This is a genomic window from Streptomyces sp. NPDC058872 (assembly GCF_042743065.1).
Classification (GTDB): domain Bacteria; phylum Actinomycetota; class Actinomycetes; order Streptomycetales; family Streptomycetaceae; genus Streptomyces.
On the sequence record NZ_JBHYMK010000023.1, the window covers coordinates 1 to 56364 of the forward strand.

The following is a 56364-nucleotide window of genomic DNA, read 5'->3' on the forward strand; positions in this document are numbered from 1 at the left end:
CGTACGGCCCGTCAGCTCGTCGTACACGCTCGCCCCGTCGTGCCCGCTGGCTCCTCCGGAACGGCACGCGGTGGCGGGCGGGCCCGGAGGGCTGGTGTGCCCCGGCGCCCTCGGCCCGCGCCGCCGTCCGGAGGTCTCAGGACGTGTGGCGGCGGGCCCTGAGGGCCAGGGAGAGCGCCAGGACCGTCTGGGGGTCGTCCAGGTCCGTGCCGAGGAGTTCGGAGATGCGGGCCAGCCGGTTGTAGAGGGTCTGGCGGTTGAGGTGCAGTTCCCGGGCCGTCTCCGCCTTGCGGCCGGCATGTGCCAGGTACGTCTCCAGGGTCGGGAGCAGCGGTGGCCGGGAAGCGCCGTCGTGTTCCCTGAGGGGGCCGATCGCACGGTCCACGAAGGCCGCGAGGTCCGGGTGGTCCCGCAGCCGCCACAGCAGCAGGTCGATGTCCAGCCGTCGTGCGTCGTACCAGGCCAGCTCCGAGAGGCCCTGGGCCGCCGTCGCCGTCTCCGCCGCATGCCGCAGGCCTGCGGAGGCCGCCGCCCAGCTGCCCGCGACGCCGACCACGACGACCGGCGGGTGCGCTCCGGCCCGTTCCAGGCCGGCCCGCTCCACGCCCGCGCGCAGTGCCGCCGCGACCCGGTCCGCGACCGCCGTGCGCTCCGACTCGGAGCGCAGGCCCAGCAGCAGCGGCACCCGTCCTTCCACCGGACGGACACCGAGCAGGGCGGGGACGCCCACCGAAGACAGCTCTTCCAGCACGGCGCGGGCCAGTAGCGCCCAGTTGCCCGAGGGGAAGAGTTCCGGGGACAAGCGCATCACGACCGGGAGGAGCGGGCCGTCCCCGGGCTTGAAGCCGAGGACCCGTGCCTGTGCCGGGGCGTCCTCGGCCGTGATCCGGCCCTCGGCCAGGTCCGTCAGGAAGTCGCCACGACCGCGTGCGGCCAGCTCTTCCTCCTGACGCGCCTGCATGAGGACGACCGCGAGGAGCCCCGCCGCCCGCTCGGCCGCCATCCGGTGGACGGGGGAGAGGGCTCCGGAGACCGCGAGGAGGACGAGCCGCGCCCGCACCGTGCCCGTACCGGGCCCGCCGCCGGGCACGTCGACGAGGACCGTGCCGCTGGGCGGGCCGGACTCGCGGGCCGCCCGCTGACCGCGCAGCCCGTCCCACACCTGGAGCGGGTCCGCGGGCGCGGATTCGGCGCCCGCCGCGTACAGCAGCTGTCCGTCGGCCGTCTCCAGGAAGACCGGGTTGGCGGCGAATTCGGAGAGGACGCGGAGCACCTGCGGGACCCCGCCGCCGCCGAGCAGCGCCCCCGTGCACTGCCGGTGGACTTCCTCGGCCTGCCGCTGGAGCGCGTAGTGGCCGTTGACGATCTCGGTGTGGATCTCCTCCGTGACGGTGACGAAGGGAACCTCTCGATGGAGCTGGACGAGCGGCAGGCCGGCGGCCCGGGCGGTCTCCACTATCGTCGCCGGCAGCCGGGCGAAGCGCGGACCGAGTTCGACCACGAGCGCCGCGATGCCCCGGTCGGCGAGCCGGCGCACGAAGGAGCGCTGTTCGGCCGGGCGGGTGCCCAGGCCGAGGCCCGTGGTGAGGAGGAGCTCGCCGCCCTTGAGCAGCGACGCAATGTTCGGCACTTCGCCCGCGTGCACCCAGCGCACCGTGCGGTGCAGCCGGTCGGCGCCCGCGACGACCTCCGGGAGCCCGCCGCGCAGTCCGGGCAGCTCAAGCGCCCGCTGCACGGTGATCCCGCCCTGATTGTCCATGGGGCCGGACGCTACCCGCGTCCGTGTTCCGGCGACATCACCCGACGGTTACGGGGCCGGACAGTTCGTACACCGGGGCGACAACTCGTCGCTCCGCGAAGGGAATTGTGCGACCGCCTGTCGATTGTGGCCTACGTCACGCACGAGGATCCTCTCGGCCCATGGCAGAGAACCCCACCCCAGTCGTCCACCGGCTCAAGGCGAACTCGGTCGGACTCGTCGGCGTCGTCTTCATGGCCGTCGCCACCGCCGCCCCGATCACGGCGATGACCGGAAACCTCCCCATCGCCGTCGGCTTCGGCAACGGCACCGGTGCACCCGCCGGATACCTCTTCGCGACCCTCGTGCTGACCGTGTTCTCGGTCGGCTACGTCGCCATGGCCAAGCGGATCACGGCCGCAGGCGCCTTCTACGGCTACATCTCGCACGGGCTGGGCCGGATCGCCGGCATGGCCTCCGGCATGCTCGCGGTGCTCGCGTACGTCGTCTTCGAGGCCTCGATCGTCGGCGTCTTCTCCTACTTCGCCAAGACGACCGTCGCCGACCAGCTCGGCGTGGACCTGCCCTGGATCCTGTACGCGGCGGTCATGCTGGCCGTCACGGCCGTCCTGTCGTACTTCGACATCAACCTCACCGCCAAGGCGCTCGGAGCGATGCTGGTCGCAGAGATCGCCGTCCTCTTCGCGGTGGCCACCGCGGTCCTCATCGCCGGCGGTGGTCCCGACGGCATCCCGGTCGAACCGATCAACCCCACGAACGCCTTCACCGGCACCTCCGCCGGACTCGGCCTCTTCTTCGCCTTCTGGTCCTGGGTCGGCTTCGAGTCCACCGCGATGTACGGCGAGGAATCCCGCGACCCCAAGAGGGTCATTCCACGGGCCACCCTGATCTCCGTCATCGGCGTCGGCCTCTTCTACATCTACGTGTCCTGGATGGCGATCGCCGGGAACGGGCTCGCCGGATCGATGCAGATCTCCTCCTCGGACTCCCCGCTCGACCTCTTCTTCGCGCCCACCCGCTCCTTCATCGGAGCCTGGGCCGTCGACGCCTTCCAGTGGTTGCTGCTCACCGGCTCCTTCGCCTGCGGAATGGCCTTCCACCAGTGCGCCTCGCGGTACCTGTACGCCATCGGCCGGGAGGGCTTCCTGCACCCCGCGCTCGGACGGACCCACGCCGTGCACGGCTCGCCGTACATCGCCTCCTTCGTGCAGAGCACGATCGCCGTCACCCTCGTCGGCGCCTTCTGGCTCACCGGCCAGGACCCCTACATCCACCTGTACACCCTGCTCGCGATCCTCGGCACGATGGCGATCCTGATCGTGCAGACCCTCTGCTCCTTCGCCGTCATCGGCTACTTCCGCAAGAACCACCCCGAGGACCGGCACTGGTTCAAGACGCTGACGGCCCCGCTCCTCGGCGGCATCGGCATGACCGCCGTCGTCGTCCTGCTGATCATGAACATGGAGACGGCGGCCGGGCTCGCCGCCGATTCCCTCTTCTTCAAGGCCATCCCGTGGATCATCGGCGCCGTCTTCTTCGGCGGCCTCGGGCTCGGCTGGTACCTCAAGACCAAGCAGCCCCAGCGCTACGAGGTCATCGGCCGGATCGTCCTGGAAGACGCCACCGAGCGCACCGACGACACCACCGAACCCGCGCCCACCCCCGTGCCCCAGAGCTGACCCTTCCGAAACGAACCCAGGAGCGCCCCATGGCACGCACCACCCCGATGCACCTCCTGAAGAAACTGGTCGCCGAGCACACCGCCGCCCGACGGCTGGACCTGCCCGTCGACGCGCTGCGCGGCATGAGGGCCGACGCCCTCGGGCGCCGCACCCTCCTCGCCTACGCCGCCGCAGCGGGCGTCGCGGTGGGAGTGGGCGGGGCCGCAGCCGCCCCGGCCGCGGCCGCCACGACCGCCCCGCCCGTCAAGAGCACCGCCCGGGTCGCCGTCGTCGGCGCGGGGATCTCCGGGCTGACCGCCGCGCTCACCCTCCAGGACGCCGGCCTGAGCCCGGTGCTGTACGAGGCGAACCCGTCCCGGGTCGGCGGTCGCATGTGGACCCAGCGCGACCACTGGGCCTACGGGCAGACCTCCGAGATCGGCGGCGAGCTCATCGACACCAACCACAAGAAGGTCCTCGAACTCTGCCGCCGCTTCGACCTCGTCACCGAGGACTTCCTGGGCGGCGGGCCCAACGGCGCGGAGGAGGTCCTCTGGTTCGACGGCGCCTACTACCCGCGCGACCAGGCCGACGAGGACTTCAACGCCGTCTACCAAGCCCTCCACCGCGATCTGATCGACTCGGGCGAGGTGTTCTGGAACCAGACCACCCCCACCGGCACCGCCCTCGACAACATGTCGCTGTACGAGTGGATCGAGAGCCGGGTCCCCGGCGGACACGCCTCGCCGCTCGGCCGCTACTTCGACGTCGCCTACAACGTCGAGTACGGCGCCGACACCACCGAGCAGTCCGCCCTCGCCCTGGTCCTGCTCATGGGCTACCAGACCAATCCGGGCAACTTCAACATCTGGGGCCTCTCCAACGAGCGCTACCACATCACCGGCGGCAACGACCTGCTGCCGAACGCCGTCGCCGCGGCACTCAACCCCGGCACCCTGCGCATGGGCTGGTCGCTCGACGCCGTGCGCGCCAACGCCGACGGAACCCAGACCCTCACCTTCACCGAAGCCGGAACCACCCGGACCGTCACCGCCGACCACACGATCCTGTGCGTGCCGCTGCCGATCCTGCAGCGCCTCGACCTCTCCCAAGCGGGCTTCGACCCGCTCATGAAGAACCTGCTGCGGGACGCGCGGATGGGCCACTGCACCAAGCTCAACATGCAGTTCGGCACCAGGCCCTGGCGGGGCACCGGGGCCTGGCCCGGGGTCTCCGCCGGCGAGTGCTTCACCGACAGCGAGGTCCAGCAGACCTGGGACACCACCAAGGTCCAGGGCGGCACCGGAGGCATCCTCCTCCAGTACGGCAGCGGCAGCCTGGCCCGGAACCTCAACCCGGCCGGGCCGTTCTCCACCGAGTCCGACCCCTACGTACGGAAACTGGTCACCCGCTACCTCGCCGGCATCGACGCCTTCTTCCCCGGCACATCCAAGGCGTACACGGGCCGCGCCCAGCTCTCCGCATGGCACAAGAACCCGTACTCGCTCGGCGCGTACTCCTGTTGGCCGGTCGGCTACGTCCACCGCTACGCCGGCTACGAGGGCACCGCCCAGGGCAACGTCCACATCGGCGGAGAGCACTGCTCCTACGACTTCCAGGGCTTCATGGAGGGCGGGGCCACGGAGGGCGAGCGGGCCGCCGAGGAGGTGATCGCCGCGCTGCGGTGAGCCGGTTCAACCGGCGGGCGGGATGTTCTGGTTGAAGCGGAACACGTTGTCGGGGTCGTACACCGCCTTCACCGCGGCGAGACGGCGGTAGCCCTCCTCGCCGTACGAGGAGACGATGCGCTGCTCGCCCTCGGCGCCGACGAAGTTCAGATACGTCGCGTCGACGGCCCACGGCCGCGCATCGGCCCGCACGTCGTGCACCCACTGCCGGGCCTGCTCGTCGTACGCCGGGTCCTCCCAGGTCGCGAACGGGTGCACCGCCCAGGGCGCGGTGCGCCACGGCTGCGGGTACTGGGAGGGCCCGGCGGCCACGGCCCCGCCCATCAGGAACAGCACGTGCTGGGTCGCCGTGGCCGCCGGGATCCGGGCGCCGCGGTCGCAGAAGACGTCCACGGCCTCGTCGGGGAACTCCCGCAGGTACTCGGCCGACCAGTAGTTCCGCAGTCCCGGCGGGTCGTCGAGCATCGACTGCAGCTCCACGTAGGGCAGGTCCATGACGATTTCGACCGCGGGCTTCAGGGCGAACAGCGGCGCCGCGAAGTCACGGAGCTCGGACACCGGACCGGCATGCGTGAACAGGGCCCCGCAGACCAGCTTGCCGACCAGTTCTTCGGGGATGAACGGCTCCGGCGGCGCGGGCATGTAGATGGCGCCGCCGCCGATCTCGTCGGGCGCGACGGCACCGAGGTCGCGGTAGGTCCGCACCACCTCGGGGGCGTTCTCCGGCAGGAAGAGCAGCATCGCCATGCTCATCTCCGGGAGCGGGTGCAGCCGCAGCGTCAGCGAGGTCGCCACCCCGAAGTTGCCGCCGCCGCCGTGCAGCGCCCAGAACAGCTCCGGGTTCTCCTCCGCGTTCATGTGCACGTGCTTGCCCTCGGCGGTGATCAGGTCGGCCGCCAACAGGTTGTCGCTGGCCAGCCCGAACTTCCGCTCCAGCCAGCCGGAACCGCCGCCCAGCGTGAAACCGCCGACGCCGGTGGTGGACACCCGTCCGCCGGTGGTCGCCAGGTGGAACGGTTGGCAGGCGTGGTCCAGGTCGGCCATGGTCGCCCCGCCCTCGATCCGCACCGTCATGCCCTCGGGGTCCACGACCACCCCGTGCATCCGACGCAGGTCGACGACGAGCGCACCGTCGATCACGGACGTTCCGGCGACGCTGTGCCCGCCGCCGCGCACCGCGATCGGAAGGCCGGTCGCGCGGCCGAACAGCACCGCGTTGGAGACGTCGGCCTGGGTGGCGCACTGCGCTATCACCGACGGCCGTCGGTCGATCATCCCGTTGTGCACGGTGCGGGCCTCGTCGTAGCCCGGACCGCCCGGGACGATCACCTCGCCGGCGAGGTCCTCGACCAGGCCGGCCAGGGCGCTTTCAGAGACGTGGGGAGCCATGGGAGCCCCCCTTTCACGAGGGGGGACAGGACCTTCCCATTGTATTCCGGGCGCCCTGCCCCGCCTTCGGGAGCGCGGCGACTCAGCCCCCGTAGGCCCCGCTCGCCGTCAGGCGCAGCGCCGTGTCGATCAACGGGACGTGGCTGAAGGCCTGCGGGAAGTTCCCCACCTGCCGTTGGAGGCGCGGGTCCCACTCCTCGGCGAGCAGCCCGAGGTCGTTGCGGAGCGCGAGCAACTTCTCGAAGAGCATGCGGGCCTCGTCGACCCGGCCGATCATCGCCAGGTCGTCCGCGAGCCAGAAGGAGCAGGCGAGGAAGGCGCCCTCGTCGCCCTCCAGGCCGTCCACGCCCGCCTCCTCGCCCGCGGTCGGGTAGCGCAGCACGAAGCCGTCCTCGGTGGAAAGCTCCCGCTGGATCGCCTCGATCGTGCCGATGACCCGCTTGTCGTCCGGCGGCAGGAAGCCCATCTGCGGGATGAGCAGCAGCGAGGCGTCCAGTTCCTTGGAGCCGTACGACTGGGTGAAGGTGTTCCGCTCCTTGTCGTAGCCCTTTTCGCAGACGTCCCGGTGGATGTCGTCGCGCAGCTCGTGCCAGCGCTCCAGCGGGCCGTCCGCGTCGCCGGACTCGATGAGCTTGATCGTGCGGTCGACCGCCACCCAGGCCATCACCTTGGAGTGGACGAAGTGTCGGCGCGGGCCGCGGACCTCCCAGATGCCCTCGTCCGGCTGGTTCCAGTGCTTCTCCAGGTAGTTGATCAACTTGATCTGGAGCAGGGAGGCGTAGTCGTTGCGGGAGAGGCCCGTCATGTGGGCCAGGTGGAGGGCCTCCGTGACCTCGCCGTAGACGTCCAGCTGGAGCTGGTTCGCGGCGCCGTTGCCGACCCGGACCGGGCCCGAGTTCTCGTACCCCGGGAGCCAGTCGAGCTCCGCCTCGCCGAGCTCCCGCTCGCCCGCGATGCCGTACATGATCTGCAGGTTCTCCGGGTCGCCCGCGACGGCACGGAGCAGCCAGTCCCGCCAGGCGCGGGCCTCCTCGCGGTAGCCGGTGCGCAGCATCGAGGAGAGGGTGATCGCCGCGTCCCGCAGCCAGGTGTAGCGGTAGTCCCAGTTGCGGACGCCGCCGATCTCCTCCGGCAGCGAGGTCGTCGGTGCGGCGACGATCCCTCCGGTCGGCGCGTAGGTCAGGGCCTTCAGGGTGATCAGGGAGCGGACCACGGCCTCCCGGTAGGGGCCGTGGTACGTGCAGTGCTCGACCCACTCGCGCCAGAAGCCGGCCGTCGCCTCCAGGGAGCCCTCCGGGTCGGGGAGCGCGGGGGGCTCCTTGTGGGAGGGCTGCCAGGAGAGGGTGAAGGCGATCCGCTCGCCGGGCATGACGGTGAAGTCGGAGTAGGTCGTGAGGTCCTTGCCGTGGGTCTCCGCATCGGTGTCCAGCCACACCGAGTCGGGCCCGGCGACGGCGACCGTGCGCTCTCCCACCTTGTGCACCCAGGGCACGACCCGGCCGTAGCTGAAGCGCATCCGGAGCGAGGACCGCATCCGCACCCGGCCGGAGACCCCTTCGACGATCCGGATCAGTTGGGGGGCGCCGTCACGGGGCGGCATGAAGTCGGTCACCCGGACCGTGCCGCGCGGGGTGTCCCACTCGGACTCCAGGATCAGCGAGTCGCCCTGGTAGCGCCGCCGGTCGGCCGGTGCCGGTTCGGCGTCCGCCGGACCCACGGGGCCGACCCGCCAGAACCCGTGTTCCTCGGTGCCCAACAGGCCGGCGAAGACCGCGTGCGAGTCGAAGCGGGGGAGACACAACCAGTCGACGCTGCCGTCCCGGCAGACCAGTGCCGCGGTCTGCATGTCTCCGATGAGTGCGTAATCCTCGATGCGCCCGGCCACGTGCTTCTCTCCAGTCGAACGGCCATGTCCGCCCCCGAGGGGGCGCTTGCTACAGGTGTGCGTGATGTGTGGTGTCAGCAAGGCCAGTGTGCGGGACGAACGGGCTTGCCCGCGGGCGATCTCCGAGCAGAATACGTCGCACTTCGGCAGTGGCAGTGATCACACGAGCGACGGTTTACTCCATATGGGTGAACTGGGGCCCACCCTGTACCCACGCCAGGGTTGCCGTTCGTGAACACCCGACTGCCGGGCGTGGCCGGAAGCGGTCCCCTGATGTCGCTGATACCCTGGTACCCCGTGGACCGGTGGGAAACGGCGACAGCCGAGGACCCCGCAACCGCAGCGACGGCACCCCCCGATTCTTCTGGAGGGGAAGCCGGTACGCACCTCCAGAACGCGACCACGGGAGCCCCCTCTTGGCGATGCCGCCCAACACCACGACGACCAAGCACATCTTCGTCACCGGGGGTGTCGCCTCCTCCCTCGGCAAGGGCCTGACCGCCTCCAGCCTGGGTGCGCTCCTGAAGGCCCGCGGCCTGCGGGTCACCATGCAGAAGCTCGACCCCTACCTGAACGTCGACCCCGGCACGATGAACCCCTTCCAGCACGGCGAGGTGTTCGTCACCAACGACGGCGCCGAGACCGACCTGGACATCGGCCACTACGAGCGCTTCCTCGACGTCGACCTCGACGGCTCGGCCAACGTCACCACCGGCCAGGTCTACTCGCAGGTCATCGCCAAGGAGCGGCGCGGCGAGTACCTCGGTGACACCGTGCAGGTCATCCCGCACATCACCAACGAGATCAAGGGGCGCATCCGCCGCATGGCGACCGATGACGTCGACGTCGTCATCACCGAGGTCGGCGGCACGGTCGGCGACATCGAGTCGCTGCCCTTCCTGGAGACCGTCCGCCAGGTCCGCCACGAGGTCGGCCGCGACAACGTCTTCGTCGTGCACATCTCGCTGCTGCCCTACATCGGCCCCTCCGGCGAGCTGAAGACCAAGCCGACCCAGCACTCGGTCGCCGCCCTGCGCAACATCGGCATCCAGCCCGACGCGATCGTGCTGCGCGCCGACCGCGAGGTCCCGACCGCCATCAAGCGCAAGATCTCGCTGATGTGCGACGTCGACGAGGCCGCGGTCGTCGCCGCCATCGACGCCCCGTCGATCTACGACATTCCGAAGGTGCTGCACACCGAGGGCCTGGACGCCTATGTCGTCCGCAAGCTCGACCTGCCCTTCCGCGACGTGGACTGGACCGTCTGGGAGGACCTCCTGGACCGCGTCCACAACCCCGACCACGAGGTCACCGTCGCGCTCGTCGGGAAGTACATCGACCTGCCCGACGCCTACCTCTCGGTCACCGAGGCCATGCGGGCCGGCGGCTTCGCCAACCGTGCCCGGGTCAAGGTCAAGTGGGTCACCTCCGACGACTGCAAGACCCCGGCGGGTGCCGCGCAGCAGCTCGGTGACGTCGACGGCATCCTCATCCCCGGCGGCTTCGGCGACCGCGGCGTGTCCGGCAAGGTCGGCGCGATCCAGTACGCCCGCGAGAACAAGGTGCCGCTGCTCGGCATCTGCCTCGGTCTGCAGTGCATCGTCATCGAGGCCGCCCGCAACCTGGCCGACATCCCCGAGGCCAACTCCACCGAGTTCGACCCGGCCACCGCGCACCCCGTCGTCTCCACGATGGAGGAGCAGCTCGCGTACGTCGAGGGAGCCGGTGACCTGGGCGGGACGATGCGTCTCGGCCTCTACCCGGCGAAGCTCGCCGAAGGCTCGGTGGTCCGCGAGGCGTACGGCGACGAGCCGTACGTGGAGGAGCGCCACCGCCACCGCTACGAGGTGAACAACGCGTACCGCGCGGAGCTGGAGAAGAAGGCCGGTCTGGTCTTCTCCGGAACCTCCCCGGACAACAAGCTCGTCGAGTTCGTCGAGTACCCGAAGGACGTCCACCCGTACCTGGTCGCCACCCAGGCGCACCCGGAGCTGAAGTCCCGCCCGACCCGTCCGCACCCGCTCTTCGCGGGCCTGGTCAAGGCCGCTGTGGAGCGCAAGACGGCGAAGTAGCACGGCGCGTTAACGTTGCCGGGGTACGCGTCTCTCCCGAGACGCGCACCCCGGCTTTCGTATGTGGGAGGACACTTCATGCAGCAGGTGCAGGACACCCCGGAGGAGTGGCGGGTCGTCGCCACCACCACTCCCTTCACGGGCAAGAAGACGAGTGTCCGCACGGACGAGGTGGTCATGCCGGACGGTTCGGTCGTCGGCCGCGACTACCAGGTGCACCCCGGATCGGTCGCGGTCCTCGCCCTCGACGACCAGGACCGGGTGGTCGTCCTCCGGCAGTACCGGCACCCGGTGCGGCAGAAGCTCTGGGAGATCCCGGCCGGACTGCTCGACGTGCCCGGCGAGAACCCCTTGCACGCGGCCCAGCGCGAGCTGTACGAGGAGGCGCACGTCAAGGCGGAGGACTGGCGGGTCCTGACCGACGTCTACACCACGCCCGGCGGCTGCGACGAGGCCGTGCGGATCTTCCTGGCCCGTGGCCTCGCCGAGGCGGAGGGCGACCGCTTCGAGGTCTCCGACGAGGAGGCCGACATGGAGCTCGCCCGGGTGCCCTCGGCCGAGCTGGTGCGGGGCGTCCTGGCGGGGGAGCTGCACAACAGCTGCCTCGTGGTGGGCGTGCTGTCACTGGCCGCGGCGCGCGCGGGCGACGGCCTGGACGCCCTCCGGCCGGCGGACGCCCCCTGGCCGGCCCGTCCCTTCGAGGCGTAGCGCGCCCCGGACTCCCGGTGGGCCGGGTCCCGCCGGCCGGTGCCCACCGGGGTCCGATCGACGGGTTCCTATCCGATGCGGGGCCGGTATGACGATCTGCTGATCCGATCGGGGGATGTGTCCGCCCTGCTCCGCGGGGTCCGCCTTCCCCCCTGAACTACGCTCGGAATCGCCCGTGCGGAGCCCCCGCGGGATCGGCTCGTGCGCAGGTGGACGGGAGCGTGGCCCGTGACGGATCAGGCTGTGGCGGCAGCCGGCAGCCGGCAGTTCTTCGGTCGGCAGCGGGAACTGAAGGCCTTGCGTGCCGACATCGAACGGACCGGCCTCGACACCCTCACCGGCCGCAAGGCGCCCCGTGCCCGGGTCCTGCTGATCGCCGGCAAGCCCGGCTCCGGTCGGACCGCCCTCGCCGAGGAGCTGGTTGCCGGACTGTCCGACCGCTACCCCGACGGCGTCTTCCGCGGCCGGTTGACCGAACCCGGCGGCGAACCCGTCCCGGCCGGGCGGGTCGCCCAGGAGCTCCTCGCCGCGCTCGGGGTCGCCGAACCCCCCGGCGCCGCCGAGGACGAGCTGACCGAACTGGTCCGGGAGGCCCTCGGCGAACGGCGGGCGGTCCTCGTCCTCGACGACGCCGTCGACGCCGAGCAGGCCGACCCGCTGATCCCCGACAATCCCGACGCCCTGGTGATCGGGGTCGCCCGGGGTCCCCTCACCGGCATTCCCGACGTCCGGCCCTGCACGCTGGGCGGGCTCGACCCCAAGTCGGCGATCGAACTGCTGACCGCCTTCACCGGTTCCGTCCGCATCACGGTCGACCCGCAGGCCGCCGAAAGCCTCGTCGAGGAGTGCGGGGGGCTGCCCGGGGCCGTCGTCCTGGCCGGCGGTTGGCTCGCCACCCGGCCCAAGGCCTCGGTCGCCGACCTGACCAAGCGGCTGCGGGCCCGGGCCGGTGACCCGCTCACCCGGACCTTCGACCTCGCCCATGAGGCGCTGCCCGCCACTGCCGCACGGATACTGCGGTTCCTCTCCCTGGCCCCGCTGGGCCGGGCCGATGCCCACACGGCCTCCGCCCTGGCCGGCTGCTCGGTCTCCGCGGCCACGGCCACCCTCGCCGACTTCGCCGCCCTGGGGCTCGTCTCCGGTGGCGAGGGCGGCCAGTACGAGGTGCGTGCCCACCTCGTACCGCTGCTTCGCGCCCAACTGGAGGAGCGCGACCGGCCCGCCGAGGTGCAGCTCGCCCGGGCCCGGATGCTGGAGCGGACCGTGCGGCTCCTCCAGTCCTGCCGTGCGGTCACCGAACCAGAGGGGTCGCCGGCCCGGCGGAAGCTCGCCGGCCTGCCGCGCGCCCTGCGCTTCCCGAGTGCAGCCGCCGCCGCCGTGTGGTTGGACTCCCGGCAGGCCGTGCTCCTGGCCTCCGCGCGCCTCGCCGTCGCCGACGGGGAGCTCGACACCCTCGCACGCCGTCTGATCGCCTCCCTGGTCAGGGCGCTCGCCGCCCATCGAGGAGCGGAAACCGCCGCTCCGCAGCTGTACGGCCTGCACCGGCTGGTCCTGGACGTGGCGGAGCGGCGCGGGCTGCACCGGGAGCGGGCCGCCGCACTGCTGAACCTGGCCGATCTCGATGCCAGGACCGGAAGGACCCACGACGCCCTGCTGCGATATCGGTCGGCTTTGGAGGCCGGACGCCAAGCAAATGACCCGTATGCAACCGGTCGAGCAATGGAATCCGTAGGCGGCTCGTACCAGGAGCTCGGGGACTGGCAGCGGGCCGGTGACTGGTACGGGCGGGCGCTCGCCCAGCGGCTGGCCCGGGACGAGCGTGTCGACCAGGCCCGACTGTACGGGCGCCTCGGCGCCGTGCAGACCTATGCCGGGCGTTACGGGGAGGCCTTGCGGAGCTGGCGCGCCGCCGCCGCCGGGCATCGGAGGCTCTCCGATCTCCCGGGCTACGCAAGGGCGTTGAGCGAGGTGGCCAGGGTCCAGGAGTATGCCGGGCGGCCCGATGAATCCCTGCGGACCTGCGAGGAAGCGGTGGAGTGGGCGCGTCGGGCCCGGGATTCCCGGCTGCAGGCCGCCCTCCAGTTGAGGCTCGCTGACACCCTCGACCGCCTCGGCGACCCTGCGGCGGCCCGGCTGCACCGGTCGGCAGCGGGGAGACTCCTGGAAACGGAACCATCTGCCTGCGAAATCCGCAGTAGCTCTGTCGAAGATTAGTACTTTGAAAGGCTAGACAGCGGGAACTCCTTCATTAGACTGGTTGCGCCGCGTTCGAACGTGGTCTGCCCCGGTGTGCCGCAGTGCATCCGGGTATGTATCGCAGTGCCCCAGTTATCCCCCCTGATTCAAGGACCGTGATCGACGATGAAGGTCGGCATCCCCCGCGAGGTCAAGAACAACGAGTTCCGCGTGGCCATCACCCCTGCCGGTGTCCACGAGCTCGTCCGCCACGGCCACCAGGTCTTCGTCGAGCAGAACGCCGGTGTCGGCTCCTCGATCACGGACGAGGAGTACGTCGCCGCCGGCGCCGAGATCCTCGCCACCGCCGACGAGGTCTGGGCCACCGCCGACCTGCTGCTCAAGGTCAAGGAGCCCATCGCGGAGGAGTACCACCGCCTCCGCAAGGACCAGACCCTCTTCACCTACCTGCACCTCGCCGCCTCCAAGGAGTGCACCGACGCGCTGCTGCAGTCCGGCACCACCGCCATCGCCTACGAGACGGTCGAGACCGCGAACCGCGCGCTGCCGCTCCTCGCGCCGATGTCCGAGGTCGCGGGCCGTCTGGCCCCGCAGGTCGGCGCCTACCACCTGATGCGCTCGGCCGGCGGTCGCGGCGTCCTCCCCGGCGGCGTTCCCGGCACCCATGCCGGCAAGGCCGTGGTCATCGGCGGCGGCGTCTCCGGCTGGAACGCCACCCAGATCGCCGTCGGCATGGGCTTCCACGTGACCCTGCTCGACAGGGACATCAACAAGCTCCGCGAGGCCGACAAGATCTTCGGCACCCAGGTGCAGACGATCGTCTCCAACGCCTACGAGCTGGAGAAGGCCGTCATCGAGGCCGACCTCGTCATCGGTGCCGTCCTCATCCCCGGCGCCAAGGCCCCGAAGCTGGTCACCAACGAGCTCGTCGCCAAGATGAAGCCCGGAAGTGTCCTTGTCGACATTGCGATCGACCAGGGCGGCTGCTTCGAGGACTCCCACCCGACCACCCACGCCGAGCCGACCTTCCAGGTCCACAACTCGGTCTTCTACTGCGTGGCCAACATGCCCGGCGCGGTCCCGAACACCTCCACCTACGCCCTCACCAACGCCACGCTGCCCTACATCGTGTCGCTGGCGAACAACGGCTGGGTCGAGGCGCTGCGCCGCGACGAGGCCCTCGCCAAGGGCCTCAACACCCATGACGGCAAGGTGGTTTACCGCGAGGTCGCCGAGGCCCACGGCCTCGACCACGTCGAGCTGAGCAGCCTCCTGGGCTGACCCCCGAGGGCGCCCGCGACGCTCCCGTCAACGCGTGCCGTCAATACCGCGCACCCGGCCGGACCTTGTTCGACAAGGTCCGGCCGGTCGTGTCTCCGCCCCTGCTAAAACGTTCGGGCAAGTCGTCTTGAACGTAACCCTTTAACCGTTTCGCGCACCCCTGAAACATGTGGATGCGTGGCCGTGCACCCTTGACAGGGGCGTGTTCGGTTGCCGACACATCGGGGCGGGTCCGGCGGATTGTGTTGCTGCGGAGCGGTGACACGCCATAGAGTCGCCAACCGTCGGCATGGTGCCACGCTGACCTATCGATAAATGTTCCTGGTCACATCCAAGGAGGTAAGACGACTTGTGAATGAGTCGACATTTACTCCCGGGAGCGGTGCGCCAGGTGCCCCGATCGGCTCCGTCGCGGTGCGGACCTTCACGACGCACCAGCCCATGACGAGTGCCCACACGATGAAGACGATGGACGGCCTACACGTGAACGCCACGGCCGGCAACGAGATGGGCCAAGAGTCCACCCACTTCGCCGCCTATGACGAGGTGCCCGAGGGGCACTTCTACGACCCCGACGCCGAGTACGAGCCCGATCCGGAGTACGCGGCCACCCTCGCACCCGATGCTGCCCGCCAGCGCCGCGAGCGGATCGGTCCCACCGGACGGCCGCTGCCGTACTTCCCGATCCCCGGCCCGCTGACCGACCACGGGCCCGCGAAGATCATCGCGATGTGCAACCAGAAGGGCGGCGTCGGCAAGACCACGTCGACCATCAACCTGGGCGCCGCGCTCGCCGAGTACGGACGGCGGGTGCTGCTCGTCGACTTCGACCCGCAGGGGGCCCTGTCGGTCGGCCTCGGCGTGAACCCGATGGAGCTGGACCTCACCGTCTACAACCTGCTCATGGAGCGGGGCATGTCGGCCGACGAGGTGCTCCTCAAGACCGCCGTGCCCAACATGGACCTGCTGCCGAGCAACATCGACCTCTCGGCCGCCGAAGTCCAGTTGGTCAGCGAGGTCGCGCGCGAGTCCACGCTCCAGCGCGCCCTGAAGCCGCTGATGAACGACTACGACTACATCGTGATCGACTGTCAGCCCTCGCTCGGCCTGCTGACCGTGAACGCCCTGACGGCGGCTCACAAGGTCATCGTGCCGCTGGAATGCGAGTTCTTCGCGCTCCGGGGGGTCGCGCTGCTCACCGAGACCATCGAGAAGGTCCAGGAGCGGCTCAACCCCGAGCTCGAACTCGACGGCATCCTCGCCACGATGTACGACTCGCGGACCGTGCACAGCCGTGAGGTCCTCGCGCGCGTCGTCGAGGCCTTCGACGACCACGTCTACCACACGGTCATCGGGCGGACCGTGCGCTTCCCGGAGACCACGGTCGCCGGCGAGCCCATCACCACGTACGCCTCCAACTCCGTGGGCGCCGCCGCCTACCGCCAGCTCGCCAGGGAGGTGCTCGCCCGGTGTCACGCCGAGTGAGTCTGCCCGGAGCCGACGAACTCTTCCGCACGACCGGGGGGACGGCGCTCCAGGCGTCCGTACCCCGCCGCGCCGTTCCGGCCCCGGCGGCCGAGAGCGACACGACCGCCGCCGGAGGGTCGGCGGAGCACGCGCCGGCCGACTCCGAGGCCGCCGAGCCCCGCGCCCGCACGGCCGAGCCCGACGCGCCGGCGCAGAAGGCGGCTCCCGCCGCCGCAGTGCCCGCCCCCGCGGCCAGGCGGCGCGGTGGCCGCACCACGAACCGGCGGCCCAGCGGCCGTGAGCGCCACGACGAGAAGATCACGGTCTACGTCTCCGCCGAGGAGCTGATGGACCTGGAGCACGCCCGGCTCGTGCTCCGCGGAGAGCACGGCCTCGCCGTCGACCGCGGCCGGATCGTCCGGGAAGCCGTCGCGGTCGTCCTGGCCGATCTGGAATCCCGCGGCGACGCGAGCATCCTCGTCCGCCGTCTGCGCGGTCGCTGACGGTAGCCTGCGGGCTGCCGTGCTCCTTGCTCCCCCTGGACCTCCATGCACCACGCTCCTGACGAAACGTCCCGCCCGTCGCGCCGCCGCCCCTTGGGTGGTGGCCCGGGCGGGGTGGCGCTGGAGGCCCCGGAGCGCCCGGCCCCGCCCGGGCCGTCGGCCCCGGAGCCCGGCCCACGGGCCGGGAGGAACCCCCGGTCCCCGGCTCGCCCGTCCGCGCGGCAGCACGACCGGGAAGGCGCATCGCCCGTGCCGCTGCCGGCGCCGGCAGCCGGGCCGGAGGCCGGCGCCGCTCCGGCCGGGGCGGGGAGCGGGCCCGACGGGCGGTTCACCGTGCGCCTCGCGAACTTCGAGGGTCCCTTCGACCTGCTCCTCCAGCTGATCACCAAGCACAAGCTCGACGTCACCGAGGTCGCCCTCTCCGAGGTCACCGACGACTTCATGGCGCACCTGCGGGCCCTCGGGCCCGACGGGGACCTCGACCAGACCACCGAGTTCCTCGTCGTCGCCGCCACCCTGCTCGACCTCAAGACCGCACGGCTGCTCCCCGTCGCAGAGGTGGAGGACGAGGCCGACCTCGCGCTCCTCGAGGCCCGCGACCTGCTCTTCGCCCGACTCCTGCAGTACCGCGCCTACAAGCGGATCGCCGCGATCTTCGAGGACCGCTGGGAGGCCGAGGGGCACCGTCACCCCCGTACCGTCGGACTCGAACCCCACCACGCCGAACTGCTCCCCGAGGTCGTCCTCTCCATCGGTGCCGAGGGCTTCGCGAAGCTGGCCGCCAAGGCCATGCAGCCCAAGGCCGAGCCCCAGGTGTACGTCGATCACATCCACGCCCCGCTGGTCAGCGTCCGGGACCAGGCCGCCGTGGTCGTCGCACTGCTCCGTGCCCGCGGCTCGGCGGCCTTCCGCGAGCTGATCGAGGACGCCGGGGACACCCTGACCGTCGTCGCCCGCTTCCTCGCCCTGCTGGAGCTCTACCGGGAGAAGGCCGTCGCCCTCGACCAGGAGACCGCCCTGGGGGACCTCACGGTCTCCTGGACCGGCGGGGACGCGGACCCGTCGACGGCCGTGACCGACGAATTCGACCAGGAGGACACCGCATGAGCGACCTCAAGCCCGCCCTCGAAGCCGTCCTCATGGTCGTCGACGAACCCGCCACCGAGGAGCACCTCGCCAAGGTCCTGGAGCGCACCCGGCGCGAGGTGGCCGACGCCCTGCACGAACTGGCCGAGGAGTACACCGCCCAGGGGAGGGGCTTCGAGCTGCGTCGGGTGGCCGGGGGCTGGCGCTACTACACCCGTCCCGCGTTCGCCCCGGCCGTCGAGGCCTTCGTCCTGGAGGGACAGCAGGCGCGGCTCACCCAGGCGGCCCTGGAGACCCTCGCGGTCGTCGCGTACCGCCAGCCGGTCAGCCGTTCCCGGGTCTCCGCGGTCCGTGGGGTCAACTGTGACGGCGTGATGCGGACCCTCCTCCAGCGGGGGCTGGTGGAGGAGGCGGGCGCGGAACCCGAAACAGGTGCGATCCTGTACAGGACGACGAACTACTTCCTGGAGCGGATGGGCCTGTGCGGCCTGGACGAGCTCCCCGAACTCGCGCCCTTCCTCCCGGAGGCCGAGGCGGTCGAGCCGGACTCCCTGGAAGGCGTCCCGTCGTTCGAACCGGACGCAGACGTAGACGACAAGACGGAACTTTGATGCGAAGCAGCAGCGGCAGGAACAGCAGCGGAAACAACGGCGGGAGCCGTGGTGGCAACAGCGGCGGCCGCGGCGGCAGCGGCGGCAGCGGCAGCGGTGGCGGTGGCGGCCGAGGCAACGGCGGTGGCGGCGGCGGGCGCGGCAACTACCGCGGCGCCGGCAACGGCCGCGACGACCGACAGGGCCAGGGCGGCGGACGTCCGGGCCAGGGCGGCGGCGGACGCGCCGGTCAGGGCGGCCGGTCGGGCGGCGCCAACCCGCGCAGGCCGCGCCCGGAGGAGCGCAGCTACGACGTGGGCGGCTACGGCGGCCCCGGCGGTTCTTCGGACGCCCCCAAGCGCGGCCGGGGCGCCGCGGCGCGCGGCGGCGCCAAGGGCGGCCCCCGACAGTCCCCGCAGCGGGGCGGGGGCCGTACGACGCCCGCCCGCTCGCGCGAGTACGACGCCCGCGCGGAGGAGCGCAACCGGGAGCGGTACGCCGGCAAGCCCGAGGTCAAGACCCCGAAGACCTTCCCCGGCGCCGAGCAGGAGGGCGAGCGCCTGCAGAAGGTCCTCGCCCGTGCCGGCATGGGCTCGCGGCGCGCCTGCGAGGAGCTCATCGAGCAGGCCCGCGTCGAGGTCAACGGCGAGATCGTGCTCGAACAGGGGATGCGCGTCGATCCCGAGAAGGACGAGATCAAGGTGGACGGCCTGACCGTCGCCACCCAGTCGTACCTCTTCTTCGCGCTGAACAAGCCTGCTGGTGTCGTCTCCACCATGGAGGACCCGGACGGTCGTCAGTGCCTCGGCGACTACGTCACCAACCGCGAGACCCGGCTGTTCCACGTCGGTCGGCTCGACACCGAGACCGAGGGCATCATCCTGCTCACCAATCACGGTGAACTGGCCCACCGCCTCACGCACCCCAAGTACGGCGTGAAGAAGACCTACCTGGCCGCCATCACCGGTCCGCTGCCCCGCGAGGTCGGACGGCGGCTGAAGGACGGCATCCAGCTGGAGGACGGCTACGCCCGCGCCGATCACTTCCGGGTGGTGGAGCAGACCGGCAAGAACTACCTGGTCGAGGTCACCCTGCACGAGGGCCGCAAGCACATCGTGCGCCGGATGCTGGCCGAGGCCGGCTTCCCGGTCGAGAAGCTGGTCCGCACCGCCTTCGGGCCGATCGCCCTCGGCGACCAGAAGTCGGGCTGGCTGCGCCGCCTGACCAACACCGAGGTCGGCATGTTGATGAAGGAAGTCGGCATGTAGGACCCGCGGCCCCGTCGCGCGACGAGGAAGCCCGTGAGCACCGCCCGGTGGTCACGGGCTTCCTCGCGTCCGGACCCGGGAGCCCTTGCCGAAGCCATTCGCCCCCTTTATAGTCATGGTGACTTTTAAAGGAGGCGGCATGGGCCTCGCGGATGCGCTCGAACCGCTGCAACAACCGCTCTTCGCCCTCCCGGACGCCCCGGTCGGCCGGACCGGGGTCCCGGGGTTCTGCCGCGGCGCGCTCTTCGCGGAGGAGGAGCCCCGCCTCGCCTCCCTGCCGTACGTCGGACCCATGCCCCTCTGTCCCCTCGGGCCGCGCAACGGGACCCGGGACCTCGCCGGTGCCCGACGCGCGGCGGGAGCCGCGGCATGAAGGGCGGGGGCGCCGTGCGGCGCTACGGCCACGGCCTCGTCCTCGGGAAGTTCCGTCCGCCGCACGCCGGCCACCACCACCTCGTCCGCACCGCGCGCGACCGCTGCGAGCGCCTCACCGTGCTCGTCTGCGCCTCCCCCGGGGAGGGCATCCCCCTGGAGGACCGGGTCTCCTGGATGCGCGAGGTCCACCCCGACGTCCTCGTCCTCGGAGCCGTCGACGACGCCCCCGTGGACCTCCACGACCCCGACGACTGGGCCGCCCACATGGCGGTCTTCCGGGCCGCCGTCCCCGAACGCGTCGACGCCGTCTTCACCTCGGAGCCCAACGGCGAGGAGCTCGGCCGCTGCTTCGGCGCCGCATCCGTGCCCGTCGACCGGGAACGCCTCCGCTTCCCCGTCTCCGGGGCCGCCGTCCGCGCCGACCCCGCCGGCTGCTGGGACCACCTCGAACCACCGGTGCGGTCCGCGCTCACCCGGCGGATCGTCGTCCTCGGGGCCGAGTCCACCGGCACCACCACCCTGGTCCTCGCCCTCGCCGACCACTACCGGAGGCGCGGTGGCGTCTGGGCCCGCACCCGGTGCGTGCCGGAGTACGGCCGCGAGTACGGCGAACTCAAGCTCGCCGAACTCCGCCTCGAACGCCCCGGCGCCGACCGTTCCGAGGTCGCCTTCCGCTCCTCCGACTTCCCCGTCATCGCCCAGCGCCAGGCGGAACTGGAGGAAGCGGCGGCCCGGGACGGCTCACCCGTGCTCTTCTGCGACACCGACGCCTTCGCCACCACCATCTGGCACGAGCGCCACCTGGGCACCAGCAGTCCCGCCACCGGCGAGATCGCCGCCCGGGGGCGACAGCACCTCTGGCTGCTCGCCGACCACCGGGGCGTCGACTCCGACGGCGGCGGACTGCGCGACGGGGAACATCTGAGGCCCTGGATGACCGCCCGCTTCCTCGCCCAACTCACCCACACCGGCCGCCGCACCGCCGTGCTCACCGGCCCCCACGAGGAGCGCCTCGCGACTGCCGTCGCCGCCGTCGACGGACTGCTCGCCGAGGGCTGGCACCTCACCGACCCCCTGCCGGAGCGCCCATGAGCACCCACCGGGCCCCCGAGGGCTACGATCCCCGCGCCTTCGAACCCTTCGCCGTCACCGTCGACCTCGCCGTCCTCACGATCCGCGGAGAACGCCTCCACGTGCTGCTGGTCGAGCGCGGCCAGGACCCCTACGCCGGGGCCTGGGCCCTGCCCGGCGGCTTCGTCCTGCCCCACGAGTCCGCCGAGCGGGCCGCCCGCCGCGAACTCGCCGAGGAGACCGGGCTCTCCGGGGCCACCGCAGCCGGACTGCACCTCGAACAACTCCGCACCTACACGGAACCGGACCGGGACCCGAGGATGCGGGTCGTCTCCGTCGCCTTCACCGCGCTCGTCCCGGACCCGCCGGAGCCGCGCGGCGGCGGTGACGCGGCCCGGGCCCGCTGGATCCCGTACGGGACGCACGGCCGGCTCGCCTTCGACCACGACCGGATCCTCGTCGACGCCCACGAACGGGTCGGCGCCAAACTGGAGTACACCGGCCTCGCGACCGCCTTCTGCCCGCCCGAGTTCACCCTCGGCGAGCTGCGGCAGGTCTACGAGACGGTGTGGGGCGTCGAACTCGACCGCCCCAACTTCCGGCGCAAGGTCCTCGCCACGCCCGGCTTCGTCCGGCCCGTGGACGGGCCGCCACGCCTCACCGGCGGGCGGGGAAAACCCGCCGCCCTCTATCGGGCGGGTGGGGCCACCACCCTTCACCCACCCCTCCTGCGACCGGAAGGACGCCCCGCATGAACCCCACCCGCAGCGCCGCCAAGCAGACCGCCACCGGCTCCCTGATGGGCCTCGCGCTCGGTGACGCGCTGGGCTTCCCCACCGAGTTCAACGACGTCCCGTCGATCCTCGCCAAGACCGGACCCTGGCGGGAGATGCCGTTGCCCCTGAGCAACGGGAAGGCGTACGTCACCGACGACACCCAGATGACCCTCGCCCTCGCCCGCGGCCTCCACACGGCCATGGGCCGGGGCGCGCTCGCCCCGCTGCGGCTCGCCCGACCGGTCCGTGCCGAGTTCGTCGACTGGTACCACTCCCCGGAGAACAACCGGGCCCCCGGCAACACCTGTCTGCGCGCCTGCATGCTCCTCGACGGCGACCGGCCCTGGCAGGACGCCAGCCAGATCCACTCCAAGGGCTGCGGCGCCAACATGAGGGTCGCACCCGTCGGGCTCGTCCCCGGTCTCAGCGAGGAACAGCGGGCCGGCGCCGCCCAGCTCCAGTCGGCACTGACGCACGGCCACCCCACCGCGCTCGCCGCCTCCGACCTCACCGCCCGCGCCGTCCACCTCCTCGCCCGGGGCGTGGACCCGGCCGGCCTCGTCGGACAGCTCCGCTCCTATGCGTACGAGAACCGCTCCCGCTACCACGAGCGCTGGCTCGGCGACCTCTGGACCCGCTCCCAGGACCCCAGCGCACGACACTTCGTCGAGCGCGGCTGGGACGAGTGCCTGGCCGTCCTGGAGCGCCTGGAGGCCGTCCAGCGCACGGCCGATCCGGAGCTCGACCCCTGCACCTACACCGGCGACGGCTGGATCGCCGAGGAGGCCCTCGCGACGGGACTGCTCTGCTTCCTGCTCTTCCCCGGGGAGCCCCTCACCGCCCTGCGCCGGGCCGCCTGCACCCGCGGCGACTCCGATTCCATCGCCGCCCTCGCGGGCGCCTTCGCGGGTGCCCACCTCGGTGCGGACGCCTGGCCGGAGGAATGGACGGAGCACATCGAGCACCGCAGCGAACTCCTCGCCTTCGGCGCGCTCTGGGACGCCTAGGCGTACCGCCCTGCGGGGGAGGGGAGGTGCAGGGCCGAGGAGCGGCGGGCGCGGACCAGGAAGTCCTGGATGCGGGCCCGGTCCGGGACGTCGGGGAGGGGGGTCGTGTCATGGGCCCGGTCCGCCTCCTCCCGGAGGCGGTTCAGCCAGGACTCGACCTCGGCCCAGGACACCTCGCCGCGCTTGACCGCGAGGAGGCGGTCGCGCTCCTCCCCGACGTCGATGCGGAGCTCGCCCGTGCGCAGCAGGTCGCGGCAGCTGCCCAGGAGCCGCAACAGGTGCATGGCGTGCTTCCACCGAGGGTGGCCGTACTGGCGGACGTCCGCTTCGAGCTTGCGCCGCTGGCCCCCCGCGTACCGGACGAAGGTCTGGTGGGCCCGCCGGGACAAGAAGGCCCCGCGCAGCGACAGCAGCTCGCGCCCCCGGTCGTCGACGTGCTCGACGAGGGGGGAGTGGAGGCACTCCAGGACGTTCGGGTTGTTGAGCAGGGCGAGCTCGCAGAAGCGCTCCAACTCCCAGCTGAACTGCTCCTCGGCCGGTCCCTCCACGTGCGCGGGCGGCTTGTCGAAGTGCCAGAAGAGGGGCGTCGGGGCGAGGTAGACGCCCCGCACGTCCGTGTCGCTGCCCTCGGTCGCCAGACCGAAGGCGCGCGAGCCCATCACGCAGGAGTAGATCGTGTGCTCGCGCACCAGTTCGTCCGGAGTCATGCGGGGCAGGTTACGCCAGGGTGATCGTGTCGCCCGAGACGACGATCTGCTCGGCCGGCAGCGGCCGGGGGGCCGGCCCGGCCGCGACCGAGCCGTCGGCGATGCGGTACTTGGAGCCGTGGCAGGGACAGTCGATGGTGCCGTCGGCGACCTTGTTCACCGTGCAGCCCTGATGGGTGCAGATCGCGGAGAAGGCCTTGAACTCGCCCGCTGCCGGCTGGGTCACGACCACCTTCTCCTCCGGGAACACCGTCCCACCGCCCACCGGGATCTGGGAGGTCCTCGCCAGGGGAGCGGCGCCGCTCGGGGCGGGGGCGGTGGTGGTCGGGGCGGCCGAGGCCGGAGGAGCGGTCGGGGCGCTCGTGTCCGTGCCGCCGTCACCCCCGTCGTTCGAGCCGCAGCCCGTCGTCAGGGCCGCGGCGGCGAACAGGACGGTACGACGTCCGGTGGCGTGTGAAGTCATGCCGCCAGCTTGGCCGTGCACCGCCCACCGGGGCCGCAACACGCCTGTGCGCCCGGTTCCGCTCCCCCACACGGACGCCCCGGCCCGTTCCCGCACCCCGATGGCGGAACGGCGCGGTTCGGGTGAGGCGGGGCGTGTTCCGCACCCGGCGAAAGGCAGCACCACGGCGGGCAACGACCTCGGTGGTCTGCTCGGAAGCCTCCTGGGGAAGGGGGAAGGGGGAAGGGGACGGGGCAGCGACGGTGCCGGCGGCATCCCCAGCGGCTCGCTGCCCGGGGGGCCTCCCCGGAGGAGATCATCCGCCGGCAGCGGTTCCGACCCGACCCGACCCGCCCGTCCTCCGTTCCGGTGCGACGCGGCGTCCGTCTCGGAGGGCGGGCTCCGCACTGCGCCGCCCCCAGCGCTGACTAGGCTGAACGGAGCACTGGCGCAGGCGAAGGAGCACGACGTGGCGGTACGAGCGGTCCGGGGAGCCGTCCAACTGGAGAGGGACGAGGCAGGACACATGCGCGAGCAGGTCGAGGAACTGCTCACCACCGTCCTCGAACGCAATGGGCTCGTCCCCGACGACCTCATCAGCATCTGGTTCACCGCCACGCCCGACCTCCACAGCGACTTCCCCGCCGTCGCGGCCCGACGGCTCGGGATCGTCGACGTTCCGCTGATCTGCGCACAGGAAATCGACGTCGAGGGTGCGATGCCGCGGGTCGTCCGGCTGCTCGCCCACGTCGACACCGCACTGCCCAAGTCCCGGATCGCGCACGTCTACCTCGGTGCCGCGGCCGCCCTGCGCAAGGACATCGCCCAGTGAGAACAGCGCTCGTCATCGGAACCGGACTGATCGGCACCTCCGCCGCCCTCGCCCTGGCGGGCCGGGGCGTCACCGTCCACCTCCGCGACCACGACCCGGCCCGCGCCCGCACGGCCGCGGCCCTCGGCGCCGGCACCGACGAGGCGCCCGAAGGCCCCGTGGACCTCGCCGTCGTCGCAGTGCCCCCGGCACACGTGGCCGCCACCCTCGCCGACGCCATGACCGCCGGCCTCGCCCGCGGCTACCTCGACGTGGCGAGCGTCAAGGGCGGACCCCAGCGCGAGCTGGAGGCATCGGGCCTCGACCTCACCGCCTACATCGGCAGCCACCCGATGTCCGGCAAGGAGCGCTCGGGTCCGCTGGCCGCCACCGGGGACCTCTTCGAGGGGCGTCCGTGGGTCCTCACCCCGACCAGGGACACCGACACCGAGGTCCTCAACCTCGCCCTGGAGCTCGTCGCCCTCTGCCGGGCGGTCCCCGTCGTCATGAACGCCGACGCGCACGACCGGGCCGTGGCACTCGTCTCCCACACCCCCCAGCTGGTGTCGTCCATGGTCGCCGCACGTCTGGAGGAGGCCGACGAGTCCGCCGTGCGCCTCTGCGGGCAGGGCATCCGCGACGTCACCCGGATCGCGGCTTCCGACCCCCGCATGTGGGTCGAGATCCTCTCCGCCAACCCCGGGCCCGTCGCCGAGGTCCTCTCCGGCGTCGCCGCCGACCTCGACGAGACCGTCCGTGCCCTGCGCGCCCTGCAGTCCGCCGACCGGGACAAGCGCCGGGAGGGAGCCTCGGGCGTCGAGGACGTCCTGCGCCGCGGCAACGCCGGCCGTGCCCGCGTCCCCGGCAAGCACGGAGCCGCCCCCACGGCCTACGAGACCGTTGCCGTCCTCATCAGCGACCAGCCGGGCGAGCTCGCCCGCATCTTCGCCGACGCGGGCCGCGCGGGCGTCAACATCGAGGACGTCCGCATCGAGCACGCGACGAGCCAGCAGGCGGGCCTCGTCCAGCTCATGGTCGAGCCGTCGGCGGCCCCGGTGCTGGAGGCGGCCCTGAAGGAGCGGGGCTGGGCCCTGCGCACCGGGTGACGCCGGGCGGGCCCTCCGGCGGGTTCCGGAGGGCCCGCGGCCGGGCTGGGCCGAACGGGTGCGTGGGACTCGGTAACCTTGGGGAGGTCCCCCGCATCTCCGCCGGGCTCCGCCACTCACCCCAGGAAGGTGTTCCCACCGTGGAATCCGTGATCGTCGCCATCGACGGGCCCTCCGGCACGGGCAAGTCCAGCACCTCGAAGGCGGTCGCCGCCAAGCTGGGGCTGAGCTACCTCGACACCGGCGCCCAGTACCGGGCGATCACCTGGTGGATGATCAGCAACGGCATCGACGTGCACGACCCCGAGGCCGTGGCCAATGCCGCGAGCAAGCCGGTCATCGTCTCCGGCACCGACCCGGCCCGCCCCACCATCACGGTGGACGGCGCCGACGCCTCCGGCCCCATCCGCACCGAAGAGGTCACCTCCAAGGTCAGCGCCGTCAGCGCCGTTCCCGAGGTGCGGGCGCTCATCACCGAGCTCCAGCGGACCATCGCCAAGGACGCCGAGCACGGCATCGTCGTCGAGGGCCGGGACATCGGCACCACCGTCCTGCCCGATGCCGACCTGAAGGTCTTCCTCACCGCCTCGCCCGAGGCCCGTGCCGCCCGCCGCTCCGGCGAGCTCAAGGGCGCCGACGTGCACGCGACGAAGGAAGCCCTGATCAAGCGGGACACGGCCGACTCCAGCCGCAAGACCTCTCCGCTCGCCAAGGCCGGCGACGCCGTCGAGGTCGACACCACCGACCTCACCCTGGAGCAGGTCATCGAGTGCGTCGTCACCCTGGTGGACGAGAAGCGGACGGCCGCCAAGTGACCCTGCCCTCCGAGAGGGGCGCCGCCGTCGGCCGACGCATCGGCATCGGGTTGATGTACGGCTTCTGGAAGCCTCGCGTCCTCGGCGCCTGGCGCGTGCCGGCCTCCGGCCCCGCCATCCTCGCCGTCAACCACGCGCACAACATCGACGGCCCGATGCTCATGGGCACCGCCCCGCGCCCCGTGCACTTCCTCATCAAGAAGGAGGCGTTCGTCGGCCCGCTCGGCAGCTTCCTGGAAGGCATCGGGCAGCTCAAGGTGGACCGGGACAGCACGGACCGCACCGCGATCTCCCACGCCCTGGGCGTCCTGGAGCAGGGCGGCGTCCTCGGGATCTTCCCCGAGGGCACCCGCGGCGACGGTGACTTCGCCTCGCTCCGCGCCGGTCTGGCGTACTTCGCCGTCCGCAGCGGCGCGCCGATCGTTCCGGTCGCCGTCCTGGGAAGCACCGACCGCCGCGGACGGTTGGTCAAGGCACTGCCCCCGTTGCGGGGTCGCGTCGACGTCGTCTTCGGAGACGCGTTCGAGGCGGGCGACGGGTCGGGCCGGCGCACCCGCAAGGCGCTGGACGAGGCCACCGTACGGATCCAGGGCAAGCTCACCGAGCACCTGGAAAACGCCAGGCGCCTCACCGGGCGCTGAGCGAGACTCTCAGTAGTGGGCCCCGTCGCCCGGGGACCCACCGACCACGAATGATCAAGGAACGGACTTCATGAACGACCAGCACGACCACGGGGCACTTGGCGACGCCGAGTACGCGGAGTTCATGGAGCTCGCCGCGGAAGAGGGCTTCGACGTCGAGGACGTCGAGGGCGCGATCGAGGAGGCCGGCCACGGCCCGCTCCCCGTCCTCGCCGTCGTCGGCCGCCCGAACGTCGGCAAGTCGACCCTGGTGAACCGCATCATCGGCCGCCGCGAGGCCGTCGTCGAGGACAAGCCGGGCGTCACCCGTGACCGCGTCACCTACGAGGCCGAGTGGGCCGGCCGGCGCTTCAAGATCGTCGACACCGGCGGCTGGGAGCAGGACGTCCTCGGCATCGACGCCTCCGTCGCCGCCCAGGCCGAGTACGCCATCGAGGCCGCCGACGCCTGCCTCTTCGTGGTGGACGCCACCGTCGGCGCCACCGACACCGACGAGGCCGTCGTCAAGCTGCTCCGGCGTGCCGGGAAGCCCGTCGTCCTCGCCGCCAACAAGGTCGACGGCCAGTCCGGCGAGGCCGACGCGGCCATGCTCTGGTCCCTGGGCCTCGGCGAGCCTTTCCCCGTCTCCTCGCTGCACGGCCGCGGCACCGGAGACCTCCTCGACGAGGTCCTGAGGAAGCTCCCCGAGGCCCCCGAGCAGCGCTTCGGCAACGCGGTGGGCGGCCCGCGCCGCATCGCCCTCATCGGGCGCCCGAACGTGGGCAAGTCCTCCCTGCTCAACAAGGTGGCGGGCGAGGACCGGGTCGTCGTCAACGAGCTGGCCGGCACCACCCGCGACCCGGTCGACGAGCTGATCGAGCTCGGCGGCGTGACCTGGAAGTTCGTCGATACCGCAGGAATCCGGAAGAAGGTCCACCTCCAGGAGGGCGCGGACTACTACGCCTCGCTGCGGACCGCCGCGGCCGTCGAGAAGGCGGAGGTGGCCGTCATCCTGATCGACACCACCGACAACATTTCGGTCCAGGACCAGCGCATCATCACGATGGCGGTCGAGTCGGGCCGTGCCGTCGTGATCGCCTACAACAAGTGGGACGAGCTCGACGAGGAGCGCCGCTACTACCTGGAGCGCGAGATCGAGACCGAGATGCAGCAGGTCTCCTGGGCGCCCCGGGTCAACGTCTCCGCCAAGACCGGCCGCCACATGGACAAGCTGGTCCCGGCGATCGAGACCGCCCTCGCGGGTTGGGAGACCCGCATCCCCACCGGCCGGCTCAACGCCTTCCTGGGCGAGATCGTGGCCGCCCACCCGCACCCGGTCCGCGGCGGCAAGCAGCCCCGCATCCTCTTCGGCACCCAGGCGGGCACCAAGCCGCCCCGGTTCGTGCTCTTCGCCTCCGGCTTCCTGGAGGCCGGCTACCGCCGCTTCATCGAGCGCCGGCTGCGTGAGGAGTTCGGTTTCGAAGGCACCCCGATCCACATCTCGGTCCGGGTGCGCGAGAAGCGGGGCCGCAAGAAGTAGGACCCGCGGAAGCGACACACGGCTGAGGGCCGGGGCGATCAGGCCCCGGCCCTCAGCCGTGTGTCGATGTCCTGGGTGCGGTTCTTCCCTCTTCCGCCCTAGAGACCCCTGCGGGGCCCCGGCGGCAGTGCTGCCGGGGCCTGCGGGGGCTGGGCCGACCACACGGGCGGATGCGGTGCCGCGTACCGGTGGCCCTGCCCGTACACGCCGGTGCCCAGAACCGTGCCGAAGGACCGGAAGCCCAGTTCCTCCTCGCCGCTGCGGTCGCCCGGCAGGGTGCGGAACGTCCTGCGGTACTCCGAGTACAGGGCGTCGTAGATCGGCGTGGGCGAGGGGCCCGCCGAGACTCCCTGCGCAGGGCGCATCGAAGGGATCTGGCTCGGATACGGCTGGAGGAACGGCTCGTATGGGTACACGTAGGTGCCAACGACCCGGCCGCCCGTCGGATGCGGCCGGGTCTCCGAAAGGGGGGCGCTCCGGGGACGCGGCACGGTCGGGACCTCCGACCCCGCCCCGGGCGGCTGCGGTCGCCCTATGCCGAGCCCGCCGTCTCCCATCAGGTGCCGGCCAGCGGCATCGCGGCGGCCACCAGACGGCCGTTCGCCGCGGCCTTCTCCAAGGCGTCGCGCAGCAGGTCCTCGCGCGGCTGCTGACCGATCGAGCCCACCGGGGCGGCGAAGACCAGGACCGTGTGCGACTTGTTCGCCGCCGTGCGCCAGCCCTCGGTGACCTGGAGCGGCTGGTGGGCCTGCCACCACGCGGCCTGCCCCGCACCGCCCGGACCCGGCTGGAGGACGGAGTGCAGCTGCCCCATCGCGACCAGGACGGACCAACCCGGCAGCACCGCCGGTCGCTCGTCGAGGCTCGTCACCGGCTGGAAGCCCTGCTCGGCGAGGAGCGACAGGAACTCGTCGGTGAGGCCGTCCGAGCCCGGCCGGACCACCGGGGCGGTCGGCTCCACCACCAGCGCCGGGTGCAGCTCGCCCTCGATCAGGACGAGACCGCTGGTGACCCCGAGCACCGCCTGCTCGGGGTGGGAGGCGGAGAGGGCGTCGGCGGCGTCCGAGGCGGCGATGGAGGCGACGGCGCCCTGGAGCTGCTCCTCGGCGACCCGGACGACCTGCGAGGGGATGCAGCTGGCGTGGGCGAAGGCGAGCACCGCGGTCTCCTCGCCGACGAACAGCACCGTGCTGGTCCGCTCCTGGTCGGAGTCGCCCGGTGTGCGGCAGGAGGTGCAGTCGTAACTGCCCGGGGCGTTGTCGCCGGCCAGCAGCCGGTCGGCTTCTTCGTCGCCGATCTCGGTGCGTACGTCCTCGCTGACGTCGAGCATGCGCGGCACGGGGGACTCCCTGGACTCGGTGCGGGGGGCGCCGGGCCGTTTCCCGAGCGCCTCATGCCGAGTTCAACGGGTCAGGCTCGGCCGGGGTCACGCGCGGATGCGGGGCAACTTGCCACCGGCGTGTGCGAGGGGGCGCATGACTCCGACCGGGTGGGGTGCGAACGGTGTTCCGCGCGGCACGGACCGGGGCCGTCGACGGGCTGCCTAGCCTGCCCCGATGTCGAAGATCCGATTTTGGACGTCCGGTTCCCTGGCGGTGGCGTCCGCAGTGGCGCTGCTCGCCCTGGCTCCGGTGCCCGCCCAGGCGCGCGACGCGTCTCCCGCTCCGGTGGACGTCCCCGCCCCGCTCGCGGTCCGAGAGGCGTCCGCAGGGGCCAGGGAGGAAGCCGCCGCAGCGCTCCAAGAGGTGTCGGACGCGCTCCACGAGGCCGCCTCCGCACCCGCGTACGCCTGCGCCGACGACCAGTGGCCCTGGGGCTGTGTCGCCGAGTGCGAGAGCAGCGGACGCTGGCACGTCAACACCGGCAACGGCTTCTACGGCGGACTCCAGTTCTGGCACCCCACCTGGGTCGAGCACGGCGGCCTCGCCTACGCCCGGCGTGCCGACCTCGCCACCCGGCAGCAACAGATCACCGTCGCCGAGGAGGTGTTGCGCACCCAGGGCTGGGGGGCTTGGCCCGTCTGCTCCAAGCGGTACGGGCTCAGCGGGCGCGTCCACACCGTCCGGTCCGGCGACACGCTCAGCGCGATCGCCCGCCGCTTCGCGATCAAGGGCGGCTGGCAGGCGCTGTACGCCGCGAACCGTACGGTGATCGGGGCCGATCCCCACCGCCTCGTCGTCGGCGCCATGCTGCGGATCGCCCCGCTCTGAGACGGGGCGCCACCCGACGTCAGCGGTACTCGACCTGCTCCCCGCTCGACGCGCGGGAGCCGCGTCGCAGTTCGTGCACGAGCGAGCCGTCCGGCAACCCGTCCGGCAACCTCTGCTCCGCCAGGAGCACGGCCGCCCCGCCCTCCACGGCGAGTGCCGCGAGACCCCGGTAGGTACGGGCCGCCACCTCCGGTGCCATGCCCAGGGACGGTTCGTCGACGAGCACCACGCGCGCGGTCGCCAGCAGGGCGCGGGACAGCGCCAGCATCCTGCGCTCCCCTCCGGAGAGCGTGCCGGCGGTCCTGGACAGCAGCGGAACCAGTTCGGGGTACGGGGCGGCGTCGGGGGCGGGAACCCCGGGAACGCCGAGTGCGAGGTTCTCGGCGACCGTGAGGCCCGTGTACACCGCCTGTCGGTCCGGCACGAAGCACAGCCCTCGGCGGGCCCGTTCGTGTGCCGACAGGCGGGTCGCGTCGGTTCCGTGCCACTCCACCCGGCCCGCGGACAGGCCCACCGTGCCGGCGAGCGCGCGCAGGGCGGTGGTGCGCCCCGAGCCGTTGCGCCCCAGGAGAACCGTCACCGTACCGGCAGGCACGGGCAGGTCGAGTCCGTGGAGGGCCTCCAGGGGCCCGTAGCGGACCCGGGCGGCGCGCAGTGCGATCTCGATGCTCACGACAGGATCCGACCCCCCTCCATGGTGTGCACCACGTGCGCGATCCCGGCGACCAGGTCGGGGTCGTGCTCGATGACGAGGACGGTCAGGCCGTCCGCTGCGAGGGCCGTCAGGATCCGGGCCAGGACGGCCGTCTCGGCGGCGTCGAGCCCGGCGGCCGGTTCGTCCAGCAGGAGCGTGTGCGGCCGTCCGGCCAGCGCACGGGCCAGCTCGACCCGGCGCAGGGTTCCGGTGGGCAGGTCCGCCGCGGCCCGGTGCCGTACGGGACCGGCGAGCCCGAACAGCCGCAGGCAGCGCTCCACGCCGGCCGGGTCCCCGGGTCCGGCGCCCTGCTCCTCGCCGAGGCGGACGTTCTCCTCCACGGTGAGCGACGGGAAGACCACGAGCTGCTGGAAGGTCCTGGCGATGCCGAGCCGGGCCCGGGCGGGGGCGGGGCGGGCCGTGACGTCGATGCCGTCGAGCGTGATCCGGCCCCCTCCCGGGCCGGGGTGGAGCGCTCCGGCGAGACAGTCGAAGAGGGTGCTCTTGCCGGCGCCGTTGGGACCCACGAGGGCGGTGATGCGGGCGGGGGAGAGGGCGAGCGTGACGTGGGAGAGGACGACGACCCCGCCGGGGCGGACGAGGGACAGGTCGTGGGCGCGGAGTCCGGCGCGGGGCGCGGGACCCCGGGGACGCGCCCGGTGCGCGGCGGCGCGGGAACGGCCGCCCCAGCCCGGCGGGGGGCGCCCCCGGCGGGCGGCCGGCAGCAGGTCCGCCAGCGGGGGGAGCCTCCCCGTGAGGGCCGCGAGGAGGCCGATCAGCACCGCTGCCGCCCCTGCCTGGGAGCCCGCGTCCAGCGTGGTCAGGAGTGCCGCCGCGGCCAGCGGGGTGAGGAGGCTGTCCGCGCCCAGCACCAGGACGGCGGCGAACCAGAGGAGGCCGCGGACCGGGTCGTACGCCTCCGGGTCGAAGGCGCGCAGCCCCATTCCGAGGAGACCGCCACCGAGGGCCGCCAGGGCCGCACCCAGGACGAAGACGAGCAGCTTCAGGCGGGGTGCCGGGACGCCCGCCGCCTCCGCACCCGGCTCGTGGTCCCGCAGGGCGGCGAGCGCCCGGCCCGTGCGCCCCCGGCGGAGGGCTGCCACCAGGGCCAGACAGCCGGCCAGGACGGCCAGCTCCAGGGCGTAGAAGGCACGGTCGTCGGAGAAGCCCGCCGGACGGCCGAGGGCCAGCCCGGCCGTCGCGTACGGCTGGGTGAGGACGAAGCGACTGACCGCCACCCCCACGGCGAGCGTGGCCAGGGCCAGGGCCAGGCCGTGGCGACGGATCGCCGGCCAGCCCGTCACGAACCCCGCCGCGGCGACTGCCGGCACCGCGAGCCCCAGCGCCAGGAGCACGGGAATCCCGGCCCCGGCCAGCAGCGCCGTGAACAGCGCGCCGAGCCCCGCGTACGCCGCCTGTCCCAGTGCGATCTGGCCGCCCCTGCCGGCCACCAGGACCAGCGACAGCAGGATCACGGCGAGGGCCGGGACCTGGACCGCGGTGTGCAGGTCGGAACCGGCGAGACCGAGGGGGAGGAGCAGCAGGACGCCGACCACCAGCCACAGGGCCGTCGGCACGCGGCCGGACCGCACCGGCGGCGGCAACGCGTCCCGGCCCTTGCCTCCGACGCCCGGCAGGGCGAGCGCCGCCACCAGCAGGGCGACGACGAACAGGTTGGCGCCGACGGCCTGGAGGAGCGGTCCGGTCCAGCCCTCCGGGTGCAGCCGGGTCAGCTGTGCCTGGGCCACTCCGATCGCGAGTGCGGCCCCCACCGCCACCGGAAGCGACCGCATCCGGGCGAGCACCGAGACTGCGATCACCTCGACGACCAACAGCGGCATCCCGTACGGATCGAGCCGGACGTAGGGGGCGAGCAGCACGCCCGTCAGCCCGGCCGTGAACGAGCCGAACGCCCAGCCGGCCGCCGCGACCCGGTCCGCGTCGATCCCCGACAGGACGGCGAGCGGGCGATTGTCCACCACGGCCCGCAGCTCCCTGCCGAACCGCGTCCACCGGGTCACCGCCCCGACCAGGAGGGCCAGTGCCACCACCGTTGCGAGCTGCACCCACGGATCGTCGCCGAGCAGTATCGGCACGTCGTTCCGGGCACCGGGCCCCCACCACAGCACCGCTCCGCCGACGAGCAGCACGAAGACGCCGATGGTGGCCACCAGGGTCTGCGCGGGGTTCGAGCCGCGGAGGGCCAGCGGTCGGAAGACCCCCCGGTCGAGGGCCAGGCCGATGCCGGGGGCGATCACCAGCAAGGTGAACAGGGCCGCCAGGGGCAGCGGCCAGCCCCAGACGACCACCAGCTGGCGCCATGCGTACGCGCAGACCATGGCGACGGCGCCGTGCGCCAGGTTCAGCACGCCGGTGGCCCGGTAGGTGACGATCAGGCCGATGCCGGTGAGCGCGGCGGCGCTGCCGACCGCGAGGCCGGCCAGCGTCAGTTCGTACGTCAGGGAGGCCACGGCTCACACACCGGGCAGGGGGCGAGTTCCGCGTCCCCGACGTCCACCGCCTCCGCCTTGCCCGCCACCAGCGGGCAGTCCGGGCGGTGCGCGAGGGTCCCGCCCGGGACCCGTAGGGGCGGACCCTCCGAGGACGGCGGGGAAGCCTCCTCCGGTTCGGCCGGAGCCGGCTCCGGAGGGGGCGCGGGGAGCAGCGCGGCCACCCCGATCAGGACCGCGCCCGCCACGATCAGCGCGGCCCCCGGCACCGTGCACGAGGCCAGGTAGGGAAGCTGGCGCTCCGCGAACCGCTCGCCGGAGATCCCGTACCAGCCGAGTGCGCAGAGCACCGCACCCCCGGCGACCGTTGCGAGACCGCCCCACAGCAGGATCCGGGACGTCGGCACGGGGACCTCCCTCCTCCCTTCCTTGCACTATGCCCCGATACGTCCCACTCTGGAAACACCAGCCGTTACGGACTGCCGAGACACCCGGTGGTGAGCCAGATGGTTGTCGAACGACGCGGTGCACGATCCCGTCTCGTGGCCCTCGGGGCCGTTGCAGTCCTCGTCCTGGCACCCGCCCTGGCGGGCTGCTCGGACGACGGCGGGACGACCGGCGACACCACGGCCCCGTCGGCCCCGTCGGGGGGCGAGGAGCCCGCCGATCCGGTGCTCGCCAAGGCCGAGATCACCAAGAACTGGACGGCGTTCTTCGACCCGAACACCCCCCTCGCCGAGAAGGTGAAGCTCCTGGAGAACGGCGAACAGATGCAACCGGTCCTCGGCGCGTTCGCCGGCGACAAGAACGCGGCCGCGACCTCCGCGAAGGTCACCGGCATCGAGTTCACCTCGGCCACCGACGCGAACGTCACCTACGACCTGCTGGTCGGCGGGGCGCCGGCCCTGCCCGACTCCCAGGGGACCTCCGTCCTGCAGAACGACACCTGGAAGGTCTCCGTGAAGACGCTCTGCGGCCTGGTCGAGCTGAGCGGTGTCACCGTTCCGGGCTGCTGAGGCGGTCACGGCGCTGCTCCTGGCCGTCCTGCTCGCCCTGCTCGCGGGGTGCGGCAGCCGACTCCCGGAGCGCGCCTTCGAGACGCGGCCCACCGCCAACCCCTCCGGCGGTGAGCCGCTCCGCGTCGGCATCATCACCAGCGCCACCAGCCCGGTCGGCGGGCAGGCCTTCACCGGTCCGCGGGACGGGGCCCGTGCCTGGTTCGACGCCCTCAACGCGCGCGGCGGCCTCGACGGGCGCCGGATCGAGGTGGAGACCTGTGACGACGGCGGGAGCGGGGTCGGCAACAACGCGTGCGTGCACCGGCTGATCGACGAGCGCAAGGTCTTCGCCCTCGTCGCCACCACCGCCCTGAACTACGCGGGCGCCCCCCTCGTCGCCCGGGCCGGCGTCCCGGACGTCGGGGGGCAACCGCTCACCCCCGCCTACGACACCTATCCGCACCTCTACGGGATCTACGGCAGCTCCGCCCCCCGCACCGGCCGGGAGCCCGGTTGGGGCGGCACGCTGTACGGCGGGACCGAGGTGTACCGCTGGTTCCACGAGAAGCTCGGTGCGCGGACCGCCGCCGTCGTGTCCTACAACCAGGCCGCCTCCGCCGCGTACGCCCGACTGGTCGCCCGCGGGCTCCGGACCGAGGGCTACCGGGTCGTCGAGGAACAGGTCGACTTCGCACTGCCCAACTTCCGTGCGGTCGCCGCCGATCTGCGGGCCGAGCACGTCGACGTGCTCTTCGACGCCATGGACACCCACGGCAACGTGCGGTTGTGCGAGGCGATGGAGGCGCTCGGGGTACGGGTCGACGCCAAGGTGACGAACGTGCAGAACTGGTCCTCGGACGTCTCGCGCGACTACGTCCGGGCCCCCGCTTGTCGAGCCGCGCTGTGGGTGACCGGATCGAGCCGGAACTACGACGACACCGGCTCCCCGGCGGTCCGCGCGTTCCGGGCGGCGATGGGGGACCGTCCGCTGTCCCAATGGCAGCTGGAGGGATGGGCGGCGGCGATGTGGTTCACCGACGCGGCCCGCTCCTGCCTCGCCGGGGGCACGCTGACCCGCGACTGCGTCGAGGGGTTCATGAACCGTCAGGAGCCCTACACCGCGGACGGCCTGCTGCTTCCCGTACGGTTCGAGCACCTGGCCGATCCGCCGAAGACCCGTCACACCTGTCTCTCCGTGGCCCGCTGGCAGGACGGTCGTGGCTGGGTGAGCCAGGGCGACATGACGGAGAACTGCGTGACCGTCCCCCAGCTCGGCTACCGGCCGTGAGCGGCGCCCCCGCGGACCGCTCGCACGCGGGGCTCAGGGACCGGCAGCCCCGGAGTCCCGACCGGACGGCCGGAGGTCCGGCGGCGGGGCCGTGAGCCGCATCCGCTCGTAGGCGGCGAACTCCGGGTGGTGGAGGTCGAAGGCCGGCGACTCGGAGCGGATCCGGGGCACGGTGTCGAAGTTGTGCCGGGGCGGCGGGCAGGAGGTCGCCCATTCCAGGGAGCGACCGAAGCCCCAGGGGTCGTCGACCTCGACCTTCGCCCCGTACCGCCAGGTCCGCCACACGTTGTAGAGGAACGGCAGCGTGGAGGCGCCGAGCAGGAAGGCGCCGATCGTGGAGACGGTGTTGAGCGCGGTGAAGCCGTCGGCCGCCAGGTAGTCGGCGTACCGCCGCGGCATGCCCTCCGCGCCGAGCCAGTGCTGCACCAGGAAGGTGGTGTGGAAGCCGATGAACAAGGTCCAGAAGTGGATCTTCCCGAGCCGTTCGTCGAGCATCCGGCCGGTGAACTTGGGCCACCAGAAGGAGAACCCGGCGAAGGTGGCGAAGACGACCGTGCCGAAGACCGTGTAGTGGAAGTGGGCGACCACGAAGTACGAATCGGTGACCTGGAAGTCCATCGGCGGCGAGGCCAGGATGACGCCGGTGAGCCCGCCGAAGAGGAAGGACACCAGGAAGCCGACGGACCACAGCATCGGGGTCTCGAAGGAGAGGGATCCCCGCAGCATCGTCCCGGTCCAGTTGAAGAACTTGACCCCGGTCGGCACCGCGATGAGGAACGACAGCAGCGAGAAGAACGGCAGCAGCACCGCGCCCGTGGCGAACATGTGATGTGCCCAGACCACCACGGAGAGGCCGGTGATCGCCATGGTGGCGCCGATGAGCGTCCCGTAGCCGAAGATCGGCTTGCGGGCGAAGACCGGGATGACCTCGCTGACGATCCCGAAGAACGGCAGCGCGATGATGTAGACCTCGGGGTGGCCGAAGAACCAGAAGAGGTGCTGCCAGAGGAGTGCGCCGCCGTTCTCGGGTTGGAAGACCACGGAGCCCAGGCGCCGGTCAGCCTCCAGGACCAGCAGCGCCGCAGCGAGGACGGGGAAGGCGACGAGCACCAGGATCGCGGTGAAGAGGACGTTCCAGGTGAAGATCGGCATTCGGAACATGGTCATCCCCGGTGCCCGCATGCCGATGATGGTGGTGAGGAAGTTGACCGAGGTCAGGATCGTCCCGAAGCCGGAGAGCGCGAGCCCCGTGATCCAGAGGTCGACGCCGATGCCGGGAGAGTGCTCCGGGCTGTTGAGCGGGGCGTAGGCGGTCCAGCCGAAGGCCGCGGGGCCGTCCGGGACGAACAGGGAGCCGACCACCATCAGGCTGCCGAAGAGGAACAGCCAGTACGAGAACGCGTTGAGCCGGGGGAAGGCCACGTCGGGTGCGCCGATCTGCAGCGGCACCAGTTCGTTCGCGAAGCCGGCGAAGGTGGGGGTGGCGAACAGCAGCAGCATGATCGTGCCGTGCAGGGTGAAGGCCTGGTTGAACTGCATGTTCGAGATGAGCTGGAGGCCGGGGCGCGCCAGCTCGGCCCGCATCAGCATGGCCATCAGCCCGGCCAGCAGGAAGAAGGCGAACGCGGTGCCCAGGTAGAGGTGGCCGATCTTCTTGTGGTCGGTGGTGGTGAGCCAGTCGATCAGGATGCGGCCGTGGCGCTCCCGGGCCGATTCGACAGTCGCGGTCGCCGTCCCGTTGCCCATCGGTTCCTCCGCTTCGCCGCCGTCCCGGACCGGCGTCCCCTGGCGTTCGGACAGCGTAAGCACTGCGTAAGGAAAGACGGGAAGCCTCGGGCGCGCGTCGCCCGCGCAATTCGGAGCGGAAGAGGGGGAGCGGTAAGGGAACACGCCTTCCCGCCGCTTGGTGAACCCTTCGTGTAAACAGCTGGAAGTCGCTCGGAATTGCTGGAGAAACTGTCGTGGGTCGTCTTTCCGAGTGGCGGTGGGCGTGTCAAACGAATGTCGAGAACTTGTGACACAAGCGTGACCGCCAAGGGACTAACGTGAGGTCCATGGCACCCACTTCACGCACTCCCGAACCGTCCTCCGACGCTCCCGAGTCCTATGTGGGCCTCGGCGCCGAAGGAGCCGAGCAACTCGCCAGGAGCCGGGGTTGGCAGGTCGTCAGGTCGCTGCCGCCCGGCGCGATCGTCACCATGGAGTACCTGGACGCGCGCATCAACTTCGAGGTCGAGGGCGGTGTCGTCATCCGCTGCTGGCTCGGCTGAGGAGCCCGCAGGTCCACGCGGAAGGGCCCCGGCCGACGGCCGGGGCCCTTGTTCCCTCCGGGTGCGGTATCAGCCGCGGGTCGCCGGGGCGCGCCGGCCGCCGACCCCCACGGGTTCCCGGACCGGTTCCTCGGGCGCCGACGGGCGCGGCGGGAAGAAGCCGGGGCGCGGCCCCCCGGTGGCCACGGGCAGCGAGGGCACCAACTGGCGGCCGTCCCGGAGCCGTTCCCGAAGCCGGTCCCGGATGCCGAGGATCCAGGCCTCCGCGACGGCGATGACCGGCTCGCACCAGGGCAGCGCGAGCAGGACGAGGAGTCCGGCGGCCCAGCCGAGCAGCACGTCGCTCAGCCAGTGCGTGCCCAGGTAGACGGTGGTGAGGCCGACCCCGAGCGCGACCACCGCGGACAGCGCCGACAGATAGCGCCTGGCCCTCGGGGTGGTCGCCAGATAGGCGAGGATGCCCCAGGTCACGACCGCGTTGGCGGTGTGCCCCGAGGGAAATATGTCACCGCCCGCGAACAGCTCGGCGGATCCGATCTGTGTCGCGTAGTGCGGTCCGAGCCGGCCGAGGCCGAGCTTGACCGAACCGACCGAAACGTTGAGCAGGAGGAGGGCCGCACCCAGGCACAGCAGGGGCCGCAGGGTGTGCTGGCGCCAGGAGCGCCAGCCCAGCCAGGCGGCCACCATGACGGCCGTGGGGCCGCGCTGTCCGAGGACGACGTAGTAGTCGAGGAAACCGTGGATCCCGGGCCACTGCTGGTACGGCCGGAAGAGCATGATCTTCCAGTCGAGGGTCACCAGCCACGTCGACAGCAGCACGGCGGCGACGATGACCAGATAGAACGCCGACGTCCCGCCGAAGAGGGCGAGACGCGTGCGGGTCATCCGCGGGACCTCTATCTTCGGCGGTTCCGGCTCCCGGTCCAGCCGGGCAAAGATGTCGGTACGCACCCAATCGACGTTACAGGGAGTGAGGAGCAGACCCTGTCGTTCCACTCCCTTCGTGATGACCATGTGATGTGGAGTGGGTCTCAATGGGTGGCTCATTGCGGGCGTCCGGCGGGAAAGCCGATGACCTTCAGCCCTATTGCGGTTCCGGCCGTTTTCGGAAAACTGTTTGAGCGTCCGGAGATTTCTTCAAACAGGCGTCCGTGCGCAATTCCATGCGAGGCGCGACCCGCTCCGAGTGGCGTACGCCACACCGCGAGCCCCGCCGGGGTGAGAGCTGCACCACGCGCTCGGGGCTTGGACTCGCGTACGCTGACGGCTCACTCGCCCGTCGATGCCGGGCCGTCCATGGGCATACGCCCTGGTCCGGGGCCTGCCGAGCGCGAGGGCTTTACGTGGGAGGTACGTATATGTCGCGGACGAACACGGCCCAAGGGCGACCGCGGGTCGCCGGCGGTGGCGGCAACCGCTGGGTCGTCCTCGTCGTCCTCTGCGTCAGTCTCCTCCTGGTCGCCCTCGACGCGACCATCCTCCACGTCGCCGTCCCCTCGCTCACCGAGGACCTGCGCCCCAGTTCCACGGCCCTGCTCTGGATCGTCGACGCCTACCCCTTGGTCTGCGCGTCGCTGCTCATCCTCTTCGGCACCCTCGGCGACCGGGTCGGCCGGCGGAGGGTCCTCCTCCTCGGCTATGCGCTCTTCGGCATCGCCTCCGCGGTTGCCGCCCTCGCCACCGATCCCGCGGTCCTCATCGCGGCCCGCGCGCTGCTCGGCGTCGGCGGCGCCATGATCATGCCCGCCACGCTCTCCTTGCTGCGAGCGGTCTTCCCCGACCGGCGGGAGCGCGCCACCGCCATCGGGATCTGGACCGCCACCGCCGCGGTCGGAGCCGCCACCGGGCCGGTCCTCGGCGGCTTCCTCGTCGAGAACTACTGGTGGGGCTCCGTCTTCCTCATCAACATTCCGCTGATGGCGTTGATCCTGCCGCTCGGCCGCCGCCTCCTGCCCGAATCCAGGGGGGCCGCCGACGGCCCCTGGGACGTCCTCGGTGCGCTCATGGCGGCCGGCGGCATCCTCGGCTGCGTCCTCGGGATCAAGCGCGCCGGAGCCGGCGATCCGCTGCTCCACCCGTCCACCATCGGCCCGCTGCTGCTCGGTGCGGCACTCCTCGTCCTCTTCGTGCGGCGACAGAAGCGGCGTCCGCACCCGCTGGTCGACATGCGGCTCTTCTCCCGGGCCGCCTTCACCACCTCGGTCGGTTGCATCGTGCTCGCCATGCTGGCCCTGGTCGGCCTGGAGCTCATCGCCGTCCAGTACCTCCAGCTCGTCCTCGGCCTCAGCCCGCTGGAGACCGGGCTGCGGCTCCTCCCGCTGACCTTCGCGGCCATGGCCGCCGGCGCCACCGGCTCGTACACGCTGCGCAGGATCGGGCCGCGGCGAATGGTCGGCTGGGGGTTCGTGCTCACCGCCGGTGCGGTGCTGTTGCTCACGCTCATGGGGCAGCACGACCGTCCGCTGCTGCTCACGGTGGGCTTCGTGCTGCTCGGCTTCGGTCTGCAGACCACGCTTTTCTCCGCGTACGAGTCGATGCTCAGCGAGGCTCCGCAGCACAGCGCGGGAGCTGCCGCGGCGATCGGCGAGACCTCGTACCAGCTCGGTGCGGGCATGGGCATCGCACTGCTCGGCAGCGTGATGAACGCGTCGTACGCACCGGGGCTGGCCGGGGTGCCCGGGGTGCCCGCGGAGGCGGTGCGGGCCGCTGCCAACTCGCTCGGCGAGGCGTACAAGGTCGCCGAGCAACTCGGCGGCTCAGCCGGTGACGCCCTGCACGAGGCTGCTCGGCACTCCTTCGTGACCGGCCTGCACATCACGCTCTGCGTCAGTGCGGGACTGTTGCTCGTCGGCGCGCTGATGGCCCTGCGGTTGCCCCCGGTCATGGAGTGCACGGTGGATCCGGAAGAGGCGGCCGACGCCCTGGTGGCGTCGGAGGGGCGCTCGGCCCCGGAGGAGTCGGACCGGGAGTCCGGGCCCGCCCACCGCGCGGAGCGGTCCGACCGTCCCGGAGTGGCCGAGCCGCGGGTGCCTGCGACCCGGGAAGCGGTCGAGCCCGCCGGCTCCGGGCGCCCGGTGCACTGACCCGACCGGGTCGGGAGTGCCGGGTCGGCCGGCGGCCCCGCTCAGCTCTGGTTGAAGAAGCCGTCCTGCTGGCGTCGGCCCGTCTCGCCGCTGACGATCTGGGTGTCGGCGGGGGTCAGCAGGAAGACGCGCGTCGCCACGCGCTCGATCGACCCGCGCAGGCCGAAGGCGAGGCCGGCGGCGAAGTCGACCACGCGCTTGGCGTCGTTCGGTTCCATCGCGGTCAGGTTCACGATCACCGGAATCCCGTCACGGAAGAGCTCGCCGATGCCCCGGGCGTCCCGGAAGCCGTCGGGGGAGACGGTGGCGATCCGACGGCCCCGCCCCTCCGCGGTGTCCGTGGCCACCTGGACCCGAGGGTCCGTCACCCAGGCGTCGCCGCCCTCGGCACCGTCGGCGTACTCGTCGTCGTAGTAACGCTCGTCGTTGTCCTCGACGAGTCCCAGCCAGGCGCTTGCCTTGCGCACCGATCCCACGGACGCCTCCTTTCAGCGCGGTCACTTGTGGTTCCGCAATGCCTATCGTCGTCCATGATGCGGATCGCACGCCAAGTGGATAGGTGCCGTGCAGGAGATTCGTGACGGTACTGGTGCAGAACGTGAGGGGATTTTTCTGGCGTTTCGTCAGGAAACTTGCGGTATCGCACGCCAGAGACGGGGCCATGTAGCTGAAAATATGAAAGTCGGGCTGGAAGGGTGACGATGGGCGCGTACGGGTGAACAAAACCGCTCGCTACGATGCGGCGAGGCCGTTTGACGGCCCTTCAGGCGTCACGTCCCATGTCTCACGGGGGAGACCTTGTTCGGAATAGTCCGGCCCTGCACCCATCGGCTCACCGACCGCCTCAAGGTCGAGTGGACCGCCCACCTCTGCGGCCTCTGCCTCGCCCTGCGTGCCGATCACGGTCAGTTCGCCCGGATCGTCACCAACTACGACGGGCTGATCGTCTCCGTCCTGACGGAGGCTCAGACGGGGGTGACCGAGGGGGACCGCCGCACGGCCGGACCCTGCGCCCTGCGCGCCCTGCGGACCGCCCCCGTCGCCCGGGGGGAAGGGGCTCGGCTCGCCGCCGCCGTCTCCCTCGTCCTCGCCTCGGCGAAGGTGCGGGACCACGTTGCGGACCGGGACGGACTGCTTGCGCACCGGCCCGTCGCGGTCGCGGCCCGTAGGGTCGCCCGCTCCTGGGACCGGGCCGGGGCCAGGACCGGCCGCGCCCTCGGTTTCGACACCGCCGTCCTCGTCGACGCCGTCGACCGGCAGGCCGGGATCGAGGCCCTCGCCGGGCCCGGCACCCCCTTGCTCGCCGTCACCGAGCCGACGGAGACGGCGACCGCGGCGGCCTTCGCCCACACTGCGGTCCTCGCCGGTCGTCCCGGCAACGCGGAACCGCTCGCCGAGGCGGGCCGTCTCTTCGGGCGGCTCGCCCACCTCCTCGACGCGGTCGAGGACCAGGTCGCCGACGCCGCGGCCGGCGCCTGGAACCCGCTCACCGCCACCGGCACCCCGAGGGAGGAGGCCCGCCGGCTCGCCGACGACGCCCTCCACGGCGTGCGCCTCGCCCTGCGGGACGTCGAGTTCGTCGACGGACGGCTGGCCCACGTCCTCCTCGCCCATGAGCTCCGCACCTCGATCGACCGCGCCTTCGGCGCGACCGAGTGTTCGCACGGGGGGCCGGAGGGAAGGGCGGACGTGCCGCACGGCCGGGGGCCGGTGCCCGGTAACCCGTACGCACCTCACCCGGGCGGTCCCGGCGGGCCGACCGGACCCCATGTCCCCGGCCCCGGCGGTCCCGGCGGTCCCGGCGGACCGCTCCCGCCCGAGCCGCCGAACCGGCGCGGCCTGATCGCCGGATGCGCCCTCTGGATCGGCCTCGCCTGCACCTGCCAGATGTGCTGCGGGACCTTCGAGGATCCCTGGACCCGTCAGCGGCGCGAGGGGCTCTGTCAGCAGTGCGACCCCGAAAGTTGCTGCGACTGCTGTGACTGCTGCTCCTCCTGCGGCGAGGGTGACGGCTGCTGCGGAGGCTGTGACTGCAGTTGTGGCTGCGACTGTTGACGAGGCATCAACTCTTTCCGGCAACGGCCGTGCCCCGGGGCGCGGAGTGCGTGCTTCGCCCCGGAGGGAGCGCCCCGGGCGTGGATCCGCGGGCCGCGGGCCGAGACCGCCGACGGTCGGGGGACGTCCTGGCTGGCCGGTGCGCGGGTCCTCGGCCTGCACGGCGGCGAGTACGCCCTGTGGGCGGTGGTCAGGGGTGACGGGGTCCGTCGGACGGTCTTCGCCGACGCCACCGGCGGCCGGGACGGTCACCGCTTCCGCTTCCTGCGGCCCGAAGTCCGGCCGGCGGACGGCTCGGTGAGAGGGCACTTCAAGCGCGCACCACTGCCGCCGTGCGTCTTCGCGGGCCGCTCCACCCGTCCCTTCCTGTCGTCCGGCAACACCTTCGACCGTGCGGTTGTCGCAGGGGGGCGACGATGGTGAGCGGCCCGACCTGGGCTCTTCGTGGTTCTCGTGGACGGCGGACGCCTTTGGCGGTGACGGTCGGAGGCGTCCGTCCGCACGGCGGTCTTGTGCGTCTGCTCCCGGGAGGTCAGTATCGCTGACGGTGCATGTCAGGGACACGTCACCTGATGGCGCCTCACGGACCCGTCACCCACGGGCCCCTCCGTTTTTCCCAGAAGGAGAACAAGTGAGGAGCACAGTGAGGAACACCCGCACCCGCCTGCTCGCCGTCGTCGCCGGTCTCGCCGCCGCGACGACCCTGGGGCTCCCCGGGGCCCAGGCCGCCCCCGCCCCCGGCCCCGCCGGAGCCGCCCAACTCGCCCGTGCCGACGCCGCCGTCGAGGCTGCCGGGGTCGGCGGCACCGCCTGGTACGTCGACAGGGCCGCGGGCCGGGTCGTCGTCACCGCCGACTCGACCGTCACCGACGAGGCGCTCACGAAGATCCGGGACGCGGTCGGTGCCGACTCCGGAGCGCTTCGCGTCCAGCGCACCCCCGGCGTCTTCACACCGCTGCTCGGAGCCGGAGACGCCATCTACGGCAACGGCTACCGCTGCTCGCTCGGTTTCAACGTCCGCAGCGGCAGCACCTACTACTTCCTCACCGCCGGGCACTGCGGCGACGTGGTCAACACCTGGTACGCCAACTCGGCCCAGACGACCCTGATCGGCCCCACGGTCGGTTCCAGCTTCCCGGGCAACGACTACGCCCTCGTCCGCTACGACAACGCCTCCCTCTCCCACCCGGGCGGCTTCACCGCGGCCGACGCCTACGTGGGCGAGTCCGTGAAGCGCTCCGGCTCCACGACCGGCACCCGCAGCGGCAAGGTCACCGGACTCAACGCCACCGTCCACTACTCCGGCGGCGGCACCGTGCGCGGCATGATCCAGACCAACGTCTGTGCCGAGCCCGGTGACTCCGGCGGCGCGCTCTACGACGGCAGCAAGGCGCTCGGCATCACCTCCGGGGGCAGCGGCAACTGCTCGACCGGAGGCACCACCTTCTACCAGCCGGTGCCCGAGGCGCTCGCCAAGTACAAGGTCAGCCTCTACTGATCCCCTTCCGCCGTTTCCCGTCGATCCCCCCACAGGAGGAACACGTCGTGAGGACCACCCCCACCAAGAAGTTACGGCTGCTCGCCCTCACCGCCGGCCTCGTCGCCGCCGCGGCGACGCTCGGCGTCCCCACCGCCAGCGCCGATGCCACTCGGACGTACAGCGTCACCCAGCTCTCCGCCGCGGATGACGCCGTCCTCGCCGCAGACGTGGCCGGCACCGCCTGGCACGTCGACACCGCGACCGGAAGAGTCGTCGTCACCGCCGACTCGACCGTCTCCCAGGCCGAGATCGCGAAGATCAAGCGCCGGGCCGGAGCCAACGCGGGCGCGCTGCGCTTCGAGCGCACCCCCGGTGTCTTCAACAAGCTGATCTCCGGCGGTGACGCCATCTACGCGAGCAGTTGGCGCTGCTCGCTCGGCTTCAACGTCAGGGACGGAGCGGGAAACTACTACTTCCTCACCGCCGGACACTGCACCGACGGCGCGGGCACCTGGTACTCCAACTCGTCCCGCACCACCGTGCTCGGCTCCACGGCCGGTTCCAGCTTCCCGGTCAACGACTACGGCATCGTGCGCTACACCAACAGTTCGGTGAGCAAGCCCGGTGCGGTCGGCGGCGTCGACATCACCAGCGCCGCCAATGCCACCGTCGGCATGTCCGTCACCCGACGCGGGTCCACCACCGGCATCCACAGCGGTCGGGTGACCGGTCTGAACGCCACCGTGAACTACGGCGGCGGCGACGTCGTCTACGGGATGATCCAGACCAATGTCTGTGCCGAGCCCGGTGACTCCGGCGGTCCGCTCCACTCGGGCAGCCGGGCGATCGGCCTGACCTCGGGCGGCAGCGGCAACTGCTCCTCCGGCGGGACGACCTTCTTCCAGCCCGTGACGGAGGCGCTCAACGCATACGGCGTCCAGGTGTACTGACCTCCACCTCGAACCGTCCCGGTCCTCCACGGCCCCGGGCCCCGGGGGACCGGAGACCCGGGGCCCGGGACGGAAGGCGCCCACACGGGGCGGATCCGTTCTCGAACCCGTCCCTCCGTCCGTTTCCGCGGCCGGAGGGACGGTCGTCTCCAGGACCTTCGCCCCGGCTTTCGGGGCCGCGCTCCGTCCGGGGGCACCCCCTGCCGATCAGGACCGGGGCTCGCCGACCTCCGAGGCGATCGCTTCCGCCTCCGGCTTCCGCTTCAGCGAGGACATCACCAGGGTGACCGCGGTGCCCACCACCGCCCAGGCCGAGAGGACCCACATCGAGGCGGCCATGTCATTGCCCTTGAAGTACGCGATCGAGCGGGCCGCCCAGGTTCCGGCACCCGGCGGCAGCGCGGGACCGATCGCCCTCCAGAAGGGCGGCAGCATCGGGGCGGGGAAGGCGCCGCCCGCGCTCGGGTTGCCCGCGATGACGATCAACAGGATCGCCAGTCCGATGCCGACGATCCCGAAGACGGACTGGAGGGCGAGGGTGGCGGCACCGACGGCGAAGACCACCAGGGTGCCCAGGCCCCACAGGGCCGCGATGCTGCCGGGCAGGGCGCCGAGGACCGGCCCCACGATGATCGCGCCACCGAGACCGCCGAGCGCCGAGTACAGCGCCAGCACTCCGAGGCGAATGACGGCGCGCTGCCGGTTCGCGGGCCGTGAGCCCGAGCTGATCGCCAGGATCGCGGCGCAGATGTAACCGCCCACGCACCAGCCGACGACCAGGTAGAAGGCCGAGAGCCCGTCGAAGTCTTCCGGCGAGGCGGGAGCCACGTCGACCGTTCGTACGGTGCGCCCCTGGGCGGCCTCCACCTTGGTGAAGATCGTTTCCAGGGCGGAGGCGAGGACGGTGCCGCCGCCCGAAGCGACGAGCAGCGTGTCGGTGCGACCGAGGGGGTCGACGACCAGGGCTCCGTCGATGTCCCGGTTCATGATCTGCTGTCGAGCCGCGGCCTCGTCGGTGACGGTCCGGGGGTCGACCGGTGTGCCGGGGAGCTGCTCCAGCTGGTCGACGAGCCGGGCGGAGACCTGCTGCGGCGCGACCACGCCGAAGGGCACGTCCGTGGGCTTCGGATGGTGCAGGGCCCCGACGTACGAGGTGATGAACAGGAGCTGGAGGGCGAAGACCCCGACGACGAGCAGGGCCGCTCGGGGAGTGACGGCGCTTTTCAGTTCATCGACGAAACTCATGCCCCCACGCTCCGGGGCCGGGGGTGCTCCCGCAGGCGGGATGCGCCCGAATGGCCGAGCACCCCCTGTGGCGGGCGTGTGGTCGGGCGCGGCACGGGCCCGAGGAGGGGCATCCGCGCGTTCCGTATACGGGCACGGGAAGCGGGCCGGCCGTGCCGGGCTCCGCCCGTCGGCGCGCCGTCCCGACCGCTCCTCCGTCGTGCTGCCCCTCGCCCCGCCGCGAACTCCGGCCGTTCTGATCCGCCACGGTGTCATCTGCCGCCGGAGACGGCGTCCTTGACGGTGGTCCGGCGTCCTTGACGGTGGTCCGGGGTCCGCAGGTGACCGGACAAGGGCTTCTGACGGTGACGTGAACGGCCGACTGACGCCGACACAGCACTTTTTACCGACGCGTAACTTCCCAGCCGAGGCTACCCGTGCGTAGCTTGGCTGAAGAGCATCCCCACTTGTGGTCCGGACCGCAGGGCACAGCACCCCCACCTTCCCCTTGAGCCGCAAGGAGATCGCCCGATGCTGCCCCGAAAGCCCCGCAAGCGCTGGACGCACGCCCTCAGAGCGCTGTCCGTCCTCCTGCTGACCGCCGCCGCCACCCTCGCCCCCACTGCCTCGGCACAGGCCTCCACCGCTTCCAGCCGCGGCTGGAACGACTACTCCTGCAAACCGTCCGCCGCGCACCCCCGCCCGATCGTCCTGGTCCACGGAACCTTCGGGAACTCCATCGACAACTGGTTGGCCCTCGCGCCCTATCTGGTCAACCGGGGCTACTGCGTCTTCTCGCTGGACTACGGCCAACTCCCGGGCGTGCCCCTCTTCAACGGGCTCGGTCCCATCGCCGCATCGGCCGGACAGCTCGACACCTACGTGGACCGCGTCCTCGACGCCACCGGTGCGCCCGAGGTCGACCTCGTCGGACACTCGCAGGGCGGCATGATGCCCCGCTGGTACCTCAAGTTCCTCGGCGGGGCCGAGAAGGTGAACACCCTGGTCGGCATCGCTCCCGACAACCACGGCACCACCCTGCTCGGCCTCACCAAGCTCCTGCCGTACTTCCCCGGCGCCGAGGACTCCATCAGCTCCGCCACCCCGGGCCTGACCGACCAGGTCGCCGGCTCGGCCTTCATCACCAAGCTCAACGAGGGCGGTGACACCGTCCCGGGGGTCCGCTACCACGTCATCGCGACCCGGTACGACGAGGTGGTCACCCCGTACCGCTCCCAGTTCCTGACCGGACCGAACGTCACCAACGTCCTCATCCAGGACAAGTGCGCGCTCGACCTCTCCGAGCACGTGGCGATCGGCACGGTGGACCGGGTCACCTTCCACGAGGTGACCAACGCCCTCGACCCGGCCCACGCCACCCCGACCACCTGCCTCTCGGTGCTCGGCTAGCCCCGGGTCCGGCGCCGCCGGGTCGTCCCGAAGAGCACCGCGGCACCGATCGCCAGCACGGCGGCGCCACCGATCGCCAGGTACGGGGTGGTGGCGTCGCCGCCCGTCTCGGCCAGCTCCACCCCGGAGTCCGAACCGGTCGCGGGGGCAGGTGCAGGGGGCGAGGCGGGAACGGCCGGAGCCGTCGTGCTCTGCGACGACACCGGGGCGGGGGCCGCCGACGCCGTCGCGTCCGTCGCCGCACCGTGGCCCCCGTGCCCGCCGTGCTGGACGGAGGACTCGCCCGCGCCGGCCTCGATCTGTTCGTCCGTCGGCGCGGAGGCGCGCGGCGCCGGCGGCGGCGCCGCGCCGCCCGCGTCCTGTCCGAACACCACGTCCGAGCAGGTGTAGAACGCCTCGGGGGAGTCCGAGCGCTGCCAGATCGAGTAGACGAGGTGGCGCCCCGACTTCTTCGGCACCGTTCCCCGGAACACGTAGTCGCCGTTCTGCATGCCAGGATCCGTCACCCTCGCGAACGGCTCGCTCTCCAGGTCCGACCACTTCAGCGGCTTCGTCGGGTCGTACCCGTCCTTCGTCACGTACAGCGCGAAGGAGCCCTTGTGCGGGGCGGTGCCCTTGTACCGGAAGGTGTGTGCACCCGCCTCCATCCGGCTCGCCGGCCAGTCGGCCCGTGCCAGGTCGAGCCCCCGGTACTTGTCGTTGCCCGCGCTGCACAGCTTGCCGTCCGGGATCAACTGCCGGTGCTGCCCGGCGGCGTTGGCGATGTTCACCGCGTTCCAGTCGTAGAACGCCTGCGTCCCGCTCGCCGCCACGGCCGCCTTGCAGGCCGCCGACCGGGGCGCTTCGGGCCCCTCCGCGTAGCAGGCCGCGACCCGGCTCACCGGATCCGTCATCGAACCGTGTGCGAAGGCGGGCTCCACCGCCAGCCCCGACAGGCCCAACACGGCGGTGGCGGTGACGGCGGCGGCCGTACGGCGAGAGGTCATGGGGGGGACAGCTCCTTCACGGGACGGTGCGGGGGATGCCTGGAAGCTAGCCGACCGAACCCGCGGAAAAGCTCGTGGAACGCGGTGCACGGCGATCCTTAGGACCGCTTTAAGGAACCGGTAAGAGTGTGATCAGGGAGCGCCTGTCCCAGGCTGCGAACCACTGCGCGGGAGCGCCTTGTCGGTCCGTGGGCGTTCGCTTGGGCCCGCTGGGTGTCGTGCGCGGTGGCTCCCTGGGTGGCTCTCCTGGGGAGCCGCACAGGGACCAGGGCCGAGACTTTTCCAAGCTGGTTGGACGCAGCGTCCCAGCGGCCCTGGTGAGGAGACCAAGGGCTGTCCCGTGAAAGACCTCCGCGGCTTGGGAGGTCTTGCCGCTCGCGTATGGGACGTGTCGTGCACGGAGGGAGTCGGGCTCTTTGTTCTTGTCGCAGGCGGCAGCAGTGCCGGATGTGCAGGCTGTGCAGAATCGAGGAGACCGCCTGCCGTTCGGCTGTGAGCAGCTCTTTCCAGACGATCGTCGACTTGGAGGCGACCGCCGAGGGCGCCGTCGCGCACGGGGAGCGAGTGGCGGCGTGGCGGGTGGGTGAGGGGATCGTGGGGCTGCCGGGTCACGGCCCCGGGCCTCGGTGGGGCCGGGCGACGGGGTTCCGGGAAGCGAGCGGGAGCGATGGGCTGACCGTGGTCACGGGGCGGACGGTGTTCTTCCCGCCGCAGCGGGGCGGACCGCCGGTGTGTCCGTACTGTGCGGTGGAGTTCGGGGAGGGGCACCGTGAGGTGTTCTCGCCGGTCCCGCGGGAGGTTCGGACCGCGGTCGCGCCCCCCCCGTGGCGCTGCTCGGCGTGGACCGGGGGTCCTGCTCCCGGTGCCCTCCGCATGTGGCGGACGTCGCCGGTCGGTCCGTAAGACGGTATGAGCGGTGTTGCCTCCAACTCGCCGTCGATGGGGTGAGTTTCGGACAGTCGACGGCTGGATCCGGTATCCCTGGCGGGCAGTAGCATCCCCCACGTCTGAAGGGACCCCCGTCCATGCGCGCCCGAACCGTCCTTGCCGCAGCCGTCCTGCTCACCGCCGCCCTCGCCCCCCTCGCCCATGCCGAAGGGACCGACGCCCTCACCGTCGACGCGTACGGCACCGTCACCGCCGACGGCACGGTCACCGTCTCGGGCACGTACCGCTGCCTCGACGACGGCGAAGGCCCCGTCTTCATCAGTTCCGCCCTCAAGCAGGGGAACCGTTCCACCGGAATCGGCGGCACCCGGGCCGTCTGCGACGGACACCTCCACGCATGGGCCAACAGCGCCGTCGTGACCCGTCCCTCCTACCGACAGGGCCCCGCCCGGGTGGAGGCCACCCTGATGCAGCTCACCGCCGGGGAGTCCGGTCTGCCACGGCCCGATTTCCTGGCCGCCGAGCAGGCCGACGTGGAACTGCGCTAGCTCCCCTGCACCCCGTGCCCTTCCCACCGGGCCGGGCCGAGGAGGTCGAGCAGCCCCTCGCGCCCCAGGGCCTCCAATGAGTCGAGGGCCGCGACGGCACGGGCCGCCGCCTCCGGATCGGAGGCGGCGAGGCCGCTCGCCTCGAATTCGTCCTCGTCGAGCCGCAGCACTTCGCTGCCGTCCGCCGACACCCAGAGGTCCAGGTCCAGGTCCTCGATCACCACCCGAGAACCGTCGATCACGGCCGGTCGCGTGACGTCGCAGTACCAGCCCTTCAGCGCACCGTCGGCCGCCCGCACCTCCTTGACCGCGAACCAGCGGTCACGCCAGTAGTGCTCCACGAACACGTCGCCCGGCTCGAAGCGCACGAAGCCGAAGTCCCGCACTCCCCCCGCCGCCCACGGGGCGCGCACCGAGAGCCGGTCGCCCTCCTCGGCCAGCACCTCCGCCGGGTAGCGGATCTTCGTCCGACCCGCTTTCGTCAGGGTGACCTCAACCGATCGTCCGGACATGCCGCACCTCCCGCGCCGCGATCTCGTAGCCGAACCACCGGTTGACGGCCAGCATCGCTCCGTTCCCCGTGTCGTTGCCGGTGAACGCCTCCGTGCAGCCCGCTGCGCGGGCCCGGTGCAGGGACGCGTTCTTCACGAGCTTGGCGAGCCCGCGGCCCCGGAAGGCGGGCGCGGTGCCCGTCATTCCCGAGTTGTACCGGCCCAGGCCGTCCGTCTGCGCCGCGCTGAACGCCGCGGGCACCCCGTCCACCACCGCGACCGTCGTCAGGGCCCGGTCGAACAGGGGGTGCTCCCAGGTGGTCGCCCGCCAGTGCGCGTAGTCGTCCAGCAGGGTGCCCACGTCGCCCGGCTCGTCCGCCGTCGTCAGCGCGTCCAAGACGAAGAGCGGACGCGGATCGGCGGCGAAGTCCTGGGCCGTGCGCAGTTCGACACCTGCAGGCGGATCCTGGAGCGGTGGCAGCTCGGCCGCTGCCAGGTCGAGCCGGAGGAAGTAGGCCGAGCGGCTGGGCGCGTACCCCCGCCGCTCGGCCCAGGCCAGGTTCTCCGGAGCGTCCAGGACCCAGCTGTAGAGCGTCCGAGCCCCCTGCCGGGCCAGGTGCTCCTCGGCGGCGTGCAGCAGCAGCGTCCCGGCGCCACGGTGCAGGTGGGCGGGGGAGACGTAGACGTTGAGGGAGCCGACGTCGGGCTCCGGGGCGTCATGGGCGATCCTCTGCTGGACCGTCCCGATGACCTCGCCGTCCCCGGTCACGGCGACGAGCGGGCGTTCGTGGCCCTTCGGATGGGCGTGTGCCCAGTCGAAGGCGCACTGCTCGGCGGTCGCGAGCATGAAGGGGAGCGCGGCCCGGCGGACCCGGGCGAACCCGGCGGCGTCCTGAGCCCGTACATCACGGACGATCACGGTCATGAGCGGTCACCGTAGGGGCCACGAACGCATCGTGCCTCCCATTTTCCGGTGGGGTGGGGGCAGAATCGGCAAGGTGACACTCACCATCGCCGTGGACCACGGATCCACCACCGCTCCCTACGAACAACTGCGTGCCCAGATTTCCGAGCGGGCCCGGTCGGGCAGACTGCCGGTCGGATACAAGCTGCCGACGGTACGGGGACTCGCGGAGCAGCTGGGCCTCGCCGCGAACACGGTCGCCAAGGCGTACAAGGCCCTGGAGGCCGACGGGGTCATCGAGACGCGCGGGCGCCACGGAACCTTCGTCGCCGCCGCGGGCGACGCGGCGAGCCGTCGCGCCGCCACCGCTGCCGCGCAGTACGTGGAGGAAGCCCGCCGCCTGGGCCTGAGCCGGGAGGCCGCGGAGGCGGCACTGAGCGAGGCGCTGCGGGCGGCGTACGACAGCTGACGGCCTACAGGTAGAGCCCCGCCTCCGAGGTGCGGGGCTCAGGGAGGTCCGCCGAGGGCGTGCCGCGGCGCAGCGCGAACAGCTCCGCGAGCGTCGCGCCCTCGCGCGGCACGCCCTCCTCCCGTCCGAGCCACGCCACCGACTCGGCCCGGCTCAGCCGGCCCACCTCGATGCGGGCCAGACAGCGGCCCGGTCTGACCACCGCCGGATGGAGCCGCTCCAGGTCCTCGTTGGTGGTGACCCCGACCAGGACGTTGCGGCCCTGGCCGAGCAGTCCGTCCGTCAGGTTGAGCAGCCGCGACAGCGCCTGTCCCGCCGCGTGCTTCGCCCCGCCGCGGATCAGTTCGTCGCAGTCCTCCAGGAGCAGCAACCGCCAGCGCTCCTTCGACGTCCCGTCGTCCTCGCCGATGGCGATGTCCATGAGGTAGCCGATGTCGTTGAAGAGCCGCTCCGGGTCGAGCACGCAGTCCACCTGGCACCAGTCCTGCCACGAGCGGGCCAGGGTCCGCAGCGCCGAGGTCTTGCCCGTTCCCGGCGGACCGTGCAGGAGCAGGAGCCGGCCGGAGACGTCGTCGGGGGTGACCTTCATCAACCGGTCCATCGAATCGGCCACCGAAGCCGTGTAGTTGGGCCGGACCTCCTCCCAGGTCCCGGCGCTGATCGGGCGGGTCATGCGGCGGGGGCCGCGCTGCGGAGCCACGTACCAGAAGCCCATCGTGACGTCGTCGGGCTGCGGTTCGGGGTCGTCCTTCGCGCCGTCCGTGGCCTCGGCGACGATCCGCTTCGCCAGTTCCAGGTCGGTCGCCGTGACGGTCACGTCCGCGCGGCGGTTCCAGCGCGACGAGCGGATCGTGTAGCCCTCGCCCTCGGCGAGCACGGTGCTGCGGTCGTCGTCCGTGGCTGCCCGCACCACCCGGGCACCCGCCGGGAGCAGCGTCGCATCGGGCTTCGCGCGGTCGAGGCTGGTGCTGTGCGCGTGCGGCTGCTCCCCGCTCGCGAAGCGGTCGAGGAACAGCGCGTCCAGCACGTCCCCCGGCGAGTCGCTGTCGTCCAGGTTGATGAGGACGGGCAGCGTCGGGGGCAACGGCTGCGCCGGCGCCGTGGACGGTGCGGCGGAGGTGTCAGACATGGCGCCCATGATCCGTCACGCTCCGGTGCCACGCACCGGGTTTTACGCGTCCCCGAGGAGGGCCCGACCGGCCGATCGCGAGGGTGCCCGTGTGCCGGGGCGGCCGGGTTCGTCACGGGAAGTCGGGGTGCCGCCGGGGGCGCCCGGACCCGGCGACTGGAGTGCCCGTACGGATGGGCGAAGGAGGTGGTGCGGCCGCCGAGTTCTTCGGCCACGGCCTCCCGGCAGCGCAAGACCTCGAACCGGAGCCGTTGCCCGTCCCACTGGTCGAGTTGCGGGTGGGGGTGGCTGTGCCCGCCGATCTCCGTTCCCGCGGCGGAGAGTTCACGGACCTGCTCCCAGTCGGGCATGGTGTCGAGGGCCCCACCGGTGGCGTGCGTGCCGCGCCACCGGCGCGGCCCCGCAGGGCGTCGCCGGGCTCCCGCAGGATGCCGGCCGGTAGTACCCGGGTGGTGCAGCGCGGCTCCGACTCCAGGCCCTTCCGTGCGCCGACGCTCCGGGCGACGAGCGCCTTGGAGCGTCCTTCGGCGTGGACCCGGGTGCGGAAGTAGTCGGAGCGCTCGCATGCGGCGGGCACTTCGTGGTGGATGACCGCGCGGTCGTCGATGAGCAGGACCGCCCGGGGGAGGGCCTTGTCGCGCACGGCATGGAGGTCGCTGACGCCGTGGACGCGCAGGTATGCGTGGCTGGGGACCCCTTGGCCCCGGAGGCCCGCCTGCACCCCCCTGATGTCGATGAGGGTCTCGCCCTCGAATCAGGTGCAATCGAGGGCGATCTCGTCGGGGCAGTGGCGCCAGAAGGCGTTGCGGCCGTAACAGAGGTCGGTCGACAACCCGCTTTTCCCTTGTTCGGCGGAGTCTTGGCGACCCGGCGCGTCGACCGGCCGGGTGGATCGGAGCGATCCCTCGGCGTGAGGGGGCGGGGAAGCGGTTCCCCGTTCCGTCGCTCGCACCCTTTGCGATCCTGTTCGCGCGGAGGAGGGCTCGGAGGCTCCGCTTCTTCAAGTGGCTGGAAAGTGACCTCCCCTGACGGAGGATCGAAGGGCTTCCACTCTCAATTTTGACATGAACACTTCCGGTTGGCGGGATCCGATGCTACTACCTGGTAGCGCAGAGGTCCTGCTACAGGGAGGTTCCATGAGACTGTCCCGATTCACCGCTTTCTCGTCCTCGTTGCTGCTCGGTGCCGTCCTCGCCCTCACCGGCGCGGGAGCAGCACAGGCCGCCGAGACGGCCGCACTCGACTACGTGGCGCTGGGGGACTCGTACTCCTCCGGTGTCGGCGCCGGGAGCTACGACAGCGCCAGCGGAAGCTGCAAGCGTTCGACGAAGGCGTACCCGGTCCTCTGGAAGAACGCGAACGCCCCCTCCTCGTTCGCCTTCACCGCTTGCTCGGGGGCCCGAACGGGTGATGTGACCGCCAATCAGCTCGGCCCCCTCTCCGCCGCCACTGACCTGGTCTCCCTCACGATCGGGGGAAATGACGCCGGTTTCGCCGACGTCATGACGACGTGTGTGCTGCAGTCCGAGTCCACCTGCATCAACCGCGTCAATCAAGCCAAGTCCTACGTGGACACCACGCTTCCCGGCAAGCTCGACTCCGTCTACAACGCCATTAGGAACAAGGCCCCCGCCGCCCATGTGGTGGTCCTCGGCTATCCCCGCTTCTACAAGCTGAGCGGCAGCTGCATCGCCGGTCTCAGCGAGAACGAGCGGAGCGCCATCAACGGCGCGGCCGACTACCTCAACGCCGCCATCGCCAAGCGCGCGGCCGACCACGGCTTCACCTTCGCCAGCGTCGTGCCGCCCTTCACCGGCCATGAGATCTGCTCCGGCTCCGCCTGGCTGCACAGCGTCAACTGGCTCAACATCGGAGAGTCGTACCACCCGACCGCCTCCGGGCAGTCCGGTGGCTACCTTCCCTCGTTCAACGGGGCGGCGTAGCGGACCCGCTGTTCGCGCCCGTGGTGCCGGGTGCGACCGGGGCGGTGCTCGTGACGCCGTCCGGCCCCGGC

Annotated in this window: 52 protein-coding genes and 2 pseudogenes (1 of these 54 only partly in view); 33 read left to right on the top strand and 21 right to left on the bottom strand. The window is 71.9% G+C overall.

Annotation, left to right across the window (positions count from 1 at the left end; genetic code table 11):
* Positions 1-136: 136 nt before the first annotated feature.
* Positions 137-1759, bottom strand: a complete 1623-nt coding sequence (locus ACFW22_RS16845; protein ID WP_386404408.1) for a PucR family transcriptional regulator — start codon at positions 1757-1759, stop codon at positions 137-139.
* 161 nt (positions 1760-1920) lie between these two features.
* Between ACFW22_RS16845 and ACFW22_RS16850 the strand changes: the two genes are divergently transcribed.
* Positions 1921-3438, top strand: coding sequence for an APC family permease (locus ACFW22_RS16850; RefSeq protein WP_386404411.1), 1518 nt, complete (start codon positions 1921-1923; stop codon positions 3436-3438).
* 29 nt (positions 3439-3467) lie between these two features.
* The gene (locus ACFW22_RS16855; RefSeq protein ID WP_386404414.1) at positions 3468-5108 is read left to right on the top strand and encodes a flavin monoamine oxidase family protein; all 1641 of its coding nucleotides are present in this window, start codon (positions 3468-3470) and stop codon (positions 5106-5108) included.
* 6 nt (positions 5109-5114) lie between these two features.
* Here the strand turns inward: ACFW22_RS16855 and ACFW22_RS16860 are convergent, their stop codons facing one another.
* Entirely contained in the window at positions 5115-6497 is a 1383-nt protein-coding gene (locus ACFW22_RS16860) for an FAD-binding oxidoreductase (protein WP_386404417.1), read from the bottom strand.
* A gap of 82 nt (positions 6498-6579) precedes the next feature.
* Complete coding sequence (locus ACFW22_RS16865; RefSeq protein ID WP_386404420.1) at positions 6580-8382, bottom strand: glycoside hydrolase family 15 protein; 1803 nt, start codon at positions 8380-8382, stop codon at positions 6580-6582.
* 422 nt (positions 8383-8804) lie between these two features.
* On the opposite strand from ACFW22_RS16865, the gene ACFW22_RS16870 reads away from it, so the two are divergent.
* The 13 genes from ACFW22_RS16870 (at position 8805) to ACFW22_RS16930 (ending at position 22782) form a co-directional block, all read left to right on the top strand.
* Complete coding sequence (locus tag ACFW22_RS16870) at positions 8805-10454, top strand: CTP synthase (RefSeq protein WP_386404696.1); 1650 nt, start codon at positions 8805-8807, stop codon at positions 10452-10454.
* Between the two features lie 78 nt (positions 10455-10532).
* Entirely contained in the window at positions 10533-11162 is a 630-nt protein-coding gene (locus ACFW22_RS16875) for an NUDIX domain-containing protein (RefSeq protein WP_386404423.1), read from the top strand.
* Positions 11163-11390: 228 nt separating this feature from the next.
* Positions 11391-13376 carry a tetratricopeptide repeat protein gene (locus ACFW22_RS16880; RefSeq protein ID WP_386404427.1) on the top strand — a complete coding sequence of 662 codons (1986 nt, stop codon included), beginning with the start codon at positions 11391-11393 and terminating at the stop codon, positions 13374-13376.
* A gap of 147 nt (positions 13377-13523) precedes the next feature.
* A complete protein-coding gene (ald, locus tag ACFW22_RS16885; protein WP_386404430.1) occupies positions 13524-14639 on the top strand; it encodes an alanine dehydrogenase in 1116 nt (371 codons plus the stop codon).
* 459 nt (positions 14640-15098) lie between these two features.
* Positions 15099-16124 carry a ParA family protein gene (locus tag ACFW22_RS16890; protein WP_384886627.1) on the top strand — a complete coding sequence of 342 codons (1026 nt, stop codon included), beginning with the start codon at positions 15099-15101 and terminating at the stop codon, positions 16122-16124.
* Positions 16109-16609 carry a hypothetical protein gene (locus ACFW22_RS16895; RefSeq protein ID WP_386404433.1) on the top strand — a complete coding sequence of 167 codons (501 nt, stop codon included), beginning with the start codon at positions 16109-16111 and terminating at the stop codon, positions 16607-16609. Before ACFW22_RS16890 ends, ACFW22_RS16895 begins: the two co-directional genes overlap by 16 nt.
* Before the next feature lie 45 nt (positions 16610-16654).
* Positions 16655-17716, top strand: a complete 1062-nt coding sequence (locus ACFW22_RS16900; protein WP_386404436.1) for a segregation and condensation protein A — start codon at positions 16655-16657, stop codon at positions 17714-17716.
* The gene (scpB, locus tag ACFW22_RS16905; RefSeq protein WP_386404439.1) at positions 17713-18306 is read left to right on the top strand and encodes an SMC-Scp complex subunit ScpB; all 594 of its coding nucleotides are present in this window, start codon (positions 17713-17715) and stop codon (positions 18304-18306) included. Before ACFW22_RS16900 ends, scpB begins: the two co-directional genes overlap by 4 nt.
* The gene (locus ACFW22_RS16910; RefSeq protein WP_386404442.1) at positions 18306-19553 is read left to right on the top strand and encodes a pseudouridine synthase; all 1248 of its coding nucleotides are present in this window, start codon (positions 18306-18308) and stop codon (positions 19551-19553) included. Before scpB ends, ACFW22_RS16910 begins: the two co-directional genes overlap by 1 nt.
* Positions 19554-19692: 139 nt before the next feature.
* On the top strand, positions 19693-19926 hold the full coding sequence (locus tag ACFW22_RS16915) for a hypothetical protein (protein ID WP_386404446.1): 234 nt from the start codon (positions 19693-19695) through the stop codon (positions 19924-19926).
* A gap of 14 nt (positions 19927-19940) precedes the next feature.
* Entirely contained in the window at positions 19941-21020 is a 1080-nt protein-coding gene (locus tag ACFW22_RS16920; RefSeq protein ID WP_386404700.1) for an AAA family ATPase, read from the top strand.
* The gene (locus tag ACFW22_RS16925; RefSeq protein WP_386404449.1) at positions 21017-21754 is read left to right on the top strand and encodes an NUDIX domain-containing protein; all 738 of its coding nucleotides are present in this window, start codon (positions 21017-21019) and stop codon (positions 21752-21754) included. The genes ACFW22_RS16920 and ACFW22_RS16925 overlap by 4 nt, the downstream gene beginning before the upstream one ends.
* On the top strand, positions 21751-22782 hold the full coding sequence (locus ACFW22_RS16930) for an ADP-ribosylglycohydrolase family protein (protein ID WP_386404452.1): 1032 nt from the start codon (positions 21751-21753) through the stop codon (positions 22780-22782). Before ACFW22_RS16925 ends, ACFW22_RS16930 begins: the two co-directional genes overlap by 4 nt.
* Here ACFW22_RS16930 and ACFW22_RS16935 read toward each other — a convergent pair.
* Both ACFW22_RS16935 and ACFW22_RS16940 read right to left on the bottom strand, forming a co-directional pair.
* The gene (locus ACFW22_RS16935) at positions 22779-23489 is read right to left on the bottom strand and encodes a DNA polymerase beta superfamily protein (protein WP_386404455.1); all 711 of its coding nucleotides are present in this window, start codon (positions 23487-23489) and stop codon (positions 22779-22781) included. The two genes, ACFW22_RS16930 and ACFW22_RS16935, sit on opposite strands and share 4 nt — an antisense overlap.
* Positions 23490-23499: 10 nt before the next feature.
* Positions 23500-23952 (bottom strand): Rieske (2Fe-2S) protein, encoded by a 453-nt coding sequence (locus ACFW22_RS16940; protein WP_386404458.1) that lies wholly within the window; start codon positions 23950-23952, stop codon positions 23500-23502.
* A 448-nt stretch (positions 23953-24400) separates the two neighbouring features.
* Here ACFW22_RS16940 and aroH point away from each other — a divergent pair, with 448 nt between their 5' ends.
* From aroH to der, 5 genes are all read left to right on the top strand, one after another.
* The gene (gene aroH / locus ACFW22_RS16945) at positions 24401-24763 is read left to right on the top strand and encodes a chorismate mutase (RefSeq protein ID WP_386404461.1); all 363 of its coding nucleotides are present in this window, start codon (positions 24401-24403) and stop codon (positions 24761-24763) included.
* On the top strand, positions 24760-25848 hold the full coding sequence (locus ACFW22_RS16950; RefSeq protein WP_386404464.1) for a prephenate dehydrogenase: 1089 nt from the start codon (positions 24760-24762) through the stop codon (positions 25846-25848). Before aroH ends, ACFW22_RS16950 begins: the two co-directional genes overlap by 4 nt.
* A gap of 140 nt (positions 25849-25988) precedes the next feature.
* A complete protein-coding gene (gene cmk / locus ACFW22_RS16955; RefSeq protein WP_386404467.1) occupies positions 25989-26663 on the top strand; it encodes a (d)CMP kinase in 675 nt (224 codons plus the stop codon).
* The gene (locus ACFW22_RS16960) at positions 26660-27304 is read left to right on the top strand and encodes a lysophospholipid acyltransferase family protein (protein WP_386404470.1); all 645 of its coding nucleotides are present in this window, start codon (positions 26660-26662) and stop codon (positions 27302-27304) included. Before cmk ends, ACFW22_RS16960 begins: the two co-directional genes overlap by 4 nt.
* Positions 27305-27374: 70 nt before the next feature.
* Positions 27375-28823 carry a ribosome biogenesis GTPase Der gene (gene der / locus ACFW22_RS16965; RefSeq protein ID WP_386404473.1) on the top strand — a complete coding sequence of 483 codons (1449 nt, stop codon included), beginning with the start codon at positions 27375-27377 and terminating at the stop codon, positions 28821-28823.
* A 98-nt stretch (positions 28824-28921) separates the two neighbouring features.
* Here der and ACFW22_RS16970 read toward each other — a convergent pair whose 3' ends face one another.
* Complete coding sequence (locus ACFW22_RS16970) at positions 28922-29188, bottom strand: hypothetical protein (RefSeq protein WP_386404476.1); 267 nt, start codon at positions 29186-29188, stop codon at positions 28922-28924.
* A 191-nt stretch (positions 29189-29379) separates the two neighbouring features.
* Positions 29380-30162 (bottom strand): hypothetical protein, encoded by a 783-nt coding sequence (locus tag ACFW22_RS16975; protein WP_386404479.1) that lies wholly within the window; start codon positions 30160-30162, stop codon positions 29380-29382.
* A gap of 217 nt (positions 30163-30379) precedes the next feature.
* Between ACFW22_RS16975 and ACFW22_RS16980 the strand changes: the two genes are divergently transcribed.
* The gene (locus tag ACFW22_RS16980) at positions 30380-31033 is read left to right on the top strand and encodes a transglycosylase family protein (protein WP_386404482.1); all 654 of its coding nucleotides are present in this window, start codon (positions 30380-30382) and stop codon (positions 31031-31033) included.
* Positions 31034-31052: 19 nt separating this feature from the next.
* Here ACFW22_RS16980 and ACFW22_RS16985 read toward each other — a convergent pair whose 3' ends face one another.
* From ACFW22_RS16985 to ACFW22_RS16995, 3 genes are read right to left on the bottom strand one after another with little or no spacing between them, the layout of a single operon-like run.
* Positions 31053-31706: an ATP-binding cassette domain-containing protein gene (locus tag ACFW22_RS16985; protein WP_386404485.1), complete on the bottom strand. Its 654-nt coding sequence runs from the start codon at positions 31704-31706 to the stop codon at positions 31053-31055.
* Positions 31703-34198, bottom strand: coding sequence for an ATP-binding cassette domain-containing protein (locus tag ACFW22_RS16990; protein ID WP_386404488.1), 2496 nt, complete (start codon positions 34196-34198; stop codon positions 31703-31705). Before ACFW22_RS16990 ends, ACFW22_RS16985 begins: the two co-directional genes overlap by 4 nt.
* The gene (locus ACFW22_RS16995) at positions 34186-34584 is read right to left on the bottom strand and encodes a hypothetical protein (protein ID WP_386404491.1); all 399 of its coding nucleotides are present in this window, start codon (positions 34582-34584) and stop codon (positions 34186-34188) included. The genes ACFW22_RS16990 and ACFW22_RS16995 overlap by 13 nt, the downstream gene beginning before the upstream one ends.
* A gap of 135 nt (positions 34585-34719) precedes the next feature.
* Between ACFW22_RS16995 and ACFW22_RS17000 the strand changes: the two genes are divergently transcribed.
* Both ACFW22_RS17000 and ACFW22_RS17005 read left to right on the top strand, forming a co-directional pair.
* Positions 34720-35193, top strand: a complete 474-nt coding sequence (locus tag ACFW22_RS17000) for a hypothetical protein (protein WP_386404494.1) — start codon at positions 34720-34722, stop codon at positions 35191-35193.
* On the top strand, positions 35171-36463 hold the full coding sequence (locus ACFW22_RS17005; protein WP_386404497.1) for an ABC transporter substrate-binding protein: 1293 nt from the start codon (positions 35171-35173) through the stop codon (positions 36461-36463). Before ACFW22_RS17000 ends, ACFW22_RS17005 begins: the two co-directional genes overlap by 23 nt.
* Positions 36464-36496: 33 nt before the next feature.
* Here the strand turns inward: ACFW22_RS17005 and ctaD are convergent, their stop codons facing one another.
* Positions 36497-38209, bottom strand: coding sequence for a cytochrome c oxidase subunit I (gene ctaD, locus ACFW22_RS17010; RefSeq protein WP_386404703.1), 1713 nt, complete (start codon positions 38207-38209; stop codon positions 36497-36499).
* A gap of 308 nt (positions 38210-38517) precedes the next feature.
* On the opposite strand from ctaD, the gene ACFW22_RS17015 reads away from it, so the two are divergent.
* Positions 38518-38733, top strand: coding sequence for an I78 family peptidase inhibitor (locus tag ACFW22_RS17015; protein ID WP_386404500.1), 216 nt, complete (start codon positions 38518-38520; stop codon positions 38731-38733).
* Between the two features lie 69 nt (positions 38734-38802).
* Here ACFW22_RS17015 and ACFW22_RS17020 read toward each other — a convergent pair whose 3' ends face one another.
* The gene (locus ACFW22_RS17020) at positions 38803-39618 is read right to left on the bottom strand and encodes a phosphatase PAP2 family protein (RefSeq protein WP_386404503.1); all 816 of its coding nucleotides are present in this window, start codon (positions 39616-39618) and stop codon (positions 38803-38805) included.
* A gap of 473 nt (positions 39619-40091) precedes the next feature.
* Here ACFW22_RS17020 and ACFW22_RS17025 point away from each other — a divergent pair, with 473 nt between their 5' ends.
* Complete coding sequence (locus tag ACFW22_RS17025; RefSeq protein ID WP_386404506.1) at positions 40092-41816, top strand: MFS transporter; 1725 nt, start codon at positions 40092-40094, stop codon at positions 41814-41816.
* Between the two features lie 41 nt (positions 41817-41857).
* On the opposite strand, the gene ACFW22_RS17030 is transcribed toward ACFW22_RS17025, so the two are convergent.
* The gene (locus ACFW22_RS17030) at positions 41858-42292 is read right to left on the bottom strand and encodes a cell division protein SepF (RefSeq protein WP_386404509.1); all 435 of its coding nucleotides are present in this window, start codon (positions 42290-42292) and stop codon (positions 41858-41860) included.
* A gap of 322 nt (positions 42293-42614) precedes the next feature.
* Here ACFW22_RS17030 and ACFW22_RS17035 point away from each other — a divergent pair, with 322 nt between their 5' ends.
* From ACFW22_RS17035 to ACFW22_RS17050, 4 genes are all read left to right on the top strand, one after another.
* Positions 42615-43871 carry a DUF5685 family protein gene (locus tag ACFW22_RS17035; RefSeq protein WP_386404512.1) on the top strand — a complete coding sequence of 419 codons (1257 nt, stop codon included), beginning with the start codon at positions 42615-42617 and terminating at the stop codon, positions 43869-43871.
* 186 nt (positions 43872-44057) lie between these two features.
* Positions 44058-44294 (top strand): DUF1684 domain-containing protein, encoded by a 237-nt coding sequence (locus tag ACFW22_RS17040; protein ID WP_386404515.1) that lies wholly within the window; start codon positions 44058-44060, stop codon positions 44292-44294.
* 208 nt (positions 44295-44502) lie between these two features.
* Complete coding sequence (locus tag ACFW22_RS17045; protein WP_386404518.1) at positions 44503-45369, top strand: S1 family peptidase; 867 nt, start codon at positions 44503-44505, stop codon at positions 45367-45369.
* Positions 45370-45416: 47 nt separating this feature from the next.
* Positions 45417-46301, top strand: a complete 885-nt coding sequence (locus tag ACFW22_RS17050) for a S1 family peptidase (RefSeq protein ID WP_386404521.1) — start codon at positions 45417-45419, stop codon at positions 46299-46301.
* Between the two features lie 207 nt (positions 46302-46508).
* Here ACFW22_RS17050 and ACFW22_RS17055 read toward each other — a convergent pair whose 3' ends face one another.
* Complete coding sequence (locus tag ACFW22_RS17055) at positions 46509-47546, bottom strand: DUF3533 domain-containing protein (RefSeq protein WP_386404524.1); 1038 nt, start codon at positions 47544-47546, stop codon at positions 46509-46511.
* 510 nt (positions 47547-48056) lie between these two features.
* On the opposite strand from ACFW22_RS17055, the gene ACFW22_RS17060 reads away from it, so the two are divergent.
* Positions 48057-48935: an esterase/lipase family protein gene (locus ACFW22_RS17060; protein WP_386404527.1), complete on the top strand. Its 879-nt coding sequence runs from the start codon at positions 48057-48059 to the stop codon at positions 48933-48935.
* Here ACFW22_RS17060 and ACFW22_RS17065 read toward each other — a convergent pair.
* Positions 48932-49921 carry a lytic polysaccharide monooxygenase gene (locus ACFW22_RS17065; RefSeq protein WP_386404530.1) on the bottom strand — a complete coding sequence of 330 codons (990 nt, stop codon included), beginning with the start codon at positions 49919-49921 and terminating at the stop codon, positions 48932-48934. The genes ACFW22_RS17060 and ACFW22_RS17065 overlap by 4 nt on opposite strands.
* Positions 49922-50946: 1025 nt before the next feature.
* Between ACFW22_RS17065 and ACFW22_RS17070 the strand changes: the two genes are divergently transcribed.
* Positions 50947-51357: a DUF6299 family protein gene (locus tag ACFW22_RS17070; RefSeq protein ID WP_386404533.1), complete on the top strand. Its 411-nt coding sequence runs from the start codon at positions 50947-50949 to the stop codon at positions 51355-51357.
* Here the strand turns inward: ACFW22_RS17070 and ACFW22_RS17075 are convergent.
* Together ACFW22_RS17075 and ACFW22_RS17080 are read right to left on the bottom strand one after the other, a co-directional pair.
* On the bottom strand, positions 51354-51869 hold the full coding sequence (locus ACFW22_RS17075; RefSeq protein ID WP_386404536.1) for a DUF402 domain-containing protein: 516 nt from the start codon (positions 51867-51869) through the stop codon (positions 51354-51356). The two genes, ACFW22_RS17070 and ACFW22_RS17075, sit on opposite strands and share 4 nt — an antisense overlap.
* Positions 51850-52773, bottom strand: coding sequence for a GNAT family N-acetyltransferase (locus ACFW22_RS17080; protein WP_386404539.1), 924 nt, complete (start codon positions 52771-52773; stop codon positions 51850-51852). Before ACFW22_RS17080 ends, ACFW22_RS17075 begins: the two co-directional genes overlap by 20 nt.
* 73 nt (positions 52774-52846) lie before the next feature.
* On the opposite strand from ACFW22_RS17080, the gene ACFW22_RS17085 reads away from it, so the two are divergent.
* On the top strand, positions 52847-53221 hold the full coding sequence (locus ACFW22_RS17085) for a GntR family transcriptional regulator (protein WP_384882426.1): 375 nt from the start codon (positions 52847-52849) through the stop codon (positions 53219-53221).
* Positions 53222-53225: 4 nt separating this feature from the next.
* On the opposite strand, the gene ACFW22_RS17090 is transcribed toward ACFW22_RS17085, so the two are convergent.
* From ACFW22_RS17090 to ACFW22_RS17100, 3 genes and pseudogenes are all read right to left on the bottom strand, one after another.
* Positions 53226-54350: a DUF5925 domain-containing protein gene (locus ACFW22_RS17090; protein WP_386404543.1), complete on the bottom strand. Its 1125-nt coding sequence runs from the start codon at positions 54348-54350 to the stop codon at positions 53226-53228.
* Between the two features lie 143 nt (positions 54351-54493).
* Positions 54494-54736 (bottom strand): annotated as a pseudogene (locus ACFW22_RS17095) (polysaccharide deacetylase family protein); the annotation flags it as partial.
* Positions 54737-54984: 248 nt separating this feature from the next.
* Positions 54985-55176, bottom strand: a pseudogene (locus ACFW22_RS17100) (glycosyltransferase family 2 protein); the annotation flags it as partial.
* 310 nt (positions 55177-55486) lie between these two features.
* Here ACFW22_RS17100 and ACFW22_RS17105 point away from each other — a divergent pair.
* Positions 55487-56293, top strand: a complete 807-nt coding sequence (locus ACFW22_RS17105; RefSeq protein ID WP_386404547.1) for an SGNH/GDSL hydrolase family protein — start codon at positions 55487-55489, stop codon at positions 56291-56293.
* Here the strand turns inward: ACFW22_RS17105 and ACFW22_RS17110 are convergent.
* On the bottom strand, positions 56277-56364 hold the 3' portion of the coding sequence (locus ACFW22_RS17110; RefSeq protein ID WP_386404550.1) for a hypothetical protein. Its footprint extends 884 nt past the window's final position; the window shows 88 of its 972 coding nt (coding positions 885-972); its start codon lies off the right edge, out of view; its stop codon occupies positions 56277-56279. The genes ACFW22_RS17105 and ACFW22_RS17110 overlap by 17 nt on opposite strands.

What these genes read in the sequence shown, in the direction of transcription:
- ACFW22_RS16845 (WP_386404408.1), bottom strand. Translation starts at nt 1,759, where the DNA reads ATGGACAATCAGGGCGGGATCACCGTGCAGCGGGCGCTTGAGCTGCCC.
- ACFW22_RS16850 (WP_386404411.1), top strand. Translation starts at nt 1,921, where the DNA reads ATGGCAGAGAACCCCACCCCAGTCGTCCACCGGCTCAAGGCGAACTCG.
- ACFW22_RS16855 (WP_386404414.1), top strand. Translation starts at nt 3,468, where the DNA reads ATGGCACGCACCACCCCGATGCACCTCCTGAAGAAACTGGTCGCCGAG.
- ACFW22_RS16860 (WP_386404417.1), bottom strand. Translation starts at nt 6,497, where the DNA reads ATGGCTCCCCACGTCTCTGAAAGCGCCCTGGCCGGCCTGGTCGAGGAC.
- ACFW22_RS16870 (WP_386404696.1), top strand. Translation starts at nt 8,805, where the DNA reads ATGCCGCCCAACACCACGACGACCAAGCACATCTTCGTCACCGGGGGT.
- ACFW22_RS16875 (WP_386404423.1), top strand. Translation starts at nt 10,533, where the DNA reads ATGCAGCAGGTGCAGGACACCCCGGAGGAGTGGCGGGTCGTCGCCACC.
- ald (WP_386404430.1), top strand. Translation starts at nt 13,524, where the DNA reads ATGAAGGTCGGCATCCCCCGCGAGGTCAAGAACAACGAGTTCCGCGTG.
- ACFW22_RS16890 (WP_384886627.1), top strand. Translation starts at nt 15,099, where the DNA reads ATGAAGACGATGGACGGCCTACACGTGAACGCCACGGCCGGCAACGAG.
- ACFW22_RS16900 (WP_386404436.1), top strand. Translation starts at nt 16,655, where the DNA reads ATGCACCACGCTCCTGACGAAACGTCCCGCCCGTCGCGCCGCCGCCCC.
- scpB (WP_386404439.1), top strand. Translation starts at nt 17,713, where the DNA reads ATGAGCGACCTCAAGCCCGCCCTCGAAGCCGTCCTCATGGTCGTCGAC.
- ACFW22_RS16910 (WP_386404442.1), top strand. Translation starts at nt 18,306, where the DNA reads ATGCGAAGCAGCAGCGGCAGGAACAGCAGCGGAAACAACGGCGGGAGC.
- ACFW22_RS16915 (WP_386404446.1), top strand. Translation starts at nt 19,693, where the DNA reads ATGGGCCTCGCGGATGCGCTCGAACCGCTGCAACAACCGCTCTTCGCC.
- ACFW22_RS16925 (WP_386404449.1), top strand. Translation starts at nt 21,017, where the DNA reads ATGAGCACCCACCGGGCCCCCGAGGGCTACGATCCCCGCGCCTTCGAA.
- ACFW22_RS16930 (WP_386404452.1), top strand. Translation starts at nt 21,751, where the DNA reads ATGAACCCCACCCGCAGCGCCGCCAAGCAGACCGCCACCGGCTCCCTG.
- ACFW22_RS16935 (WP_386404455.1), bottom strand. Translation starts at nt 23,489, where the DNA reads ATGACTCCGGACGAACTGGTGCGCGAGCACACGATCTACTCCTGCGTG.
- ACFW22_RS16940 (WP_386404458.1), bottom strand. Translation starts at nt 23,952, where the DNA reads ATGACTTCACACGCCACCGGACGTCGTACCGTCCTGTTCGCCGCCGCG.
- der (WP_386404473.1), top strand. Translation starts at nt 27,375, where the DNA reads ATGAACGACCAGCACGACCACGGGGCACTTGGCGACGCCGAGTACGCG.
- ACFW22_RS16970 (WP_386404476.1), bottom strand. Translation starts at nt 29,188, where the DNA reads ATGCGCCCTGCGCAGGGAGTCTCGGCGGGCCCCTCGCCCACGCCGATC.
- ACFW22_RS16980 (WP_386404482.1), top strand. Translation starts at nt 30,380, where the DNA reads ATGTCGAAGATCCGATTTTGGACGTCCGGTTCCCTGGCGGTGGCGTCC.
- ctaD (WP_386404703.1), bottom strand. Translation starts at nt 38,209, where the DNA reads ATGGGCAACGGGACGGCGACCGCGACTGTCGAATCGGCCCGGGAGCGC.
- ACFW22_RS17015 (WP_386404500.1), top strand. Translation starts at nt 38,518, where the DNA reads ATGGCACCCACTTCACGCACTCCCGAACCGTCCTCCGACGCTCCCGAG.
- ACFW22_RS17020 (WP_386404503.1), bottom strand. Translation starts at nt 39,618, where the DNA reads ATGACCCGCACGCGTCTCGCCCTCTTCGGCGGGACGTCGGCGTTCTAT.
- ACFW22_RS17025 (WP_386404506.1), top strand. Translation starts at nt 40,092, where the DNA reads ATGTCGCGGACGAACACGGCCCAAGGGCGACCGCGGGTCGCCGGCGGT.
- ACFW22_RS17055 (WP_386404524.1), bottom strand. Translation starts at nt 47,546, where the DNA reads ATGAGTTTCGTCGATGAACTGAAAAGCGCCGTCACTCCCCGAGCGGCC.
- ACFW22_RS17060 (WP_386404527.1), top strand. Translation starts at nt 48,057, where the DNA reads ATGCTGCCCCGAAAGCCCCGCAAGCGCTGGACGCACGCCCTCAGAGCG.
- ACFW22_RS17065 (WP_386404530.1), bottom strand. Translation starts at nt 49,921, where the DNA reads ATGACCTCTCGCCGTACGGCCGCCGCCGTCACCGCCACCGCCGTGTTG.
- ACFW22_RS17070 (WP_386404533.1), top strand. Translation starts at nt 50,947, where the DNA reads ATGCGCGCCCGAACCGTCCTTGCCGCAGCCGTCCTGCTCACCGCCGCC.
- ACFW22_RS17075 (WP_386404536.1), bottom strand. Translation starts at nt 51,869, where the DNA reads ATGTCCGGACGATCGGTTGAGGTCACCCTGACGAAAGCGGGTCGGACG.
- ACFW22_RS17080 (WP_386404539.1), bottom strand. Translation starts at nt 52,773, where the DNA reads ATGACCGTGATCGTCCGTGATGTACGGGCTCAGGACGCCGCCGGGTTC.
- ACFW22_RS17090 (WP_386404543.1), bottom strand. Translation starts at nt 54,350, where the DNA reads ATGTCTGACACCTCCGCCGCACCGTCCACGGCGCCGGCGCAGCCGTTG.
- ACFW22_RS17105 (WP_386404547.1), top strand. Translation starts at nt 55,487, where the DNA reads ATGAGACTGTCCCGATTCACCGCTTTCTCGTCCTCGTTGCTGCTCGGT.